A 55,348-nucleotide genomic window follows, 5' to 3' on the forward strand; every position below is an offset into this window, starting at 1 on the left:
CCTCTGGGGGGAATCCGGCAACAGCGGAAAAGGCGCCCTAAGCGAATGCTCATGTACGGTAAAGTATCACAAGAAAATTATGTCGAATTGACAGCCGCCTCCGCTATACCGAATAAGGAAATAAAGAGTCCTCAAATTTTGCGCTACTAAATGAAGACGAGCGGAAGTAATCTCCCGCTCGTCAGTAAACTTAACTATGCCATATCAATCCCGCTTCTTTCCCGCCACCGGCACTAAGAACAGCGCGGGCAACAGCAGGAAAGCGGTACAGACCAGCCCCCAGGGTATGGACACCTGCTGGGCTACCAGCCCCACAATAGGCCCGCCGATGATCTGCCCGAAAGAGTCCAGCTGTCCGCTGGTGGAAAAGACTGTGGCGCGCATTTTCTCATCCACATGGTCGTTCATCCAGGCGGCCAGCACAGGCTCCTTGATGGTGCGCATAAGCCCCGCCAGCAGGAACACCAACAACATGAACCAAAAGCTCCGCCCCACCGCGAAGAGAACCAGGCACAGGATATACCCGGCGCTGGTGGACATGACCACACTGGTTCGGCTGACAGTCCCTTTTTTCTCCATGCGGGCGATGAGCAACTGAGAAGCCAGAATACCTAAGCCGTTGCCGATAAGACTGATAACACCGAACCAAGTGACGCTGTTCAGCGGCCCGATAACGGGTATTACCGTGTCATCCAGAAAATGAGCGGTGGAGAGCCGGTCAAAGCCTTCACTGGCAAGTCCCCCGCATAGTGTGATTGCTAAGAGCGCCAGCAACACAGGTGCGCCTTTCACAAAGCCCAGGTTGAGCTTGAACAGGCAGACAAAGTCTTTAAGCAAGCCCTGCCGTTCCTCAATAGCAGGGGAGAAGTTGGTTTCTGGCATGATGCGAACCATCACCAGCCCCAACAACAAGCACAAACTGCCCCCCAAGATGAGAGGCATTTGCAGGTTTATGTTTCCCAGCAGTGTGCCCAGCACCACGCCCAGAACGCTGCCGATTTGCCCCATTTGACTGCCCCGCAGGAACACCTTGTCTATGGGTTTGTCCTCTTCCTCCGAGGCAATCCACGCCTCCAGAGCGCCGGTGATGAAGGTATCACCGCAACCCCAGACAACCTGGGCCAGCAGAACCGGCGCGAACCACGGTAGCGCACCCTCCATCAGAAAGCCCAGGCCGTAGAGGAACATTCCAATCAGCACCGAGCGCCGACGGCTATACAAATCCGCCACCACACCGGTGGGCATCTCGAACAGAAAGCAGGAGGTCTCCAGAACCGTCCCTACCAGGACAAGCTGGAAAGCATCCAGCTGCACCACCTCCAGGTGGTACACGATGGAAAGCACTGTGGACATAGAAACCGCCAGGGAACAGACAAATCGGAACAGCAGGTAGACAGAATATGCCTTTGAATTTTTAGCAAACATGAAGTTACATTCTCCTAGTATAATAATGGTGTAGTCAAGAACGACTACTGGTTAATAGTTACAAAGTCCAATCTAATAAATCTATATAGATATAACGGAAGGAGGAGTTCCCCCTCCATCAGAAGTTATAGGACATATTTACCGTGTCTGAGGTTTCCTTAATGCACCAGACAAAATATAGAGGTATAATCACTGAAGGCAGGATCATTGACGTTTCCTCCTTGGGAGCCGGCCTTCTGGGATATTTCGCAATAGCCAGCAATGAACGCTTGCATTGCGCAAGACGTTACATTATCTTCTGAAACATATGCCGGATCTTGTCTAAACGGCTGTTCGGGCGGCGTGGCTGAAATACAGGCTCGCCGGAAGTTTCCTGATACCCTTTTAATTCTGTAATGCAGACACTTCTTCCATTTGTATAAAAATTCAGATCATTCCTATATTCACCGATACAACGGGCAGGGATTTCACCCTTAAAAATAACTTCATCTTTTTCAAGTCTGGTTGATTCAATGATTGCGCAATACTTTGGTGCATCATTATAAGCCCGTGAAAGATATTCCTGCGGTGCAAAAAGGGTAAAGGAAAGGTATGGTTCCAACAGTTGTGTCCCTGCTTTTTTCAATGCCTGCTCCAACACGACAGGCGCAAGAAAACGAAAATCAGCGGGGGTGCTGACCGGGCTGTAATAAACTCCATAATCAAAACAAATTTGGCAGTCTGTCACTCCCCAGCCATATAAGCCCTGCTCCATTCCATAACGCACACCCTCCATGACGGCATTTTGAAAACTTTGGTTTAAATAGCCGAGAGATACCTCGCTTTTATATTGTGTTCCGCTTCCAACAGGAAGCGGTGTTACAGTCAAACCAATAGATGCCCAAAACGGATTCGGCGGCACTTCAATATGAATCGTGCAGCTCGCTTTTTTTTGCGGTCTTTCCAGATAAATAACCGAAGGCTCTTTCATAGCCACGCCCACATGATATTTTTCTTCTAATAGCGAACAAATAACTTCTAACTGTACTTTTCCCAAAAAAGATAACATAATCTCATGGGTAACAGTATCAATGTCAAAATGCAAAAGAGGGTCTGTATCAGCAATCTCTGCGAGGGCATTTAACAGGGCTTCCCTTTGCTCCGGCTTTTGCGGCTCTACCGTTGTCCGAAGTAATGGCATGGGATTATCAATCCGTGTTTTGTGAGGCAGGAGTTTTTCATTTCCCAGGATATCGTTCAGTTTCAAAGTATCATCAGCTAAAATAACAATTTCTCCCGGACAGGCATGGTCAGCCGGGACGATTTCACCATTTGACGGAATACACATTTCTGTAATCTTTATTTTTTCCTTTTTTGACAGCAGCAGGGTATCCCGTAAATGGAGCGTCCCATGATACAGGCGTAAATAAGAAAGCCGTTTTTTCCGCTCTGTATACTCAACCTTAAAAACATATCCACATAATTCAGACTGAATATCGTCCGTTTCTGTAATGAAAGTTTCTATAATCGCTTCAATCAGTTTTTCTGTTCCTAAATTGTCTTTTGCACTCCCATGATAAACAGGAAACAAAGAGCAGCATCTGGTTCTTTTGCACTTTTCATATTGTAATTCCTGTATATCCAAAGAATCCTCTGCAACATATCGTTCTAATAGTTCATCGCTTCCGGAAATAATCATATCCCATTTGTCTAAATCAGAAATATCGGTCATGGTTATCTTTGGCGACAGGGAAACCTCCTGCATGACAATCATATCACTGGTAAGTTTATCTTTAATGCTTTGGTAAACACACTGCAGGTCGATCCCATTTTGGTCTATCTTATTTATAAAGATAATTGTCGGAATGTCCATTTTCTGAAGCGCATGGAATAATATACGGGTTTGTGCCTGTACGCCGTCTTTTGCTGAAATGACTAAAACAGCTCCGTCAAGGACAGATAAAGAGCGGTATGCTTCGGTTAAAAAATCCATATGACCGGGAGTGTCCACGATATTGATTTTATAATCATTCCAATAAAAAGAAGTAACCGCTGTCTGAATGGTAATTCCCCGTTGCCGTTCCAAAATCATAGTGTCTGTTCTTGTGGTCCCTTTATCCACGTTTCCCTGTTCCGCAATCGCTCCACTGGTGTATAGCAGACTTTCTGTCAATGTAGTTTTTCCTGCGTCTACATGGGCCAGAATGCCGATATTGATTATTTTCATGTGATTGTCCTCCCTTTACAGCCCCAAAGGGCATAAAAATCCCCAGCAGTAAAATACTTTTACCACTGGGGATTCTAATTTGCGGACATACACATATACAGCATACACCTATTTGTGATTGCTGTTTTTTGAATATGTCAAAATTGATAAGGCAAAAGTATTCTTAAATTGGGTACAAAAAACCAAGCCCCCACAAAAGGAGCTATCATAATTCTTTGTTCCCACTATTTGATTATAGTTTTATTTAAGAATACCTTGCCGCATATTTTTTACTCCTTTTCTGGAATGAAGCTATTATATCACATCAGTTTTAGGAAAGCAAGTACTTAAAAGAAATTTTTCTTCCCCTTATATGTAACAATCATACCGGCTTCCTGGTGTTCAGAATGGTTTCTGCTGTCTGCTGTGGTGTTTGATTGGAATTGTCCAGCCAAAAGCCGATCCGTGGTGTTGTCTGCATAAATGTATCGTATATTGATAAAATCAGCATCAGAGAGGAGGAACCATTTTGAACCAGAAACAGACGGATATTACAACAGGAAAGCAAATACGTCATCTGCGAACACAATCGGGAATGACACAGGAAGAACTGGCTGGGGAATTGAATGTTACCCGGCAGGCGCTATCGAATTGGGAGAGAGATGTTAATGAACCCGATTTAAATACGTTGAAAAAAATTTGTTTTCTTTTTGGAGTCCACATGGACGATTTTGCGAAGGAGGTAATAACAAAAATGGAAACATGTGAAAAAAAAGAGAAACGACAATTTAATAAGTATGATATGGCAATTGGACTTTTTTATGGTGTCGGGATATTTCTTGGCATTGGTATTTTCTTTGTTGGCGGTTTTATGACAATGTCGGGTGCAGGGTGGGGAGCATCACTATTTGGCGGTGGCTGTTTTTCTCTTGTATTTGGCTTGATATGCCATGCAGTTATTACATTGAGAAGAAATGACAAATGATGACATATCCTGCTTTCTAGACTTTTCGGTCATATCGCGTAAAAAAGCCGCTGCTTTTGGCTTTCCAATAGCGGCGGCAAAGGGAAATATCCTTTGAATACCTTACAGAAGAAAAGTTTTGCAGCATTATAAAAATAAAAGCCTATACCATTTTGGAAAGAAAAGATACATAATAGTCAAGACGGCAACAATCAGAAGTTATGGAGGGTAACAATGGAATATAGTAAGGAAGATTTAATGGAAGCAAAAAGGCAAATTTTGGGAGTGGGAGAGAACATGGGAACAGAGGAAAGTAAAAAAATCTGGGAGAAAAACGCACAATTTTGGGATAATGCAATGGGTGACAAATCTAATGAATTTCACAGAGAGGTAGTGCGTCCCAAAGTAACGGAACTTCTATCTCCTAATCCTGCGGATTACATTTTGGATATTGCGTGTGGCAATGGAAATTATTCTTCGTATCTTGCACAAAGAGGCGCTTCGATTGTCGCTTTTGATTACAGCAAAAAAATGATAGAATTGGCTAAAAGACGGCAATCACAATATGCAAAACAAATTGAATTTTGTGTAGCGGATGCGACCAATAGAGAAAGTATATTAGAATTAAAAAGAAATCGAGCCTTTACGAAAGCAGTTTCTAATATGGCAATTATGGATATTACGGATATTGAACCACTTCTTATGGCTGTTTATGAACTGTTGGAGGAAAGCGGAATTTTTGTCTTTGCAACGCAACACCCTTGTTTTATCACGTTGACTGAAAAATATATGACACCGCACAGTTACTATGGTATAGCGATTGAAGGGCAACCGGAGGAGCAGATTTATTATCATCGTTCCATACAAGATATTTTTAACCTTTGTTTTAGAGCTGGATTTGTCATTGATGGATTTTATGAAGAATGTTTCAAAAACAACAAAGAAATTCCTATGGTAATGATAGTAAGGCTTAAAAAGGTAAAACGTGATAGCTTAAAATAAATTCAAGTTTGCCGGATAAATAGCAAACCTGGCCGAGCCAGTCAACGGTCAAGATGAACGGGCTTCGCCCGCCGTTGACAGCCCCGCCCGGTTTTGCAGTTAGGCAGTCAAGGAGCGACAGCCTAAAGTGCTGCCGCCCCTTACTATCATAAAAAGCAACTACTAACCAGCCACAGCCCTTTTGGGAGGAAAGGGGGATTTTCCATGACCTGTACAGAAGAATATCGGGAACATATCGAGTACACTTTCCATGCCTTTTGCAAAGTCGTTATCCGAAATGCAACGATCAACGCAGCGAGGACACGGAGCAGGAAGCACAAAAGAGAAATATCCCTTGAATACCTCACAGACGAAAAGCACTACCCTTTAGGCACGACAGATGAATATTTCCAAGCCCCGGAGCCGGACGAGGAATACATACTTACCCTTTGCGGCGATACGGTCATTTTCAGCAGCGGCTTACTTGCGGAAGCCCTGTCACGGCTGGACGAACGGGAGCGGGAAATGATTTACCTGTCCTTTTTCAAGCGTATTCCACAGCACGAAATTGGCAGACAGTACGGGCGCAGCCGCAGCACAGCGGGCTACCATATCCGAAAAGTCCTACGGCAGCTCCAAGCGGAAATGGAGGGAATGGCATATGAGAAATAATAGGCTTCTCCCCTATGAAACAATCGTCCAAGCCACCAGCGGGGAGCCGGAAGCGGTGGGAACTGTATTGCAGTATTACCGCCGCCGCATACAATGTGCCGCCCGTGTGAATGGACGGGTAGACCAAGATACAGAGGACTACATCACCCAGACGCTTCTCACAGCTATTTTCAAGTTCCGCTTTGGGAGATAGCCCTACCGCCTACAACTGAATAACCGCCGCTTCGCCGGCAACCAGAAAGCAGTAAATCTATTCAACAGATTTGCTGCTTTTTTTCGTTCCTGTTTGGCATTTTTGAAAATCCCCAGTATGAAAAAACAAAAGGGAAAATTGCCGCCGCAGTTGGCAAAATCCCTTACTTATCCGTGGAGGGTATCAAAGAAAAAAATACTGCCATTGTCCGCCTTTTTCGGCTTGCGTGGTGTTGTAGGGAATAAGGGGAAATTCTAAAAATCTCCGTCCATTTTGCTTTGCGTGGTGTTGTAGGTAGTGAAAGGAAAATTTTCAAGATATGCCGGAATAGCGGGTAGCAAAGCCCTTTTGAAACGTCTTGTTAGCGGAAAGTACGGAAGCCGGGGAACGCCGGAGTTTTTCAGAGCAAGATTCTACCGCAGTACCAAAATTCGCTTATCGCTCATTTTGCCCCTGCGGGAATCTTGTTGGGGAGTGCCTTCCCCAAACCCTGCTTATGCGGCTTACGCCGCTGGAAAATCCCTCAAAATAATTTTTCGGATTTTTCAAAAACAGTTCCGCTTTACACCCTGTTTTTCTCCTATTAGTGAGAGGACACCACGCACAGCCGAAGGAGGTTTTACCATGCGAAAACGATATAACACGCCGCACCGCAGCCGGGTAGTCAAGACACGCATGACCGAGGAAGAATACGCCGAGTTTGCGGAAAGGCTTTCTGCTTACAACATGAGCCAAGCCGAGTTTATCCGGCAAGCCATAACCGGGGCAGCCATACGCCCCATCATAACCGTTTCCCCCGTCAATGACGAGTTGCTTGCCGCTGTCGGGAAGCTGACCGCCGAATACGGCAGGATCGGCGGCAACTTAAACCAGATAGCCCGGACGCTGAACGAGTGGCACAGCCCCTACCCGCAGCTTGCCGGGGAGGTACGGGCGGCGGTTTCCGACCTTGCTGCCCTAAAGTTTGAAGTCTTGCAGAAAGTGGGTGACGCTGTTGGCAACATTCAAACATATCAGCTCTAAAAATGCGGACTATGGCGCAGCGGAAGCCTATCTCACATTTGAGCATGACGAGTTTACCATGAAGCCCACCCTTGATGAAAACGGGCGGCTGATACCGAGGGAGGATTACCGCATTTCTTCCCTCAACTGTGGGGGCGAGGATTTCGCTGTTGCCTGTATGCGGGCTAATCTCCGCTATGAGAAAAACCAAAAACGGGAAGATGTGAAAAGCCACCACTATATCATCAGCTTTGACCCACGGGACGGGACAGACAACGGCTTGACCGTAGACCGGGCGCAGGAGCTGGGCGAGCAGTTCTGTAAAGAGCATTTCCCCGGACACCAAGCCTTAGTCTGCACCCACCCGGACGGGCATAACCACAGCGGCAATATCCATGTGCATATCGTCATCAACTCCCTGCGGATTTATGAAGTCCCGCTTCTGCCCTACATGGACAGACCAGCCGACACACGGGAGGGCTGCAAGCACCGCTGCACCAACGCCGCTATGGAATATTTCAAGAGTGAAGTCATGGAGATGTGCCACCGGGAGGGGCTTTACCAAATCGACCTCCTAAGCGGCAGCAAGGAACGGATAACCGAACGGGAATACTGGGCGGCAAAGAAAGGACAGCTTGCCCTTGATAAAGAGAACGCTGTCAGAGAAGCCGCAGGACAGCCGACCAAGCCCACCAAGTTTGAAACGGACAAGGCGAAGCTGCGCCGGACGATACGGCAGGCACTTTCCCAAGCTGGCAGCTTTGACGAATTTTCTTCCCTTTTGCTGCGGGAGGGTGTGACCGTCAAGGAGAGCCGGGGGCGGCTTTCCTACCTCACGCCGGACAGGACAAAGCCTATCACAGCCCGGAAGCTGGGGGACGATTTTGACAAGGCTGCTGTCCTTGTCCTGCTTACGCAGAACGCCCACAGAGCCGCCGAACAGAGCAAAGCCATACTCGAATACCCTGCCGCGGTTAAAAAGCTGTCACAAGGGGAAAAAACCACAAAAACCACCCCGGCAGACAACACCTTGCAGCGCATGGTTGACCGGGAAGCCAAGCGAGCCGAGGGCAAGGGCGTGGGCTATGACCGCTGGGCGGCAAAGCACAACCTAAAGCAAATGGCAGCTACCGTTACCGCCTATCAGCAGTACGGCTTTTCTTCCCCGGAGGAACTGGACGAAGCCTGTTCTGCCGCCTATACCGCCATGCGGGAAAGCCTTACAGAGCTGAAGCAGATGGAAAAGACGCTGAACGGGAAAAAGGAGCTGCAACGGCAGGTGCTTGCCTATTCCAAGACCCGCCCTGTCCGGGACGGGCTGAAACAGCAGAAAAACGCCAAAGCAAAAGCAGCCTACCGTCAGAAGTACGAAAGCGACTTTATCATAGCAGACGCAGCCGCCCGCTATTTCAGGGAAAACGGCATTTCCAAGCTGCCGAGCTATAAAGCCCTGCAAGCAGAGATTGAAACCCTTATCCAAGAGAAAAACAGCGGCTACAACGATTACCGGGCAAAACGGGAGGAATACCGCCGCTTACAGACTGTCAAGGGCAATATCGACCAGATTTTACACCGGGAGCGCAAGCCTGTGAAAAGGCAGGAACAGGAACGATAAAAACCGCCCCAAAATGTACCCGAACCTATACAGAACAAGGGGGCTGCCCCGTACCCTATCCGCAAATACCAAAGGATTTTTTAACGGGCTTATAGGGCAGAAAAAACCCGAAAATGATACCGAGATGATACAGAATTACCGCCGATACCGCCACACCAGCGGAAACGGCAGAAAGGAGTGCACCCATGCCAAGAATGAGCAAGAAACGGCGGCTGGAATGGTCTTTTTTCCTGCGGCAAGTGAAAGTCGGGAATTCCACCTGCGATCGTATCACATACAATGACCTCTGCCGGGGCTGTACCCATAGCTGCAAGCAGAGCTTCCGGGCGGTTATCATACTCTGCCCCCACTACTACTCCAAACGCCGGAAAAAGGAGGACAGGGACAATGGCAGATAACCGCAAGTATTACTACCTCAAGCTGAAAGAGAACTTTTTTGACAGCGACTCCATTGTGCTGCTGGAAGATATGAAAGACGGGATTTTATACTCCAATATCCTCTTGAAGCTGTACTTAAAATCGCTGAAAAACGGCGGGAAATTGCAGCTTGACGAGCATATCCCCTACACAGCGCAGATGATAGCGACACTGACCCGCCACCAGATAGGGACGGTTGAGAGGGCTTTAGAGATTTTCCGGCAGTTGGGGCTTGTGGAGCAGCTTGACAGCGGGGCTTTCTATATGACCGACATTGAGCTGATGATAGGACAGTCCTCTACCGAAGCCGAGCGGAAACGGGCTGCAAGACTGGAAAACAAGGCACTTTTACCGCCCCGGACAAAAGGCGGACATTTGTCCGACATTCGTCCACCAGAGATAGAGATAGAGTTAGAGAAAGAGATAGAGATAGAAAAAGAGAGAGAGGGAGAAACGGGACACCCCGCCCCCGCCGCTTATGGCAGATACAACAATGTGATACTGACCGATACAGAGCTTTCCGGGCTAAAAACAGAGTTGCCCGACAAGTGGGAGTATTATATTGACCGGCTTTCCTGCCATATCGCTTCCACCGGGAAACAGTACCACAGCCATGCAGCCACCATTTACAAGTGGGCGCAGGAGGACGCTGCCAAAGGCAAGGCTGCCCCGAAACAGGGCATACCCGATTATTCATGCAAGGAGGGCGAGAGCTTATGAAAAACGGAATTGAAGCTATGATTACGGACATTACAACCACTACCGCCGAAGCGGAGGACTACACAGGCGAGGACGGGCTTTTATACTGCGGCAAGTGCCATACGCCCAAAGAAGCCTACTTTGCAGAGGGAAAGACTTGTTTCGGGCGTGACCGCCACCCAACAGACTGCGACTGCCAGCGGGCAGCCCGTGAAAAGCAGCAAGCCGCCGAAAGCAGACAGAAGCACCTTGAAAAAGTGGAGGACTTGAAACGCCGGGGCTTTACCGACCCCGCTATGCGGAACTGGACATTTGAGCATGACAACGGCAGAAACCCGCAGACCGAAACCGCCCGCTTTTATGTTGAGAGCTGGGAAACCATGCAGGCTGAAAATATCGGCTACCTGTTCTGGGGCGGCGTGGGGACAGGAAAAAGCTACCTTGCCGCCTGTATCGCCAACGCCCTTATGGAAAAAGAGGTTGCCGTCTGCATGACAAACTTTGCAACAATACTCAATGACCTTGCCGCCAGCTTTGAGGGCAGGAATGAGTATATTTCCCGCCTTTGCAGCTACCCCCTGCTGATACTTGATGATTTCGGTATGGAGCGAGGGACAGAATACGGGCTGGAACAGGTTTATAGCGTGATTGACAGCCGTTACCGAAGCGGCAAGCCGCTGATCGCCACGACCAACCTCACGCTGGAGGAATTGCAGCACCCGCAGGACACGCCCCACGCCCGTATCTATGACAGGCTGACTTCCATGTGCGCCCCCGTCCGCTTCACGGGTAGCAACTTCCGAAAGGAAACCGCACAGGAAAAGCTGGAACGATTAAAGCAACTGATGAAGCAGCGAAAGGAGAGCCTATGACAGAAACCAAACAGACAAGCACCACCAAAACAGACCGCCGCCCGGACTGTGTAACGGAAATCCGCATGGGCAACTCCGTCCTTACCGTTTCCGGCTTCTTCAAGCAGGGCGCAACCGACACCGCAGCCGACAAGATGATGAAAGTGCTGGAAGCGGAAGCTGCTACACAAAAAACGGCGATTTGACCGACCATAAAGAAGCAGATTTGACGCTTTTGCTGCTATACAGACAGCCGCCCCATGTGGTACAATCAAGGTACGGAATAGTGGGGCTGGCTGTCGGAAACGGAGGATTTTATGTTAAGACAGACCAACCAACAACCAATTACCGCCCTTTACCCAAGACTTTCCCATGAGGACGAGCTGCAAGGCGAGAGCAATTCCATTTCCAATCAGAAGCGTATCCTTGAAACCTATGCAAAGCAGAACGGCTTTTCCAATCTGCGCTGGTACACGGACGACGGTTATTCTGGTGCGAACTTTCAAAGACCCGGTTTTCAAGCCATGCTTGCGGACATTGAAGCCGGAAAAGTCGGGACAGTTATCGTAAAGGATATGTCGAGGTTAGGGCGAAACTACCTGCAAGTGGGAATGTACACGGAAATGATTTTCCCACAGAAAGGTGTCCGCTTCATCGCTATCAATGACGGAGTGGACAGCGCACAGGGCGACAATGACTTTGCCCCGCTGCGGAATATCTTTAACGAATGGCTGGTGAGAGATACGAGCAAGAAAATCAAAGCAGTAAAACGCTCAAAAGGCATGAATGGCAAGCCCATCACAAGCAAGCCTGTGTATGGCTACCTCATGGACGAGGATGAAAATTTCATTATTGACGAGGAAGCTGCACCCGTAGTCAAGCAGATATACAACCTCTGTCTTGCCGGGAATGGTCCGACCAAGATAGCCCGTATGCTCACAGAGCAGCAAATCCCCACGCCGGGAACGCTTGAATACCGCAGGACGGGCAGCACCCGCCGCTACCACCCCGGCTATGAGTGCAAGTGGGCGACCAATACCGTAGTGCATATCCTTGAAAACCGGGAATACACAGGCTGTCTGGTAAATTTCAAGACAGAAAAACTTTCTTACAAAGTCAAGCACAGTGTAGAAAATCCCCCGGAAAAGCAAGTGATTTTCGAGAACCACCACGAGCCTATCATAGACACCCAAACATGGGAACGGGTGCAGGAGCTTCGCAAACAGCGCAAACGCCCAAACCGCTATGATGAAGTGGGTTTGTTCTCCGGCATACTGTTCTGTGCGGACTGCGGCAGTGTGATGTATCAGCAGCGATACCAGACGGACAAGCGCAAGCAGGACTGTTATATCTGCGGCAACTACAAGAAACGCACCCATGACTGTACGGCGCACTTTATCCGCACCGACCTCTTGACTGCTGGTGTACTCTCCAATCTGCGGAAAGTGACCAGCTATGCGGCAAAGCATGAAGCCCGGTTTATGAAGCTCTTGATTGAGCAGAACGAGGACGGGGGTAAGCGCAGGAACGCCGCCAAGAAAAAGGAACTGGAAGCCGCCGAGAAACGCATAGCCGAGTTATCCGCTATCTTCAAGCGGCTGTATGAGGACAGCGTGACCGGGCGCATATCAGACGAGCGTTTCACAGAGCTGTCGGCAGACTATGAAGCAGAGCAACGGGAACTGAAAGAAAAAGCCGCCGCTATCCAAGCGGAGCTTTCCAAAGCACAGGAAGCCACCGTGAACGCAGAAAAGTTTATGAATGTTGTCCGGCGGCATACCAGCTTTGAAGAACTTACCCCTACTCTGCTGCGGGAGTTTGTAGAGAAAATCGTTGTGCATGAGTGCAGCTATGACGAGAACAAGACCCGCAGACAGGACATTGAGATTTATTATTCTTTTGTTGGCAAGGTGGACTTGCCCGAATAACCGCCCGACCTATCCGACACAATGCGCAAGTGCCGGATAGGAACGGCAAAATTTTTTACACTTCTATTACTTCTTTATCGCACATCAGTAAAAACACACGGATTCCCGCGTTTTTTCGCTCAAGGCGCCTTTTTGTTCGGTTTAAGCGTGCTGGAGCTCCCGTTCGGCTTCGTATTTGTGCTTGGTGGCTAGCCCCCCGCGGATGTGCCGTTCCTGTTTGTTCACGTCCAGGACTTTCCGCACTTGCTTATACAGCTGGGGATTCACCTTTTTCAGGCGCTCGGTCAAATCTTTATGTACCGTCGATTTGGAAATCCCGAATATTTTGGCGGTCGCCCGCACCGTCGAATTGTGTTCGATGATATATTCGGCTAGTTGTACGCTTCTGTCCCACGCATTGCCATTCAAAGTCAGCACCTTCTTATTTGTGATTACTTTGGTAATGTATATGCGGGGGAAGGGACGGATATGTAACGAATTTATGACGGAATTTTTGCCTGCTGTGAAAAAAGGGATGCTCTTAGACGAGCATCCCTTTGGCGGCTTGGTTTACTTGACCCAGACGCCGGAGCCGTTGACCCAGCAGCCGTCCGGGGTGTAGCGGTTTTTGTACATGGCGCCGTCGGAACCAACGTAGTACCATTTGTTGTACCACTCGATCCATTTGGATTTGGCCATGGTGCCGTCAGCCTGCATAAAATACCACTTATTTCCGCTTTGGAGCCAGCATTTGACTGCGCCCGCGCCGTAGGAATTGAGATAATACCAGTTGCCGTTGGCGTAATGCCATTTGTCGTGGAGGCGGACGCCGTTTTGATTAAAGTAGTAAGCCTTGCCGTCGATGTAGTTAAGACCGGTCATCCGGACGCCGTTTTCATCCACGCGGTAGTAATCGTTATAGTATTTGACCCACTGGTCGTAGAGCACTTTGCCCTCGTAGTTTACAAAGTACCACTTGCCGTCCCGTTTCAGCCAGGTTTTGACGGCACCTGCGCCGTAAGAGTTTAAGTAGTACCAGTCTCCGTCGGCGTATTTCCAAGTGTCGTGAAGGCGGGCGCCGGTGTAGTCGTCAAAGTAGTAGGCTTTGTCGTCGATGTAGCGCAGGCCGGTGAGTTTTTCGCCTTTGTAATAATAGTAGTAGTTGTCGCCCCGTTTTTTCCAGCCGTCCCCGGGACGGGCGTTGTCGGAAACGATGCTGGAGTCATAGCTGTAGCCGTCCTCCCGGTAACTCCACGCCGAAGCGGCGGTGGTGAACAGCAAACAGGCAGTCAAGGCGACGCAGAGCAGTGATGCCAGCCGTTTTGTAATTTTTTTCATGGAAAATTCCTCCCATCAGTAAAAATATGTTTATTTTTAGGGGCAAAGTGTTCCGCGGGTCACCCGCCCTTCTAATGGTAATACTTTTTTACTCTGGAAAAAGTTTCCTCATATCATAAAAAATTTTTGTTCACAAAGATTTTCCCTTTCAAGGCAGCAAAAAGGTCCATATCGTGCGGCAATGCGTACCATATGGACCTGAATTTTTAGTGCCCGGCCGTCAAAGACCATTTGGATATCATATTTTTTCCGTTGGGCAGCCTTCGGAAAGCGGACGTTCGTAAATCGCGGTGTAGACAAGGCGGCCGCCCAGCCTCTCGGATTTCATGAGGGAGATTTTGTCTACTGTCATGGATGCGGAGGGGATGGTGAGGAGAATTTTGTCTTTGGGGACGATCTGCCGCCCTAGGGTGATGTGGGGCTGGAACGGGCGGGATTCAATAGAGAAGCCCGCTTGCCGGAGGGCCGCTTGGAGCTGAGCGGCGAGGCGGGAGAGGGCGGGATTTCCTTCGATTCCCGCCCACCACAGATTCCCGAACCGGCCGGAGCCTCCCACGGTGAGAGAAAAGGGGGAGGCTTCCACAGAGTCCATGGCGCGGCGGACGGCGCCGGTCCTGCCGGTTTCGCCGATAAAGGCGAGGGTGAGGTGAAGGTTTTTGGAATCGGTAAAATTGCCGGAAAGGCTTTGGGTGCTAAGGGCGGCGATGCTTTCCAGAAGAAGGGCGCGGATTTCATCGGAAAAACGGACGGCGATAAATAGGCGCATGGCGGGTTCCTTTCTGACTGATATTTTGTTGTTCAGGAGGAAAATCACTGCAATGGAGTGATAAAAGTGCCGGAAGCACAAATACTGGATACAAAACCGGTTGGAGGGAATGGGATGGAAATTTTTCAGGGATATTTGGATAAAATCGAAAATGAGGAGCACCGGAACAGGGTGCAAACCGTGCTTTTATGGGTGGGGGAGCGGTTTCCGGAACTTTCGCCCAAGTTGGCGTGGAACCAGCCCATGTTTACCCATCACGGGACCTACATTATCGGTTTCAGTACGGCAAAAAATCACATGGCCGTCGCGCCGGAGCGGGCGGGAATCCTGCGCTTTTGCGGGGAAATGGCAGAGGCCGGGTACGAGTACAGCAAACAGCTCATGCGGATCAAGTGGAGTGAACCGGTGGATTATTCTCTGCTGGAGCGAATGATCCGGTTTAACATAGAGGACAAGGCGGACTGCAGGTCGTTTTGGCGGAAATGATTCTTGGCATTACACTTTGTCGAGAGGTTTTGGCTGGAGCGGGCGGGCTGCTTATCATTATCATACCAAAAAACCGGTGAAAATCCAATTGATATCATGGGGGAATTGATTTTTCAGCCGGTTTGTATTAGAATAGCTTCAACAGGACTGGACAGTTTGCAGAAGGGGGCAGGGTCATGGCGTTTCGAGACAAGGTGTATCACATAGTGGAGCAGATTCCAAAGGGGAAGGTGGCCACATACGGACAGGTCGCCTATCTCTGCGGCAAGCCGCGGGCGGCACGGGCAGTGGGGAACGCCCTTCACGAAAATCCCTTCGAAGGACAGGTGCCCTGCCACCGGGTGGTGAACGCAAAGGGAGAGTTGAGCGGGGCGTTCGCCTTCGGGGGACGGAACCGCCAGCGGGAGCTGTTGCAGGCGGAGGGAGTCGAGTTTCTCGCAAGCGGGGCGGTGGATTTAAAGCGGTGTATCTGGCGTCTGGAGGAAGCTCTTTGGGTTGAGTGAAAATGTGCTTTTCGGGGAAAGGCGCGGCGTTTTTGAAGGCGGGATCGGTTGACGGCTGCCTCGGTGCATCCGGCAGTGGAAAGGCATTTTGGGATGGAGCCGAAGACCCGCAGCTTTGGCATCTGCGGCGGTGTAACGGAAGAGCAGAAACGGTTCCAGGGCGGAGAAATCTGTTTTCGGATACGATTTGAGCCTTGCAGCTTTGGCAAGTCCCTGTGATTTATTGAGACTTCCCAAAAGCAGAGCAGATATTTTTACAATTAAGCAAAATAAATTTTTCTTCCCCCCTTGCAATTTGATTTTTTTGCAGTATAATAAAAGGGAAAAGAAAATGTAATGGTTTACATTTTTTTAACAAACCGGCTTTTTATTGTTAACGGACCCCCCAGTGAAGAGCCGGACGCTGTTTGGATCGGCAGTTTTGGGGATTGGAAGGCAACCCAGCAAAAAATAGGGCCTGCGTCAAGGGCAGGCAAAACCGAAAGGATTGAATACCGATGAAAAAAATCAATGTGACCATTTGGAACGAATTTGTCCACGAGAAAACCAACGAAATCGTCCAGAAAATTTACCCCGATGGCATCCACAAATGCCTGGGCGAATTTTTGGGCAGGGAAGAGGATATGGAAATTCGGTACGCCACACTGGATATGCCGGAACACGGCCTCAGCCAAGAGGTCTTAAACGCCACCGATGTACTCATCTGGTGGGGGCATATGCACCATGACGATGTGAGCGACGAAGTGGTCGACCGGGTGTATGAGCGGGTGCAGGACGGCATGGGGCTTGTTTTGCTCCACTCGGCCCACGCGTCGAAGATTTTCCGCAAGCTCTGCGGTACGCCGACCCACATGCTCAAATGGGGCGATGAGATGAAAGAAATCCTCTGGGCGGTCGATCGGAGCCATCCCATCTTGGAGGGACTCCCGGATGAAAAAATCGTATTGGAGGAAGAAGAAATCTACGGCGAGCCCTTCTCGATTCCAACTCCCGACGAGTTGGTGTTTATCAGCTGGTTTGAATGCGGCGCGGTGTTTAGAAGCGGCTGCTGCTACCGCCGGGGCAAGGGCAAAATCTTTTATTTCCAGCCCGGACACGAGACGGTACCCACTTATCACCAGAAACCCATCCAGCAGGTCATCACAAACGCCGTCCGCTGGGCAAAGCCGGTGTGTGTCCCCGAGGTTGTACAGGGGCATTACGAACCGGATCATTGGGTGATCCCCAAGAAAAAATAATTTTAAATGATCAAAACGCGCTGCCGTTAGAACAACGGCGGCGCGTTTTTCATGATACCAAATACTACTTTTGCCTTGTAAAGGTGTCTGATGGAAAAGAGGTGCTCCGCATCGCTTCACTACTTGACATTTTTCTTATAATAAAGTACCTTTAACATATTAAAAAGACATTGACGGGAAAGGATTTTATGAAAAAGTTACCTTTAAAAGTAGATGCGATGATTATGTCAGAGTGCTGGACCTATTACAAAATGGCTATTATTGAAACCTCGCCATACAAATATCCTTGGCTGGCTTCCCATTTTAGGGCCTTTTCCTATCATGACCTGTCCGTCATGCTTGGGGAAAACGGGCATATGCACCCATTGCAGTATTTTGAAGACATTCTGTCGATTCAGGAAATTCCAATTGGAACGGTGAATAATGGCAGCTTGATTGAGACGTTAACAGGTGAAATCAGCCAGGGTAATTATCTCGTTATTGAGTGCAATTTTCCAAAGCTGTTTTCTGATGATCCAGAATGTTTTCACATCCATGAAGTGTTTCTATTTGGATTTGATGAGGAAAAGCAAGTTTTTTACAGCACTTTGCTGCAAAGTTCCGGCAGGTTTCAGGAAGCAGAAATTCCCTTTGCACGTCTGCGGGAAGCGTTTTCGGATATTTCCTGCTTTTATGGTGATCACCCTGAAATCATGTCGGAGCGCCGCTGCTTTTATTACAGTATCTCACGCATTCGTCTCAGGGAACAATACAATAATGATAATAGCCTTTATTTGTTGCTTGAAAAAATCCAGGATGAGCTTCGGGGCTCCATGCACAGGACACTTATTTATGATAAAAATGGGCAGCTTCCCGATGCTTCTTCCTTGATTTACAGCAAAGAAGGAAAAGTATCTGTAACAGGGGAATATTTTACAGGTCTTGCCTGTCTTTTGATGATGCGGGAGGACATCAAAAGGCTGCTGGAAATGGATACAATTCCGCAGGAGCTCATGGAACGTACAACTTCTTCCCTTATGAAGCTGCACGAACATCAAAGCATCATTCACTTATCGCTCAAATGGTTTTTAGACGAAATATCTACAGACAATCCGCAGCTGCGGGCCCTTGTGGAGTGGTACGGAAATTGCTGCGGAAACATGAATATGATGTACTTGATGGCGTTAAAGTTTGAAATGACGCAAAAACGGGAACTGCTTGAAAGGATACAAGAGAAGCTGCTGGCTTTATATAAAGAAGAGCATGATTGCCTGACGCAATTTGAAACGATTGCCCGGAAGGAATACTATGAATATCTCCGGCGGCAATTAAAGTCCTGATTATTTGCGTCGTTTGTTCCCCGCAGACAGGCTTTCGGGCCGATAGAGATCGGGGAAAAATCTGTCTTGCAACAAGCAAAGCCGCTTTGAAACGGAATGCGCTGTTTCCGCCCATTTTTAGAGCGAAAGTCCTTTTCACTCATTTCTCCGTTGTTTTTTCATCCCGGAGGAGGATGTAATTCATATCTTCAAAGGTTTTGTCCAGCAGTTTGGCGTAGAATTCGCCGTTTTTCACATAGGTGAAGCCGCATTTCTCGATGACCCGCTTTGACTGGCCATTTTCGGTGAAGTGGCCGACGGTGAGGGCGTCCAGACCCAGCTGTTCAAAGCAGAAATGGATGACGGCGGTGACCGCTTCCGGCATGAGCCCCCGGCCCCAGTAGTCTTTTGAAAGGACATAACCCACTTCTTTCACCTTGAGGTCGCTGTACCGAGGGTCGCTGTCGGCCCAGGAAGGGTGGAGGCCCAGTGAGCCGATGACCTTTCCATTTTCCCGGTAAACCAGGGCGAAAATATTTTTTTCCTCCAGCCAGGAGGTGAGAATTTGACGAGAGGCTTCAATGGACTCGTGGTGGGGCCAGCCCGCCATTTCGCCCACGCCGGGGACGGAAGCGTATTCATATAAATCCGAAAGGTCGGATTCCTGCCAGGGGCGGAGGGTCAGGCGCAGGGTTTCAAGGGTGGCGTTCGAGAGGTCGACGGTGATGTCCATTTTAGTTCCTCCTGTCTGTTCAAATTGGTTTTCACGGGGCTATTCGGCCGTGGGGAAGCCCTTATAAGGTTCGGTGTGGGAGATGACGATGTCGGTGCCGGGAACGCTGATGTCTTCGCCGTTGAGCGCAAAATAAATGTCCAGAGAGGCGGGGGCGCCAAGCTCCGGGTTGACAAAATTCTGCTGAAGGGTGCGCTGGACAGAATCGAGAACCATCTGAATCAGCTCGGTGTTGTCATAGACAAAAAATTCTTTCACCTGGGGGTCGGGAGGCCCGACGACGAGGGCGGAGGTGTCGGCGAAAGAGACGGTCATGCCGCCTTTTCCGGTGGTGATTTCGTCCGACAGATCAAGGTTCCAGCCGGTGAAGGCGGTGATGGATGAGAGAAGGGATTTGGGGGTCAATTCTCCTCCCAACGCAATGGGAAATTCCTGAAAATTGTCGTTCATGCCGATGTAAACGGTGGCGGGGGTGAGTTCCGGCTGGGAGACGCTGGGGGAAGAGGCATCAGGTGGATTTTTGGAGCCGGAATTGGCGCATCCAGTCAGTGCCAGGGTCAAGGCCAGAGTTACAGCGGCGGCGGTCAAAAGTTTTCTCATAAAATGTCCTCCTGAAAATGTCCCGGCAGATTTCACGCCAGGGGATTTTTTTACCATAGCACAGATTTGGGCAAAATGCAAGAAAAACAAAAGAACCAGGGCGATTCGCTCCGGTTCTTTGGGTTTATCCATATTACTTAAGAGGGTTTCGATTACCTCAATTACTGCTCATGGGGTTCGGTGACTTCCTCGTTTGCGCCGCAGCACTTTTTGTACTTTTTGCCGCTGCCACATGGGCAGGGGTCGTTGCGGCCGACTTTCTTCACATGGACAGGCTCCTTGCGGATGGAGCGGTCGCTGTCACCGTGGACGGCGACGGTGGGTTTTGCCACCTGCTCCCGCTTGGGCTCTTCCTGGGTGCGGATCTGGATGGTCAGGAGCATACGGACGGTGTCCTCGCGGATGGAGGCGACCATGGCATCGAACATCTCGAAGCCTTCCATACGGTACTCAACTACCGGGTCGCGCTGGCCGTAGGAGCGTAGGTAGATGCCCTTTTTGAGCTCATCCATGTTGTCGATGTGGTCCATCCAATAGCGGTCGACGTTTTTGAGGAGGATGACCCGCTCGACTTCCCGCATCATTTCTTCACCAAAGAGTTTGTCCTTCTCGGCGTAGATGTCCAGAGCCTTGTTCACAAGCCCGTCGATAATGTCTTTTTTCTCCACCAGGGCAAGCTCGTTGAGATCCTTGTAACGAAGGTCCTCTTCGGTGGTCAAAAAGCCCATGAAGTGGTCGCGGAGGCCGTCGATATTCCAGTTGTCGTGGATTTCGGTGTCGGGCAGGTAGGTGTTGACCGTTTCGGTGATATTGTCGCGGATCATATCGAGGATGGACTCGTGGATGTCCTCGCCGTCCAGGACTTTGGAGCGCTGGGCGTAGATGATCTCACGCTGTTTATTCATGACGTCGTCGAAGTTTAAGACGTTGCGGCGGATGCCGAAGTTGCGGCCTTCCACCTTCTTCTGAGCCGATTCGATGGAGTTTGTGAGCATCTTCATCTGGATGGGTTCAGTTTCATCGATTTTCAGGGTTTCCATCAGGTTCTGAACTCGCTCGCCGCCGAAGAGGCGCATGATGTCGTCCTCCAGCGAGAGGAAGAACCGGCTTTCACCGGGGTCTCCCTGACGGCCAGCACGGCCGCGGAGCTGGTTGTCGATACGGCGGGACTCGTGGCGCTCGGTGCCCAGGATAAAGAGGCCGCCAGCCGCGCGGACTTCCTCCGCCTCAGCTTTAATCTGTTCTTTGTGTTTTGCTTCCAGTTCCTGGAAGGTCTTGCGGGCATTGAGGATTTCCTCGTCGTCGGTCTCGCCGTAGCCGGTGGCCTCGACGATCATTTCCTCTTCAAAGCCCATTTTGCGCATTTCGTTTTTGGCCAGGTACTCGGCGTTTCCGCCCAGCATGATATCAGTTCCGCGGCCCGCCATGTTGGTGGCGATGGTGACGGCGTCCTTTTTACCGGCCTGTGCGACGATTTCCGCCTCTTTTTCGTGATATTTTGCGTTTAAGACCTCGTGTTTGATGCCGCGTTTTTTCAGCATCTTGCTCAAAAGCTCCGACTTGTCGATGGTGACGGTGCCCACAAGGACCGGCTGGTGACGCTCGTGACACTCGACGATCTGGTCGATGACAGCGGTATATTTGCCCCGCTCGTTTTTGAACACCACGTCGTCGTGGTCGACGCGCTGGACAGGCTTGTTGGTGGGGATTTCGATGACGTCCAGCTTATAAATCTCCCGGAATTCCGATTCCTCGGTCATAGCGGTACCGGTCATACCGGAGAGCTTTTTGTAAAGCCTAAACAGGTTCTGGAAGGTGATGGTGGCTAAAGTTTTGGACTCACGTGCAACCTTGACGCCCTCTTTTGCCTCGATGGCCTGGTGGAGGCCCTCGTTGTAGCGGCGGCCCATCATCAGACGTCCGGTGAACTCATCGACGATGATGACTTCGCCGTCCTTGACCACATAATCCTGTTCGTTGTGCATAATGCCGTGGGCCTTGATGGCCTGATTGATGTGGTGTAGGAGGGTCAGGTTTTCGGAATCCATCAGGTTTTCCACGTTGAAATACTGCTCGGCCTTTTTGACGCCGGAGGGGGTCAGCGTGGCGGTTTTGGCCTTTTCGTCGACGATGTAGTCGCCGTCGATGCCGTCGTTGTCCACTTTGTCGTCCAGCTCGACGACTTTATGCATTTTGAGGGTCCGGGCGAACATGTCGGCAAGCTGATAAAGCTCGGTGGACTGGTCGCCCTGGCCGGAAATGATGAGGGGGGTACGGGCTTCGTCAATCAGGATGGAGTCCACCTCGTCGACGACGGCGAAGTTAAAGGGCCGCTGAACCCGCTGGTTTTTATAGATGACCATGTTGTCGCGGAGATAGTCAAAGCCGATTTCATTGTTGGTGCCGTAGGTCACGTCGCAGGCGTAGGCTTTGCGGCGTTCGTCGTTGTCCATATCGTGGATAATGAGGCCGACGGTGAGGCCCAGGTATTTATACACCTTGCCCATCCACTCGGAGTCACGCTTTGCCAGGTAGTCGTTGACGGTGACGATGTGGACGCCTTCGCCGGAAAGGGCGTTTAAGTAGGCGGGGAGGGTGGACACCAGGGTTTTTCCTTCACCGGTGCGCATCTCGGCAATACGGCCCTGGTGGAGCACGATGCCGCCGATGATCTGTACCGGGAAGTGGCGCATATTGAGGACGCGGGCCGCCGCCTCGCGGCAGGTGGCGAATGCGTCGGGGAGGATGTCGTCCAAAGTTTCCCCGTTGGCCAGACGGCCTTTGAGCTTGGCGGTCATACCGCGGAGTTCCGCCTCGCTCATGGCTTTATACTTGTCCTCCAGCGCGAGAACCTGGTTTTTTATCGGTTCGATTCGTTTCAGCTCTCTTTTGGAGTAAGAACCGAACAAGGTTTTAATCAGTCCCAAAGTTTAAGTCCTTCCTTTCGGTAGCCTGTCCACCCAGTGAATAGGCTCTGTATTGGGCAGCCACCCTCCGCCGGAACGCAAAAAACGCTTTCGGGAGCCGGATACCCTGCATAAAGTCCGCAGGGGAATTTTTCCGATAGAAATTTGCCCGGCGAACATAACGCTCACGCAACATTATACCTGACGGGAGCGCATTTATCAAGGGGTAATTTGTGAATATTTCACATTGATTGACCTATTTTAAAAGCTCCAGCGCGTTTCCTGCAAAAATCCGGTCTTTTTGCGCCGAAGTGAGGGGAAGCGCGTCGATATACCGGGCCCCTTCTTCGGGGGAACCCCAGGGGCAGTCGCTGCCGAAGAGGATATGTTCGGCGCCGTGGTTTTGGATGATGCGCAAAGCCTGTTCCGGGGGCATGTGGGCGGGGGCCAGGGAGGTGTCGAAAAAGACGCCGGTTCCCACGAGGAGCTCCTCCACTTGGTCCCAGCGGGCAAAGCCGCCCATGTGGGCCAGCACCATTTTGAGCCGGGGGAACTGTTTGTGGATTTCCAGAGCCTTTTTGGGGAACACCCGGGTCACGTCGGGAGAAACGGGGTCGAAGCCCGCGTGAAAAACGCAGAACATGTCCCACTGGGAGCAGAGGTCATAGGCCTCCAGGAGGGTTTTGTCGTCCATTTCCACACCTTGATAGTCGGGATGGAGCTTCAGGCCAGGGAGACCCAGTTCTTTGACGCGCTGGAGCTCCTCCAAAGCGTCAGCAGCGGCGGCGTGGACGCTGCCCAACGCTCGGCAGACATAGTTGCTGCCGTCCGCCGATTCCTTGTCGATAGAGGCGGCGAAGTTGTTGACGTTTGTTTGCTGCTTGGGGGCGGTGGCGATGTTGAGGGCGAGAAATCGGTCCACGCCCCAGGCCCGCATCTTTTCCCGGGTGTCGTCGAAGGTGCCGTCGGTTAGGGGCGTTTGCCCACAGATGGAGGCAAGGTGGGGGATGGCTTTTTCCGCTACCTTGGGCGGGAAACAATGGGTGTGAAAGTCGATGAGCATTGGTATCAAAGTCCTTTTCTTGCAGACGGCTGCGCCGCGGAGCGGGTCGCCGGCGGGCGGCTGACCCTACAAAGAACCGGGCGTCCCAACCGGGACCGTGGAATTTTTGAGCGGCCTGCTTTTTTTGAAGTAATAGGATGGCAATTGCGAAAGGGGCGAATCCGTCCTTGTGACGGGATTGGATGTCTGCGGGCGGCTGATAGCGGCCCCTACAGCGTCATAAAAATTTCATCGGGGAGAAATCCCTTGCGCAAGTACCGGTTTTAAAAGCGGAAGGAGTCCATCCGCAAAAAAACGGATGAACCCCTTGGGAGCGTATTTACTTGGTGCCGAAAATGCGGTCGCCGGCGTCGCCGAGACCGGGCACGATGTATTTGTGTTCGTTGAGCTTTTCATCCAGGTTGGCGCAGTAGACCTGTACGTCGGGATGGGCTTCGGTGAGGGCTTTGAGGCCCTCGGGAGCGGCGATAACGCAGAGGAACTTGATGTGTTTGACGCCCTTGTCCTTGAGCATCTGGATGGCGTCCACAGCGCTGCCGCCGGTGGCGAGCATGGGGTCTAAAACGTAAACTTCCCGGCTCACGATGTCCATGGGGAGCTTGCAATAGTACTCGTGGGGCTCAAAGGTCTCGGGGTCCCGGTAGAGGCCGATGTGGCCTACTTTCGCGGCGGGGACCAAAGCTAGCATCCCCTCCACCATGCCCAGTCCCGCCCGGAGGATGGGGACAAAGGCCATTTTGCGTCCGCTGATCACCTTGGTTTTCGCCATGGCGACGGGGGTCTCGATCTCGACTTCCTTTAAGGGAAGGTCACGGGTGGCTTCGTAGCACATGAGCATGGCGATTTCGGAAATCAGCTCCCGAAACTCCTTGGAGCCGGTGTTTTTGTCGCGCAAGAGGGAAATCTTGTGCTGGATGAGGGGGTGGTCCATAATCATGGGATTCATAGTATCAAGTTCCTTTCCTGAGGGTTTTCCCGCAGGGGAAAACCGTTTTTTTACATACACAAACCCTCCTGTAGGAGGGGAATTTGACCCTAAAATAAATTGGAGGTGAAGGGTTGCCGGCATTTTTCCAAAAATGCCGGCGAAAGCATCCGGTGTTCACCGGGCGTTTCCCCTGGCCCCGCAAACTGACTGCCGCGCAGATCGCGCGCCGGAATGACGGGGGGAGGGCTCTACTTTTCCAGGGCGTGGATTTTGGCGATGCGGCCTTGGTGCCGTCCGCCTTCAAAGGGGGTGTCCAAAAACAGGTCCACAAGCTCGATGGCAAGCCCTGGGCCCACCACCCGTCCGCCCAGGCAGAGGGCGTTCGCGTCGTTGTGGAGCCGGGTGTATTTGGCCGAAAAGCAGTCGGAGCAGCAGGCGGCCCGGATGCCTTTGATCTTGTTGGCGGCCATGGAGATGCCGATGCCGGTTCCGCAGAAGAGGAGGGCTTTTTCGCATTCGCCGCCCACGACCGCGTCGCAGGCCAGCTTTGCCATGTCGGGGTAGTCCACCGACGCTTCGGAAAAGCAGCCGTAGTCCTTAAAGGGGATGTTTCGCTGGGTGAGGTGCTGTTTGACGGTTTCTTTGAGGGCGTATCCGCCGTGGTCAGAAGCTAATGCGATCATCATATTCTCCTTTTTGCCGCTTGGAAGCGGCGTTTTTTTGATTTTATGTCAGGTTTCGCCACAGCCAAGCCGCTGTGGGGGAACAAAAAATAAACGGGAGCCGATTAGATAGGATAATTTGCAAAATGGGGCGTCTTGGATTTATTTCAGCGCTCTCCGCATGACGAGCTTGCCTTCTCGTTCGGCGAACACCTGAAAACCGCATTTCTCATACATCGCTACGTAACCCCTAAAGTCTTCGTCGGCGTCTGTGAGTACCTCGTCGGCATACGCCTCGACAAAATCGAAGCCGTCGTCGGACGCGTCTTGGCAGACGCGCTCCAGCAGCTTTGTCGCCACGCCCTTTCGCTGCATCTGCGGCGCGATGACAAAGCAAAAGACCGTTTTGATTTTTACGTCGTCACGAGATTCCTCTATGGGCCAAAAAGAGCGCAGATAATCGATGCAGAGCCGGCAATTCTCGTTTGCGTTGCACCAGCCCACGATTTCATCCCCCCAATAGGCGAGATAACCCTGCAGGCTGCCTTCCTTCACAAATTGGATGGCGCGCGTTCTTCTTTCCTCGCGGGTTGGAAACCAGTGGTCGCCGTCGCCCACATAGGAAGCATCGCTGCGCCAGGTGACGCAATAGCATTTGATTCCGTCGCCGTTTTCGTTGTGGGGCGTGACGTCAAAAAAACGGGCGTAATCCTCGGCCAGGTCGGGCGTAAGCCTGCGAATTTCCAGGTCCATGTCACTTCCTCCGTTCACGGGTTGTTTGGCAGCACTTTCTTTTTCGGGTAGAATTCCTGAAAAAGGCTGAGGTAATCCAACAGATGTACGAAGGCCGGATGGAAAAATGTAAAAGTAGTGCCGTTGCATTTTTCAATCGCTTTTCCGTCGATTACATAGTCTTTGCGGAATTTGCAGGCGTTGCCCTTGCAGTGTTTGCAGTTTCCGTAGTCGCCGGTAAAAACCTCTTTGATGTGTTGGGGCGCGGCGCTGATAAAGGAGGCGTGCTTGGTCACATTGTTGAAAAACAGCCGGAGGACGATAGAACCGTCGCTCATATAGATCCTGGCGTAGACGTTTTTCGATTTGACTCCCGCTCTCCGGAAAATCAGCATATGCTTTCCCCAGCAGAAGCCGCTGCCGATGGTATCGCCGAATGTATAGCCCATCTGTTCCATCGCTTTGGTAAAAGACAGGATAAACTGTTTGTCCTGTTCGCCAATGTAGTCGAATTGGGACTCGCTGAGTATTGTTTCGAGCATATCTGCCGGCCTCCTTTTGTAACAGGGCGTAAGGCTATTTCTTGGTTTTCGCCAGCAGCTCCCGTTCCGCCTGGGGCAGGCGGAGATACTGAGGCATCAATTCCGCGGCCGACAGCGGCTGTCCGCCGTTCTGGAGGAAGTTCTGGGCAGCGAAGCCGACGGATGCCGCGTCCTGGAGCCTCAGCTGAGGCGGGGAGAGGACGGCGGAAAGCCTGTCCTTGAGGGCTTCGTAACAGAGGGCAGCGCCGTCGCCCACAAAGGTGATGGGCTCGTTTAAGGAGGCGAGCTTTTCTCCCAGCTCGTCGATGGCGAGGGCTTCGTCGGGGGTGAGGCGTTCAGGGTAACCGCCCTGCAGCCGGAAAGTGGCGGTGTAGACCTGTTGGCAGCGGGCATCCATGACGGCGCAGACAACGCCCGTGAGCCCTGTGTAGTTGCAGGCGAGGGCCTCTAAAGTGGAGACGCCGACGCAGGGTTTATTAAGCCCCTGGGCCATGCCCTTGACGGCGCCGATGCCGATGCGCAGGCCGGTAAAGGAGCCGGGCCCCATACTGACGGCGAACAGGTCCATGTCCCTGAGGGTCATTCCGGCGGCCGTGAGCATGGAATCGCACAAAGGCAGCAGGGTCTGGGAATGGGTGAGGTTTACCGTGACGCTGGCGCGGCAGAGTATCTGATCTTCCTCGACGACAGCCGCAGTTGCGGTCTTGGCCGAGGTATCCAAGGCGAGTATCTTCAAAATCGTTCTCCTCCGGTGACGGTGATGTTCCGCTCCTCCTCGCCAATTGGCTCGATGGAGACGGTGATGGTGTCGGACGGCAGGGCAAACTGGATATTTTCGCTCCATTCAATGGCGAGAATGCCGCCCATGTCCAGATAGTCAAAAAACCCGGTGGAGTACAGGTCGTCCATCGAGGTTATGCGGTACATATCGAAGTGATAGAAGGGAATGTCCCCGCCGTAGTCGTTGACCAAAGCGAAGGTGGGGCTAGAAACCTGTGCATCAGGGGAGAGAGTTCGGGCCAGCCCCCGGACGAAGGCGGTTTTGCCTGCGCCCAGGCCGCCTTGAAAGGCCAAAACGTCCCCCGGGCGGAGCCGCAAGGCAAGCTCTGCAGCAAAGGTTTCGGTTTCTTTGGGGGAATGGGAAGTAAATCGGATCATAAACGCTCCCAATCTGTGTAAAATGATTGCCCTTAAAAGGGGCGGCCCCGTAAAGGGGCAATCAAAAGCAAAAATGCTCCTTTTGGGGCATTTTATTTTTCTCTCCCCTATTATAGTATAAGAACGGCTCCATTTCAAGACCCGATTTGACAAAATGCATAACAATGAGCCAAAAGGAGAGGTTAAGTTTGTATTGACAGCAAGATTAATTCATAGTATAATACTAGTAATTAAAAATTTCCAAATGTTTCCGAAAGGATGGTTTCCATGAATATCAAAAATTCTCTCACTGAACTCATCGGCAACACTCCGCTCCTAAAATTGAGCCGTTTCGCTGAAAAAAGAGGCCTCAAAGCCGAAATCGACGCCAAGCTCGAGTACTTTAACCCCCTGGGGTCTGTCAAGGACCGGGCGGCTTACGCCATGATCCTCGACGCGGAGGCAAAAGGCCTGCTCAATAAGGATACCGTCATCATCGAGCCCACCAGCGGCAACACCGGCGTAGGCCTGGCGTTCGTGGCGGCGGCCAGAGGGTATCAGCTCGTCCTCACCATGCCTGAGACCATGAGCGTCGAGCGGCGGAAGCTTGTGGCGGCATTGGGGGCACAACTGGTCCTCACCGACGGCAAACTGGGGATGAAGGGGGCCATCGCCAAGGCGGAGGAGCTTCACAGGGAGAACCCCAACTCCTTTATCCCACAGCAGTTTGAAAACCCGGCGAACCCGGAAGCCCACCGGAGAACCACCGCCCGGGAAATCCTTGCGGACACCGACAAAAAGGTTGACATTTTCGTGGCGGGAGTGGGCACCGGCGGCACTCTCACCGGCATCGGAGAAGTGCTGAAACAAGAGGTGCCCGGTGTGAAGATCGTGGCGGTGGAGCCTGAAAACTCCCCAGTCATCTCGGGCGGGCAGCCCGGCCCCCACGGTTTGCAGGGCATCGGCGCGGGGTTCATTCCGGGAAACCTGAACGTTGAAATCATCAATGAGGTCATCAGGGTGGGAAATGAGGAAGCCTACGCGGCTTCCCGAGAAGCAGCTCGGACCGAGGGCCTTTTGGTGGGAATCTCCTCCGGGGCGGCCCTTCACGCGGCAAGCGTCCTGGCTACTCGGCCCGAAAACGCGGGCAAGCGGATTGTGGTGCTGCTGCCGGATACCGGGGAGCGGTATCTGTCCACCCCGCTGTTTGAGGCGGAGTGAGGCGCAGGGCGAAAAGGCCTTTGTGCAAAGTCGGGCGAACGCAGTTGGCCCCTACCGTGCCGCGGTTCGCGAAGGAGATAACAGCAGAGCCGTCGGGCGCGAATTTTGCGCCTGCGGGTTGAAACGGGTAGAGAAAAAAGGCTGTTTTACCTGCACTGGTCGCGCCTATTTGGCGCGGGGGTTGAAATTATATTTGCGAGGGCGTCAAGATCATCATGGCGGTCGTCCCGGCCGTTTTTCGGCTCGGGTTGAAATTTACGGGATGCGATACCCCTGTATGGGGTGATTCCGGTCGTTTTGCTTTGGGCAAAACGGGGGTTGAAACGGCAGTCGGATCGCGCCGATCAGTTCGGCGCGCTGTGCCGCTTCCCGATGGGGAGCGAGGATTGAAATAACCTGACGAACCGGCAGCTTGTCTGTTTTGGGGCCGCGCCTTTTTGGCGCGTGGGTTGAAATGGTTACAGGAAATAGGCTGTTTTACCGGCGCCGGCCGCGCTTCTGGGGTGAGTGCGAAGATTGAAACTCTGCACGGGAGATGACTTTGCCGTTAGGGCCAAGTCGCGTCCATATAAGGAGCGAGGGTTGAAACAGTTCTTCGGGCGTCATGAGCGGACGTTCCATCAGCCGCCCCTTACGCGGGGGCGTGAATTGAAACTTGAAGAGGGTCAAGCACAGCAGAACCGTATAGCTGTAGCCCCTTGCGTCGAGGCGTGAATTGAAACGTTTAGCGATAATTTAGAGCCTGCGACGGATGAAGTCGCCCATCACGCGGGAGGGGGTTGAAACAGGATTTCTTTTTCGGTCCGGATGTAGGCCAAGGGTTTGCTCTCACCGGGCGGCGGGGCCGGAAAATCCCTGCCGCTCGGCAAGGACGCCCTTCTGGCAGGAAGGGTGGGGAACTCTCCCCATTTATGTGCCAGGATTGACAGGGAAAGTCAAATCGGGTAAAATCAAGGAGGAGTTCGAGGGCATTTCCGCTATGCGGCGGAATTTTCATTGGACGGAAAGAAAATATCGCAAGGGGAAACCCTTTGAAACAGCCGCCTGAGACGGTTTGAGGCCGGGTATGGCCCGGCTTTGCGGGGATTCTGCGCTTTGGAACGACGGCGGCATTTTTTAGCTCTGCTCCGAAAGGGTTGGAATCCGGGAAAGGAATGGACAATCGGTATGACAGTACAGCAGTTGCAGGAAGAAATCAGAAGACTCAAAAAAGAGACGGGGGCGGTGATTCTGGCCCATAGCTACCAAACGCCGGACATTCTCGAAATCGCCGACCACACGGGGGATTCCTACAAGCTCAGCACCGTGGCGGCGGAGCTTTCGGAGAATTTGGTCGTCATGTGCGGCGTGCGGTTTATGGCGGAGGCCATCAAGATGCTCTCGCCGGAAAAGACCGTCATCCTGCCGGTGGCGGAGGCCACCTGCCCTATGGCGGAGCAGATTTCTCCCCAGCGGGTGCGGGAATATAAAAAAGCTCACCCAGAAACCTGTATCGTGGCCTATATCAACACCACCGCTGCCCTGAAAGCCGAGTGCGACGTCTGCGTCACCTCTTCAAGCGCCTTGCAGATCGTGAGAAATATCGAGCAAACGGACATTCTGTTCATCCCGGACAGGAACCTGGGGAGCTATGTAAAGGAAAACGTGCCGGAAAAGAACATCATCCTATGGGACGGCTGCTGCCCCGTTCACGACGCAATCACGGCTGAGGACTGTGAGAGGGCGAAAGCCCTCCACCCGAAAGCAAAGCTCCTGATGCATCCGGAGATTCCCGCCGAGGCCCTCCAGTACGCCGACGTGGTAGGCTCTACTGCGGCGATTCTTCAGTACGCTTTGAACAGCGGTGAGGAGTGCATCATCGGCACCGAGAACGCAATTCTCGACTACTTGAAGCTCCAGCGTCCGGAAGGAAAGTTCTACCCCCTGTCCAAGGGGCTTTTGTGCCCGGATATGAAGCTTACGACCCTCATGGACGTGTACAGGGCCCTTAAAGGCGAGGGCGGCGAGAAAATCGAGCTGTCCGAGGAGCTGCGGCTCAAAGCCAAGCGGCCCATCGACGAGATGATTCGGCTGGGACAGTAAGGGTTGACAAATCCTCTTAAGAGAGGTACAATAAATGTAACATTTGAATAGGCAAGTCTTCAGGGCAGGGTGAAATTCCCGATTGGCGGTATAGTCCGCGAGCGCCTCGGCGCAGATTTGGTGCAACTCCAAAACCAACAGTACAGTCTGGATGAAAGAAGACGTGTGAAATTGCGGCGGCAGCCGGTTTTTGTGATGGAAAAACCGGAGAATCGTCCCGATAAGCATGCGGCACCTGAAAGACCTGGTTCTTTCAGGTGTTACTTATTTTTCGGGACGGCGGTTTGAGCGAAATTGCGCCATGGACGGCTATTTTCAGCAGATAAGGGCTGAGGCACGGCCTTGGTGCCGTCAAACTGCCGGATTCCCAGGGAGGAACGGTTTCTATGAACACAAAAACCAGAAAACTCACCCTGATCGCCATGTTTTGCGCCATCGCCTATGTGGTGATGGTGGTGGCCCGCATTCCGGTGGTGCTCTTTTTGAAGTATGAGCCCAAGGACGTGATCCTCACCATCGGCGGGTTCCTGCTGGGACCGCTGGCAAGCGCCGCCATGTCGGTCGTCGTCTCCTTTGTGGAGATGTTCACCGTCAGCGACACCGGCATCATCGGCTTTGTCATGAACGTGCTCTCAAGCTGCAGCTTCGCCTGCACGGCGGCGGTCATCTACAAGAAAAAGCACACCTTAAAAGGGGCTGTTATCGGTCTTATCTCCGGCTGCGCCGTCATGGTGGGGGTCATGCTCTTGTGGAACTACTTCATCACCCCGCTTTATATGGGTTATCCCAGAGAAGCGGTGGCCGAGCTGCTGCTGCCGGCGTTTCTGCCTTTTAATCTCTTAAAAGGCGGGCTGAATGCCGGGTTCACCATCCTGCTCTACAAGCCGGTGGCCACCGCACTGCGGAAAGCTCATCTTGCTCCGGAATCCCTGGGCGGCGGGCAGGAAAGCAAAGGCGGCCGCGTGGGCATCCTGCTGGCGGCGGGGGTGCTGCTTATCACCTGCATACTGCTGGTGCTGGTGATGCAGGGGAAAATTTAGGACGGAAATTCGCCCTGATGGGAAAATCGAAGAAAAAACGGCGCTGTAGGGATACAGCGCCGTTTTTTTACAATTAAGGGTTAACGTTCCGAGAGATTTTTTTCGGTTGGGAGAAGTTTTGTGCCGTAGGCTTCTTCGTAGACCTCGACGATCCGGCGGATGAGGTGGACGATGAGACGATTGGGGCTTCGGTGCCCGGAACGGGCGATGATTTGGAATTTTTGAAACACTTCGTCGTCGATGGTAAGAGAAAAACTTTTGTGGATTTTCAAAACAACACCTCCATAATAATTTTGGCACGATTCAGTGCATAAATTATTATGGCACAATTTGGTGCAAAAGTCAATGGCACAAATTGAGCCATGTATAATATATTTGAGGTGATGCGAAATGACATTCCATCGGATGAAAGATTTAAGAGATGACCGGGATTGGACACAGCAAGATGTGGCTGATCGTCTTTCTGTTAGTAGAAGGGCATACGGAGCTTATGAAACTGGTGAAAGAACGGTACCGGTAAATGTTGTAATCACGTTGGCGAAAATTTATAACGTTAGCACCGACTATATCCTCGGTTTGACCGACGAGAGAAAACCCTATCCCCGGGCGAAACGATAAAGCCTAGGGGCGGGGCTCTGCCCCGCCCCTACAGTTTCCCGGGAGGTTTTGGGGAATGTAGGGGACGATGCCCACCTCAGCCCGGAATAAAAGAGAACATTTTTCCAGACAGACAAACCCGCCGGATGGGGCGTTTCCATCCGGCGGGTTTTCGGTTTTACATCAGGCCTTGCATCATGTCGCGGACCAGCTGATGCATCTCCTGCTTGGATTGGATGCTGTGGGTGCGGCCGATGATTTCCTGCTGTTTTTCTGCGGGGAGGGAAGCGAAATAGTCCATGGCGTTGACATCCTGCGCCAGCGCCATACCGAGCCCCAACGGCATTTCGATTCCGTCCACCAGATTGTGGTCTTTCATAAGAAAATCCCACCCTTTCTTTGGAGGAGTATTCATAGTATGGGCGGGAATAGGGACGCTTATACCGTTGTTTTGCGGCATAGCACAAAAATGGTAACGTTACCACACCGCTTTCCGTGGGTTTTTGCCATTGTTTTTTGAGATGAAAATCCGTATAATGAAAGAAAAACCACGGAGGACTTCTGCATTGAGCTATCGTTTGATTGCGCTGGACATCGACGGCACACTGGTGAACAGCGAAAAACAACTGACCGATAAAACCCGGGATACCCTTATCCGTGCCCAGAAGCTGGGCATCAAGCTGGCGCTCACGTCGGGGCGGGCGGCCACGGGGCTGTGGCATCTTATCGAGGCGCTGGAGATCCCCAAATACGGCGGGTACGCCATCGCTTTCAACGGGGCGAAAATCATCGACGCCGCTGAAAGAAAGCTTGTCCACGGAGAGATGCTGCCGCCGGAGATGCTCCCCGGCGTGTTCCAGTTTGCCAAAGAGCATCGGCTAAACGCCGCCACTTACAGCGACGAATACTACTTTGTCCAGGAGCCCCGGGAAAAGTATCTGAAACTGGTGGGGAAGATCGAGGGGCTCAACGTCAAGGCGCGGGATTTTCGCTCAGAACCAGTAGACTTTTCGGTGCCCAAGGTCCTGTTGGCAGGGGATCCCAAGGCCATTGAGGAGCTGGAACCCGCTGCTCGGGAGCAGTTCGGAGAGGCGGCGAACGTCTCCCGTTCCGAGCCGTTTTTACTGGAGATCCTGCCGCCCAAGGTGGACAAGGCCTCTGCCCTCAAAAAGCTGCTGTCCATTTTGGGATACAGGCGGGCGGAGCTTTTAGCCTGCGGCGACGGGTACAACGACGTGACCATGCTCCGGTACGCCGGCATGGGGGTGGCCATGCAAAACGCCACCGAGCCTGCCAAAGAGGCCGCCGATTTCCTCACCATGACAAACGACGAGGACGGAGTGGCCTTTGCGGTGAAGCGGTTTTGTCTGTAAACAATAAAAAGCCCCGCGGCTGATGCCGTGGGGCTTTTAACTTTCCGGTTATTCTTTTGCAAGGCCCGCTTTGATGGTATTTGCCTTGTGTTCTTCCCAGGTTTTGGCGTAGTAGAATTCCTTCGTCACTTTGTCGGTGCAGAAGAAGTAGTCGTCTACCGAGGTGTCGGGGTTGAGGACCGCCTCGATGGCCATGAGGCCCGGATTGTTGATAGGGCCGGGAATAAGGCCGTTTGCCTTGTAGGTATCGTAAGCGGCGGCCAGGGTGGTAGCCGAAGGGTCGGCGGCCAAAATCACCTGGTTTGCGTAGTTGGTGGTGGGGTTGGCCTGCAATTTCGGGAAGGTGGAGGGATTATTCAGGCGGTTAATGTACACCTGAGCAACTTTGCGCATGTTCACCTGGTCGCCGGCTTCGCCCTGAACGATGGAGGCCAGGGTCATGACCTCGTTGAAGCTGCGGCCCGAGGCTTTGATGCGGGACGTAAGATCGTCCGTCATCTTTTTCTCAAAATTGTCCATCATCTTTTTGACGACGGTTTCGGCGCTCTCGTGGAGGTAGAATTCGTAGGTGTCGGGGAAGAGGTAGCCCTCGTAGCGGTAGAACACGCCGTTTGGAATCTCGTCGTTAAAGGGAAAGTCGGGTTTTAGGGTGTTCGCGGCCTTCAAAAAGTCCTCGTAGCGGCAGACGCCCTTGTCGTTCAGGCGCTGGGCCATCATTTTGAGGCTCATGCCCTCCCAGAGGTTCACGGTGGCGGTTTCGCCGGTCTTTTCGGGCAGCACCATCTGGGTTGTATTTCCGCTTCGGTTATAGGCGAAGTAAGGGTAGCCGACGGGGGTGGTTTCCTTCATTTTGCCGTCGGTGCCCATATCGTAGTTCACGCCGTCCACCTGGATGAGGCTCGTCTGCATGACGCCGCCGGCGTTCATAAAATACCATTCTCCGGATGTCTTAAGCCAGCCTTTTCTCATGGTGCCGTCTGTGTTCAGATAGTACCATTTGCCGCCGTCTAAAAGCCAGCCGGTTTTCATGGCTCCGCTATTTTGGAGGTAGTACCACGCGCCGTTATCTGAGAGCCAGCCCCGCTGCATGACGCCGTCTTTGAAGAAGTACCAGGTGCTGTCGATTTTTTTCCAGCCATTTTGCACGGTCACGCCGTTTTGGGTGTAGCTCCACTGTTCGCCGTTTTGCACCCAGCCGGCGCTTGCCGTCATAGGCAGGGACAGGGCCGCTGCCAAAACCAGAGATACGGCTGTGCATTTTCTGAGAATCTTTTTCAATATGTACATCCTTTCTGTCAATCTTATTAAGTTGTAGGGATAAACCGTACCATTATATTATACTTCTGTACCGTTCTAGAAGGCAAGATGAAATTTTTGACAAAACTGTGAATAAAAGGCGGAAAACGGAGGCCTTATGTAAAAAAGCAAAATCTCTTATCGACGGGCTATTTCACCCGGCGAATTTTGTTTCCCTTCACAAGGTAAGCCTTTTCCGCCAAGTCGATCATAGGCTGGTCGAAGAGGCTGTCGGTATAGAATTCCTCCACCACAGCCTGGGAGCCAAAGGTTCTTAGGAAGATCTCCCGCTTGTTGCGGCTGAAATTCAGGTACTCTAGTTCCATAGTTTCCCGATTGACCACCGAGCAGATGCAGTGGGAAACCCCCAACCGGCGGCAGGCTTCGTCGATGATGACGTTAAAGGATGCGGTGAGGATCACGTCGTCAGGTTGAGGGGTGTACCAGGCTTTTATTTTCCTCATGCGTTTATCCCAGAAGGCGCTGACAATGGCGTCCGGGTTCTGGAAGGAGCGGACATAGTCAATGGCGTAGGCTTTGATGCCCTGCTCCAGTTCCTCCATGGTGGTTTTTGAAAGTTTGTACCGGAAAAAATGCCAGAGCACCACAAAGAGGTATTTGAGCGCCCCCGGGTAATAGCGGATGCTGTAGAGGTAGAAGTCGAGGACGCTTTCCCCGTTGTATATGGTGTTGTCAAAGTCGAATACGCGCATGGGGGCTCCTTTCTGGTATGAGGCGGAAACAGCGGATAAATTCATTCTAACACATTTGGCGGGTTCGGGGAAGAGAGCGGGGACGCAAACCAAAAATTTGGCCCGCGTCCCCAAGTTTTCGTATCTGATAGATTGAGCATGGTAAATCACGTGTTTTTGTGAGGCCCCTCGTTACCTGCTGCGTCGGGATTTTGGGAAGCTCCGCTTTCCAAAATCGGAGGGGTGTTTTAAACGTTTGTCTCGCAGCCTGTTTTGCGCCCCTTCCCCCCTTTCCTTTCCTTTCTTTTACTTTACTTTCCTTTAGGGATAAATACCGCCGGAATTTTTAAAAAACGGAAATAGTGGCCGTTAAAGTGAGATTTAAAGAGTAAACAGCAGTTATTTGCAGAAAAAAGATGTGAAAAACTTTTTTAAAACAAAACAGGCCGAATCGCTCCGGCCTGTGCAACTTGCTTTTGTGTGAGTTACAGCTTGGAATACCCGTAGCTGTTGATGAGGGCGTCGATTTTGCGGCCGTCCTTGCAGAAGGGGCAGTCGTGGCCGCTGTAGTTTTCGTATTTGGGGATGTCCTTGCTGTCGAAAAGGCCGTTGACGGTGATGTCCTGGACGCTGTCCACATGGGTGAACAAAGCGCAGATGCCCGCCGTCTTGCCGCCGTAGTACCGGACACAGTCGAGGGCCCGGTTCACCGTTTTGCCGGTGGTGATGGAGGCGACCAGCAGGAGGACGTTTTTGTTCCAGACCTGCTTTTGGATGTTGTCCCTGAAGATCATCTGGTTAAAGGAGTTGATCTCCGGGGTGATGACCGCCACGTTCTGGCCGGAATTGACAAAGGCGAGTCCCGCCTTGGACAGCTCATTTGCCAAAAATGCGCCGATGATTTCGGTTCCGTCCAGGCAGACGATGGTGTCGATTGCCGTGTTGATATAGTTGGCCGCCAGTTCCCGGGCGGCGTTTTTCGCCATCAGGTGTTTGGTTTTGATGGACGTCATGTCTATATAGTAATTGACGTGGGAATGGCTGGTCGCAAAGTGGCCGGGAATGATCTTGATCTGAAGCTCTTTGTTCCGTTTCGATTCAACGATTACTGCGCGTGCATCCATTTAGGTTTGCCCCTTTCGTCTTTTGTTTGGATATATTTTACTATATAATCGGATGTTAGTCAAGCCTTTTTGTATTCATTCTCCAAAATCAGCAGTTTTTTGACCGGATGGGACAGGCTTTTCGGAAATCCGCACAGAAAATCGGGGAAAGGGGTTGTCAAAAACATATTATACTATTATAATATTATTTAACAGACCAATCACAAAGATTGATTTGCGCGGAAGAAACTGCGCGATTTTTCTGAAAATTTAAATAATATTACAAAGGGTACCACAAAGCAGGCTTTTAGAAAAACCTGGCTCTGTGGTACGGATTTTGTTTTAAAATCCGTACTGGAATAAAAGCCAAAAGCACAAAAGCTTTTGGCTTTTATTCCATACCCGCTGTAATAGGAAATAATCGTTTTATAGGGGCGGAACTGCTGTGAAGCCATCCGGTACGGGCAGGGGCGGTGAGGACCGATGCGAGCCTTTGATCCAGCACGCTTCGGAGGACAGGGACGTTTTTCGAAATTTGACAGCATTTCCGGAAAAAGGGATAGAAAGGTGGTCATGATCGATGAGAGAGCGGCAAAACAGGAAGAGGATGGTCGCTTTGGGAGAAATTCCAGCGGAGCTTGTCCTCAAAAACGGACGGGTTGTGAACCTCTTCAGCGGACGGATTTTTACCGCCGACGTGGCCGTTGAAGGCGGGATCATCGCCGGGGTGGGGAGCTACCGGGGGGAGAAGGAAATCGACCTGCGTGGCGGCTGCCTCACCCCGGGGCTCGTCGACGCCCACCTGCACTTCGAGTCGTCCATGGTGTCGCCCAAGCTGTTTTTAGAACGGGTGCTGCCCTGGGGTACCACCACCCTCATCGCCGACCCACACGAGATCGTCAACGTTCTGGGGGCGGAGGGGATGCGGTACCTCTTACGGGAGACGGAAAACGTCCCCGCCGACGTTTACGTCATGCTGCCCTCCTGTGTGCCGGCGAACCGGCTGGAGCAAAACGGGTTTCCCTTCCCGGCGGCGGAGATGGCGGAGTTTTTAAGCCATCCTCGGGTGCTGGGGCTGGGGGAAGTCATGGACGCGCCCTCGGTGCTCTCCGGGGACGGGGAAATCTGGGCGAAGCTCGACCTTTGCCGGGACAAAATCATTGACGGGCACGGGCCGGGGCTTTCGGGGAAAGAATTGCAGGCCTACCGCCTTTCCGGCGTCATGACCGACCACGAGTGCGTCGGCTGGGACGAGGCGCTCCGCAAATTGGAGCAGGGGTTCTATATCCAAATCCGGGAGGGTTCTGCCGCCCGGAATTTGGAGGCCATCGTCAAGGGGATGCTCAAAGATAACGTCCCCTGCGACCGGTTCCTGTTCTGCACCGACGATAAGCATTTAGACGACATCCGGCGTGAGGGGCACATCCGCTGGAACGTGAAAAAGGCGGTTTCCCTGGGGCTGGACCCGGTTTCCGCCCTGCGGATGGCGACTCTCAATCCGGCCATGGCTTACGGCCTGAAAAGCACAGGGGCGGTGGCCGCTGGCTACAAGGCGGATTTGGTGGTTTGGGACAATTTATCGGACTTTAACCCGATGATGGTGTTTAAAGACGGAACGCTCGTCTCCGAAAGCGGCTCGCCGGTGCTTATCGCGCCGAGGGGCGGCGAAATCCCAGAAGGGGAGGCCCGGCACACTGTAAAGCTGCCGCCTTTGCGCGCGGCGGATTTCGCCCTCAAAGCGGAAAAGGCGTTCCCGGTGGTGGAGATCATCCCCCATGAAATTACGACGAAAAAACGGATGATGGATCTGTCCGCCGATGAGGACGGGAACTTCGCGCCGGGGGGAGAGCTTCTGAAAATCGCCGTCATCGAGCGGCACGGGCGGCAAAACCGGATGACGGTGGGGGTGATTGCCGGCGTCGGGCTTCGGGGTGGGGCCATTGGGACCACCATCGCCCACGATTCCCACAACCTGCTGGTCATAGGGGACAGCGACGACGACATGCTGGCGGCGGCGGAGGCTTTGCGGGCGTGCCAGGGCGGCTACGCCATCGCGGCAGGGGGCCGGACTCTGATGACCCAGCCCCTGCCGGTGGCGGGGCTTTTTACCGACGACCCGAACTCCGGCATCGAGGAAAACGTGGCGGCAATGCTGGCCCTCGCCCGGAAAATGGGGGTGCGGGAAGGGGTGGACCCCTTCACCACCCTGTCGTTTATGGCGCTGCCGGTGATCCCGGAGCTGCGGGTGACCGACGGGGGCATTTACGATGTTTTGGCGGGGGAGATGCTCATTCCACCGCGGAAAATCGGGGAATAGCGATTGGAACGCCGCTGACTAGGCGGCGCGTGGGCAGATCCTGACGGGGGATTCTGTTTCGGAGAGGAAAATCGACGAGCGATGACCCAAAATACAGCCGCCGCTTGTGGGGCAGTCGGGTGAACCGCTGAGGGAAATGCTGTCCCGTTGAGGAAAATCAGGGAGCGGCGGACCGAAAGGCGAGGTCGTGGGCGCAATCGGAGCCCGCTGACTTTTATAGAGAGCGGGATGGTGGACTGTCCCTGTCAAAATCGGAGGAAAAAATTTGGAAAAGACGATAGAATACCGCCATGTGGGCGGGGACGATAAAAGATTTGCGGGCCTTTGCCGGGAGCTGGATGCGTGGCTCTTAGAGGCTGTAGGGGCGGAGGATTTGGCCCCTTATGAGGAGCTGAACCAGGCGGTGGGGGTGGAGGACGCTTTTCTCGCCTTTGACGGGGAAGAAGCCGTCGGCTGTGTCTGCCTGAAAGCTTACGACGGCGAAACCGCCGAGATGAAGCGGTTTTTCGTCCGGAAAGGCTGCCGGGGGCGGGGAATCGCCCGGGGTCTTCTAGAAACGCTGGAGGCTTTCGCCCGGGAGCGGGGGTACAAGCGCCTCATCCTGGAGACGGGGGAAATGCTCACCACAGCAGTGCGGCTCTACCGGAAGGCGGGGTTTGAGACGATACAAAATTACGGCCCCTATGAAAAGATGGAAGAATCCCTCTGCATGGGAAAATCACTGGGGCAGAACCGCGCCATTTCCGGCTAAAAGCTTGACGTAAGCGAAAATTTTGTGGGATTGCTTTATAGAAAGGTTTGACAGTCATGAAAATCAGCGAACTCTTAAAACAGGACCGGGTGACCATCTCCTGCGAGATATTTCCCCCGAAAAAAGACGACGATTTTGAAAAGGTGCGGGCGGCGGCCGAGAAAATCGCGGCGCTGAGGCCCGATTTTATCTCGGTGACCTACGGGGCAAGCGGCGGCACCTCCAAAAATACGGCGAAAATCGCCTCCCTCATCCAGGAGGAATACGGCGTGACCGCTCTGGCCCACCTGACCTGCGCTTCCTCGACGAAAGAAGAGGTGAGCGGGGTCATCGAGAACCTGAAAACGGCGGGTATCGAGAACATTCTGGCCCTGCGGGGCGACATTCCGGCGGGGGCGGAGTTCCCGGCGCCCGACCGGTTCCAGTACGCCAGCGAACTGATTGGAGAAGTGAAGCGCCACGGGGATTTCTGCATCGGCGGCGCCTGCTACCCGGAGGGGCACATCGAATGCGGCTCCCGGGAGCTGGATTTAGACCACCTGAAGCAAAAGGTAGACAGCGGGTGCGAATTTCTGACCACCCAGATGTTTTTTGACAACAACGTGCTCTACAGTTTCCTTTACAGGGCGCTCTTAAAGGACATCCGGGTGCCGGTGCTGGCGGGGGTCATGCCGGTGATCAACAGCCGGCAGATCAAGCGGAGCTGCGAGCTTTCGGGCACCAGTCTGCCGCCCCGGTTTCAAAATATCGTGGACAAGTTCGGGGATCGTCCCGCTGCCATGAAGCAGGCGGGCATCGCCTACGCCACCGAGCAGATCATCGACCTGATCGCCAACGGGGTGAAAGGCATCCACCTTTACACCATGAACAACCCCGACGTGGCGGCAAGCATCATCGGCAACCTGTCCGATGTTTTGGGGCGCTGAGCATGGAGTTAAAGGTCGATAAACAGGAGATCGTCCGCTACCTGGGTTACGGGAAGAATCAGCCGGACGGGGCGGTGATGGCCCAAATCGACGAGTGCGTCGCCGAGCTCACGCGGGCTTCCGCCATGAAGACGGTGAGCCGGATGTTTCCGCTGAAACACCTCTCCACAAAGGAAATCATGCTGGGGGAACTGCGGATTGGGAGCGAAAAGCTTAGTAAACACCTGCGAAACTGCGACAAGGCCATTTTGTTTGCCGCCACGCTGGGGACCGGGGCGGATCTGCTCCTCCGGCGGTGGTCGGTGGCGGACATGAGTAAGGCCGTTATTATGCAGGCGTCAGCCGCGGCGGTGATCGAAGCCTACTGCGACGCCTGCCAAAAAGAGCTGAGCGCCGAGGCGGCCAGGGACGGGTTCTATCTGCGAAGCCGGTTCAGCCCGGGGTACGGGGACTTTCCCCTCGATTACCAGAGGGAGCTGTTAAATTTGCTGGACGCGCCCAAGCGAATCGGCCTCACGGTGACGGACAGCATGATGCTCACGCCGACGAAATCCGTGACGGCGGTGATGGGACTTACGAGGGAGAAAGAGAGCTGCAACGTCCATAAATGCGCGACCTGCGAGGCGGTGGACTGCCCCTTCCGGCAGGAGTAGGGCGAACCGGGGCCAAACAGAAAATCCCGGGAGGTCCGCGCAGGAAAACGGGCGGATTTTCCACTGTGAAGGGGCTTTTTCCGGCAGAGAGGGGCTTCATGGGTCTTTCTTCGGACGGATTTTTGGCGGAAAGGGACAAAAGGAGAGCCGGTGATTTGTGGCTTTTTGCTGACGCGCTTCTGGTGAGCGCGAGGGATTGAAACTCCTACAACCGGGACAGCAACAAGGTCATATCTGACGCGCTTCTGGTGAGCGCGAGGGATTGAAACTCCGATACACCCCGATTTAATTTTGGATGGAAAGGGACGCGCTTCTGGTGAGCGCGAGGGATTGAAACGCATACTTAAATCTCCTTTCTCACAAGCATTTTTGACGCGCTTCTGGTGAGCGCGAGGGATTGAAACTTGGCATATTCTGCTTTTGGATGACCAGTTTTTCGACGCGCTTCTGGTGAGCGCGAGGGATTGAAACTGTTTGTCCATTGCTGTGCGTTCCCACGGTAAATGTGACGCGCTTCTGGTGAGCGCGAGGGATTGAAACAAGATTTCCGTTTTTCCAGTACCGGTGCTGGCCTGACGCGCTTCTGGTGAGGGCGTGAATTGAAACGAATGATGCGCTTGCTTTGTGTCTTGGTGAGCGGCAGCCGCGCCTGCGGGCGGGTGGATAAACAAAAGGAAAGGAACGAACGAAATGACGAAACTCTTTGATCTTTTGGGGAAGCAAACCCTCTTTTTTGACGGGGCCATGGGCACCCTGCTCCAGGAGATAGGCATGGCTCCCGGCGAGTTCCCGGAGAGCTGGAATCTTTCCCGCCCGGACGACATCAAAAGCATCCACAGAGCCTATCTGGAGGCCGGATGCCATATTTTAAAGACCAACACCTTCGGGGGCAACCGGGTCAAGATGGCGGAGGCGGGGCTTTCGGTCGAAGAGGTGGTCAAAGCGGGCGTTTCCATCGCAAAAGAGGCGGCAAAGGGGTTTGAAAACCGGTTCGTCGCGTTGGATATGGGCCCCACCGGCAAACTGATGGAGCCTTTGGGCGAGCTTTCTTTCGACGAGGCTTACGAGGCGTTCAAGGAGATGGCGATAGCCGGGGAAGGGGCGGGGGCCGACCTCTGCCTCATCGAAACCATGAGCGACACCTACGAAACCAAAGCCGCCGTGCTGGCGGTGAAGGAAAATACCTCCCTTCCGGTGTTTGTGACGATGATTTTCGACGAGCAGGGAAAGCTCCTCACCGGCGGCGACATTCCGGCGGCGGTGGCCATGCTGGAGGGACTGGGCGTAGACGCCCTGGGTTTTAACTGCGGTGCGGGGCCGGAGCAGATGGGGAAACTTCTGCCCCAGCTTTTGGACTGCACCTGCCTGCCGGTCATCGTGAACCCCAATGCCGGACTCCCGGTCAGCGTCAACGGGAAAACGGTTTTTAACGTCAATCCCACCGAGTTTGCTCACGAGATGGAGAAAATCGGGAAAATGGGGGCCTGGATGTTAGGCGGCTGCTGCGGCACCACGCCGGAGCACCTAAAGGCCACGGTGGAGCGGTGCGGGGGCATCGAGCCGAAGCCTTTGCCGGAGCCTTGCCGCACTGTCGTTTCCTCCTACGCCAAAGCAGTGGAATTGGGGGAAGTGTCCGTCATCGTGGGCGAGCGAATTAACCCCACCGGCAAAAAGCGGTTTAAAGAGGCGCTGAGGGAAAACGATCTCGATTACATCCTCCGGGAGGGCATCACCCAGCAGCAAAACGGCGCCCATATTCTGGACGTAAACGTGGGGCTGCCGGAAATCGATGAAAGCGCTGTCATGGCGGCGGTGGTGCCGAAATTACAGGGGGTCGTCGACCTGCCCCTGCAAATCGATACGACGAATATCGAGGCCATGGAGCGGGCGCTGCGGATCTACAACGGCAAGGCCATGGTCAATTCGGTCAACGGCAAGGCGGAGTCGATGGAGGCGGTGTTCCCGCTGGTACAGAAATACGGCGGCGTGGTGGTGGCCCTCACCATCGACGAGGAGGGAATCCCCGAAACCGCCGAGGGGCGGCTGAAAATTGCCGAGAAGATCGTCAAAACCGCCGGGCGCTACGGCATCCATAAGCGGGACATCATCGTGGACGCCCTGACCATGACCATCAGTTCGGGGCCGGATTCCGCCCTCGTCACCCTAAAGGCCATGGAGCTGATCAAAAAAGAGCTGGGCGTCAAGACGATTCTGGGGGTCAGCAACGTCTCCTTTGGCCTGCCGAAAAGGGAAATCGTCAACAGCGCCTTTTACCTTTTGGCGCTGGAGCACGGGCTGGACGCGGCTATTATCAACCCCAACGCCGAGGCCATGATGGAGAGCTATTTCGCCTACCGGGCCTTGGCGGCCAAAGACCCTCAGTGCGGAAATTACATCGCCCGGTACGGCGGGCAGGACAGCGCGCCGAAAACCCAGGCGGCGGGGCGGCTTTCCCTCCACGACGCCATTGTCCGCGGCCTTCGTGACGACGCTTATGAGGGGGCCAAGGAGCGGGTGCAGCAAAAAGAACCTCTCGCCGTCATCAACGAGGAGCTGATCCCGGCTCTCGACGTAGTGGGCAAGGGCTTTGAAAAGGGCAGTATCTTTCTGCCCCAGCTCCTCATGAGCGCCGAGGCGGCAAAAGCGGCCTTCGAGGCGGTCAAGGAGAAAATGGGCACAGGGGCCGGGGCCAAAAAGGGCAAAATCATCCTGGCCACCGTCAAGGGGGACATCCACGACATCGGCAAAAACATCGTCAAGGTGCTGCTGGACAACTACGGCTACGAGGTCATTGACCTTGGAAAAGACGTGGAGCCTCAGCTTATCGCCGACACCGCTTTGAAAGAGGACGTGCGTCTCGTGGGCCTCAGCGCGCTGATGACCACCACCGTCCCCAGCATGGAGGCGACGATAAAGCTCCTCCGGGAGCAAAAGCCCGGCTGCAAGGTCATGGTGGGGGGTGCTGTCATGACCGAGGAATACGCCAGAATGATCGGCGCCGACCACTACTCCAAGGACGCTATGGGCTCGGTACACTACGCGCAATCAATCTTATAGGGATTCAATACGGATAGGACGTTTCTGCCCCAGGGCGGTAAAATACGCGGGGAAGGAATGGCAGGAAGATGGGAAAAGGCATTACCATCCGGTATTTGCAGCAATACATCCGGGATAAAGACCACCATCCCGAGGCTTCGAGGGAGTATTTTCTCAAACTGGCGGAAGAGGTGGGGGAGCTGGCTCGGGCTATGGGCAAAAATCCGCCGCCCGCCACCGAAGAAACGGTAAAAGGCAGCGTGGAAGAGGAAATCTGGGACGTGATCTACTATGCCCTTGCCCTCGCCAACTGTTATGACATCGACATTGAGCGCTGGATTCTGGTAAAAGAGGCCCTCAGCCGGGAAAAATACGGCGGCCCGGCCTTCACAAGCCCGAATAACGATGAATAGAAGGAGAAATCCATATGTTTCGAGAAATGCGCCGCAAAAAACAGGCGCTCCCAATAGAAGAATGTGAAGCCGTCCTGTGGCGGGGCACCTCTGGCGTGCTGGCGGTGCTGGGGGACGGGGGATACCCCTATACGGTGCCCCTGAGCTATGTGTACGACGGGGAGAAAATTTTCTTCCACTGCGCCAAAACGGGCCACAAGCTGGACGCCATCCTGCGGGAAAGCAAGGTTTCTTTCTGCGTCCTGGATGTGGACCAGGTGGTTCCCGCCGAGTATACCACCTATTACCGGAGCGTCGTCGCCTTCGGGCGGGCGCGGGTTTTGGAGGATGTTTCCGAAAAACGAAAAGCTCTCGAAAAGTTGGCGGAAAAGTATTCGCCGGAGCTGGAGCGGGGCCGGAGCTTAGAGATCGACAAGCAGTTTGCCGGGGTGTGCATGGTGGAGATTCAAATTGAGCACCTGACCGGCAAGGAGGCCATCGAGCTTGTCCGTCAAAGAGAAATAAACGGCAACTGACGGCGGCGGATTACGCTCCGGGAATGAATACGAGGTGACAAATGGACTGGATAAAAGAGGTTGAGGCCGCCCAAAAGGCCAAAAGACAGATTTTATTTTCAACTGACAGCGAATTTTTATCGGATTTGCAGGTTTCATTAGCAGTCCAGGACCGTCGGACAGTTATACTGTGGGCGCTGGAGCTGGCGGGGGAAGCGGTTCGCACGCTGGAGGAAAAATACCCCGGTGAGCAAAGGCCGGCAAATGTTTTGGAGGCGGCGCGTCTCTGGGCTTCGGGCAAAATCAAGATGCCAGAGGCTAAAGCGGCGATTCTCGCCTGCCACGCTATGGCAAAGGAGCTTTCCTCTCCCGAGGATATTGCCCTCTGCCATGGCGTGGGGCAGGCTTGCTCTACGGTACACACGGCGGGACACGCCATCGGTTTTCCTGTTTACGAGCTGACGGCCATTGTCCACAGATTTGGGATAACGCAGTGCCGGGAGCCGGTGGAAAACCGCAAACGGGAGTATCTTGAGCGGCTTATATACTGGAAGGAGCATATGGGAGACGGCCATGGACAATGGGCGCCTTTTTTGTGCAGATAACCTGCGGCAAATGATACAGGAGGGGAAAACGTGAGAATTTCGACCAAGGGCCGCTACGCGCTGCGGCTGATGCTGGATCTGGCAGTCAACGGGGAGGGAAAAAACCTGCCCTTAAAAACCATTGCCGCCCGGCAGGAGATTTCCGACAAATACATGGAGCAGCTCATCAACAGCCTCGTCAAGGCCGGGTATGTCCAGAGCGTCCGGGGCGCCCAGGGGGGCTACCGGCTCAAGGGCGAACCAAAAGATTACACCGTGGGGATGATCCTGCGCCTCATGGAGGGGAGTCTCAGCCCTGTGCCCTGTATCGACGGGGAGGAAAACAGCTGCCCGAGGGCGGAAAGCTGCGTCACGGTGGAAGTGTGGCAGAAACTGAAAGACGCCATCGACGGGGTGGTGGATTCCGTCACTTTGGAGGATCTGGTGCAGAGGCAGCTGCAAAAGGAAGCCGGGAAAAACGGCTGACGCTTGTTAAGCGGATTTGGGGCCTCGATTCTCCAATGGCAGATGAAGCGTCCCGCCAGGGATAGAGGGCCAAGGCGCGCTTTATCAGGACAGAAGGCTCTGTAAAATCCTGCGGAGCCTTCTGTTTTACATATGAAGCTGTTTATGTCCGTGGAAGCAGCTGTCTGCTGGTTTACACGGAAGTATTTTTTCATCTCCATGGGGTATGGTCTTTTTTTGACCGGCGGACCCGCCTGAAATGGGAATTTAACTGTTTGGACAAAAATCGACAATTGATTTTTACAGCGCAGTCTGTTAAGATGAGTACTGTTTTGCAGGCACCTGGGAAATACGCCTCTTTCAAGGAAAACCGCGGAGGCTTGCAGGCGAAAAAGCGCCCCGCTTGTGGAGGGCGGGATAAACCGGAAAGGCGGATGGAGAGATGAAAAAATTTTTAGCAGCTTGTATGGCGGCTGTAACCATGATATTGATGGTATCCTGCGGCGGGGATAAGTTCACGCCCAATGTGATGACAAAGGCGGACATCGGCGTTATTCGGGTATCTGACGGGGAGAAAATCACCTACGGCATGAAGCGGATCGACGCCGAGAAAATCCTCGGAAATACCGATGCTGCCAATATGGCCTATATGAGCTACGACGGGGGAAAGATCGGCGTGTATTACCGCCTCACCGACGAATCGGGGAAGCAACTCACCACCGACCGGCAGACGGTGGCGGGAATTGTGCTCACGCCGGATGCGGCCGGATTTTACGAGACGCCCCGGGGCCTTGAACCCGGCCAGACGACCCAGGAGGTCCTGGACCTTTACGGCGAATACCCGGGCGTTCAGTCGGAACTGATCCTGTCCTACCAGTACGACGTGGCACGGAAGAAGATGATCACCCCCCAGCAGAACAACCCCGACCGGGACATGGGGCTTCGCGATCAGGTGATGGTTCAATTCACGCTGGACGGGGAAAAGGTGATTTCCGTCTCGATGATGGATAGGCAGATGGCCCTTTTGATGAACTGACAAAAGCCTCTCATTTTCAAACACGAAATGAGAGGCTTTTTCCAAAAAACAGGAGTATACTTTGATCAACGGGAGATGATGAAATGGATTGGCTTAAAAGGCTCAATGAAGCGATGGAATACATCGAAAAAAACCTGGAGGGAAAGCCGGACCCAGAGCAGACGGCGAAAATCGCTTGCTGTTCGGTGTTCCACTTTCAGCGGATGTTTTCCTACATGGCGGACATGCCCCTGTCGGAGTATGTGAGGCGGCGGAAGATGACAAAGGCCGCTTTCGACCTGCAAAACGGGGAGAAGGTGCTGGACGTGGCCCTCAAATACGGCTACGATTCGCCCACTGCGTTCACCCGCGCCTTCAAGGCGGTTCACGGGGTACCTCCGTCCGCCGCACGGGAGGAGGGGGTGTCTCTCAAGTCCTATCCACCCATCTGTTTCCTGATTACGATCAAAGGAGATGTTCAGATGGATTACAAAATCATTCACAAGGACGCATTCAAAATCGTGGGGCACAAGCGGCACTACGCCGGGAGCGTGGAGGAGTGCTTCCAGCAGGTGCCCCTCTTCTGGGGCGAGGCCCATGCAAACGGCTGGATTCCGCCCCTCTGTCCGCTGATGGACGGGGAGCCCATGGGAGTGCTGGGGGTCAGCGCCTGCCAGAAACCCCACGACTTCGACTACTTTATTGCCGTGGCGACTAACAAGGACACCCCGGAGGGCCTTAGTGAATATGTCGTTCCCGCCTGCACTTGGGCGGTGTTTGAGAGCGTCGGCCCCATGCCGGGTGCCATCCAGACGCTCCAGAAGCGCATTGTCACCGAATGGCTGCCAAACTCCGGCTACGAGTACGCCGACGCGCCGGATATCGAAGTCTACGGCCCCGGCGACCAGTCCGCCGCCGATTACCGCTGCGAAGTGTGGCTTCCTGTGGTGAAAAAAGGATAACGTCCCATATAAAAAGCCGCGCGGGTACTCCGCACGGCTTTTTTCGTTTTGGAAGCGAAAAATGTTCCCAAAACGGCAATTAGTTATAATCTTCGATGAGGTGGAAAATGGGTTTGCGGTTTTCAAAGGAGCAGACGGAGGAAAAGCCCGCCTGTTTTAAGAGCTGGTAGCCCGCTTCCAGGTCAGCGGCCACGTCGTGGGGGTTGTGGGCGTCGGAACCGACGGTGATCATTTTGCCCCCAAGGCTTTTATAAAGTTCGAGAACCGAAAGACCGGGCAGCATTTCCCCCACATCCTGCCGGATGCCGGAAGTGTTCAGTTCGATGCCCTTACCCCGTTCGATGACCCGTTTGAGCACTGCAGTGAGATCATCGGCGTAGTCCATCAGATCGGCTTTGAGGCCCCGGAAAGCAGCGTAGCGCTTGATGAGGTCGATATGGGCCAGACAGTCGTAATCGCACTCGTCCGCCAGGCGGTAGAGGGCTTCAAGATAGGTGCGGCAGAACCAGCTGAGGTTCTGTTTTGTGTAATCGGCCACATAAAGGTCCACATGGCCTAAATTGTGAATGGAGCCAAGTACAAAATCAAAGTCGAAGGCATCCATCAGCTCAGAAGCGTAGGACGGGTCCTCAAAGGGCTGGCCCGCCTCCACCCCGAACCGGACGGGCATGGCGTTTGGATAACATTCCCGAAATTGATGCAGTTCCTCCTGGTAGTCCTCGAAATTTTCGAGGGTGAAGCCGTGATTTGTCAGCGCCAAGGGATCGTTCCCGGAGCTTTGGGCGTTTCCGCTTGGGAAAAACTCAAAATGGTTGGTGACGGCGATTTCACTGAGTCCCCGCAGACGGGCGGAGGCCGCCATCTCCGCGATGGTGGAGCGGGAGTCGGGGGAATGGTGGGTGTGCATGTGGTAGTCCGCAATCCAGTTCAAAGCAATGCCCCTTTCCTTCGTCAGTCGATACCGGTATCATTGTAGCCCCAGGCTAATCGGTTTGTCAATGCGGGTTTTTCAAGGATTCACAAAAGGTGCGGAAACTTCGTCAACCCCGCTAAAAATTGTCGAAAAACATCGAAATTTTCGTGACTATTTTGAGGCGGGGCAGAAAGGTTTTTTTTCGCACTTTTCGGCGTTGTGCAGAAAGCCAATATTTGCAAAAAAGATTTGTCAGATTAAAACGATTGTGCTATAATATTCTAATAATGCATTGAAATGGGAGCGGCGGATTGTCGACATCTGTTTCTGGAAGAAAGGCGGGGAAAAACCATGCGGATTCTGGGGATCGACCCCGGCTACGCCATTGTGGGCTGCGGCATCATCGAATATGACGGGCGGAATTTCCGCACCATCGAATATGGAGCCATCACCACCCCTGCCGGCATGGATTTTTCCGAGCGGCTTTCAGAGATTTACGATCAGCTCATGGAGCTCATCCACGTGTACAAGCCCGAGGCCATGGCGGTGGAGAAGCTTTTTTTCAACTCCAACCAAAAGACGGCCATCGACGTGGCCCAGGCCCGGGGCGTCATCGTGCTGGCGGCAAAACAGGCCCAGATTCCCTGCTACGAGTACACTCCTCTTCAGGTGAAGCAGGCGGTGGTGGGCTACGGGCGGGCTGTGAAAAAGCAGGTCATCGAGATGACGAAGAAAATCCTTTGCCTCCAGAAAACCCCAAAGCCCGACGATGTGGCCGATGCGCTTGCCATCGCCATCTGCCACGCTCACACCGCACCTAGCCGCATTAATAAAGAATTGTTGGGGATGAGGTAGAGTGGTTGGTTTCGTAAAGCTTAAAAAGTGTGGGCGGGCTCACAACAGTATCCAGCAGGATTAAAAAAGATGCGGTAGGGGCGACCATCGGTCGCCCGCCGATGAGCAGGAAATAATTGGAAGAAATATTTCGGAACGTTTCAATATAAATTTTGCAGGGTGCGTTCCCTGCCGTGTTCAGAAAGGAAGATTTCCATGATATACAGCATCCGGGGAATTTTGACCCATGTGGAAAACAATTTCGCCGTCGTCGAGTGCGCCGGCGTGGGGTACGGCATCCGCACCTCGGCGGTGACCATTTCGCGGCTCCCGAAACAGGGGGCGGAGGTCACCTTCTATACCTACCTCCACGTCACCGAAAATATGCTGGACCTGTTCGGATTCTGCGACCAGAGCGAATTAAACTGCTTTCGGATGCTCATCACCGTGACGAGAGTCGGCCCCAAGGCGGCTTTATCGGTGCTCAGCACCGTCACGCCGGAGCGGTTTGCCCTCTGCGTGGCGTCGGGGGACGCGAAGACTCTCGCCGGGGCGCCGGGGCTGGGGCTCAAGACCGCCCAGCGGATTATTTTGGAACTGAAAGACAAAATCACCAAGGAGCAGGTGGCCGGCGGCATCGCCGATGTGCCCAGCTTCGACCTTCCCACCGGCTCCAACGCGTCGGAGGCCATCTCCGCTTTGGTGGTGCTGGGCTACGGGCAGGGGGAGGCCGCCGCGGCGGTCACGAGGCTCGACCCGAACCTGCCGGTGGAGGAACTGATCAAACACGGCCTCAAGGCGCTGGCGGGCAAGCTGTAACAGCGCGGGGCGCATCCGTCGAAACGGACGCGCCGGTGCCCGGACGTTTGACGCGAAGTCAGGGAACAGCCGCTGCGGACAGGCAAAAGCCCATGCGCGCGGCGGTTTCCTCTGAGAGAAAATGCCGTAAAGAACCGATCAACCGGGGGGCCGGAGCGCCCGAAAGATACGACCAAAAGGGGATTACACATGTTTGAGTCACAGCTCGAAAACGGGGAGATGGATCTGGAAAACCGGATCACCGCCCCCGATTATAACAACAACCAGGACGCGGACGTGGAGTTCTCCCTCCGCCCCAAGACTTTAAGCGAATACATCGGGCAGGAAAAAGCCAAGGAAAACCTGTCCGTTTACATTGAGGCGGCGAAACAGCGGGGCGAAGCCTTAGATCACGTGCTGCTCTACGGCCCTCCGGGGCTCGGCAAGACCACCCTGTCCCAGATCATCGCCAACGAACTGAACGTGAACCTCAAGATCACCTCCGGCCCGGCCATCGAAAAGCCTGGCGATTTGGCGGCGCTGCTGACGAATCTCGGTCCCGGGGATGTGCTGTTCATCGACGAAATCCACAGGCTTTCAAAAGCCGTTGAAGAGGTGCTCTATCCGGCCATGGAGGACTTTGCTTTAGACATCATGATCGGCAAAGGCCCGTCGGCCCGTTCCATCCGCATCGATTTGGCCCACTTCACTTTAGTCGGGGCGACGACGAGGGCGGGACAGCTCACCTCGCCCTTGCGGGACCGGTTCGGGGTGCTGCTGCGGCTGGAGATGTACTCGCCGGAGGAGCTTTGTCAGATCATCGTGAGGAGCGCTGGGATTTTAGGTATTCCCTGCGACGAGGAAGGTGCTATGGAGTTGGCAAAGCGCTCCCGGGGGACTCCCCGTATCGCCAACCGGATGCTCAAGCGGGTCCGGGACTTCGCTCAGGTCATCGGCAACGGCACGGTGACGCGGGAAATCGTCGACACCGCGTTGAACCGGCTGGAAGTAGACAAATTAGGCCTCGACAACATCGACCGGCGGATGCTTCAGACCATCATCACCCACTATAACGGCGGGCCGGTGGGGCTTGAGACCATCGCCGCCGTGCTGGGGGAGGAGACGGTCACCATCGAGGACGTGTATGAGCCTTATCTGATGCAGCTGGGCTTTTTGTCCCGCACGCCGAGAGGCCGCTGCGTGACGCCGCTGGCCTACAAGCACTTGGGGCTGGACAAAAACGGGCAGACACTGCTGTAAATTACCCTTGGAAGGATGAAAAAACTCCATGAGAATTGCCAATAGCTGGGCAGACTATCAATTAATTGATACATCAGGCGGCGAGAAGCTGGAAAAATGGAAGGACATTTCCCTCATTCGGCCCGACCCGCAGATTATATGGGATACTGAAAGACAAAACTCCCTCTGGAAAGAGGCAAACGCCCGTTACCACCGGTCCGACAAGGGCGGCGGCCGCTGGGAGGTCTACAAAAAGCACCCGGAAAGCTGGGACATCGGCTACAAGGGCCTCCGCTTTAAGATTTCCCCCACCGGCTTCAAGCACACCGGGCTTTTCCCGGAGCAGGCCGTCAACTGGGACCAATTTATCGAGTGGATTCCCAAGGCCGGGCGGCCTATTTCGGTGCTGAACCTCTTCGCCTATACCGGCGGGGCGACCTTAGCCTGTCTCAAAGCAGGCGCTTCCGTCTGCCATGTGGACGCCTCCAAAGGCATGGTCCAGTGGGCGAAGGAAAACGCCCAGCTATCGGAGCTCAGCGACAAGCCCGTCCGCTGGATTGTGGACGACTGCGAAAAGTTCGTACAAAGGGAACTGAGGCGGGGACGGCGGTACGACGCCATCATCATGGACCCGCCGTCCTACGGGCGCGGCCCGTCGGGCGAAGTCTGGCAGCTGGAGGAAAAAATCTACGGGCTTTTGGACCTCTGCGCGGGAGTTCTCTCCGAAAATCCGCTCTTTGTGGCCCTCAATTCCTACACCACCGGGCTTTCGCCGTCGGTCATGGCCTATCTGTTGGGCGTGACGGTGGGGAAGGGCCGGAAAGGTACCGTTTCCGCCGACGAAATCGGACTTCCGGTACAGCAATCGGGACTGACGCTGCCCTGCGGCTCCACCGCTTTTTGGATGAGCGGGGAGATAAACAAGTGAGCGTTTTGCAATCGAATGGTGTAGGGGCGGATTCCATATCCGCCCGATAAGAAAACAATATACAGGCGGTCAGAAAATGGAATTGCCCAAACGGAAGAAAAACCGGCTAACCGGATACGATTACAGCCAAAACGGGGCGTATTTTGTTACGATATGCGTTGTGGAAAAACAAGAACTGCTGTGGAATGTAGGGGCGCGCACTGCGCGCCCGCGAGATACCGCCCCATTGTCTCAGTATGGTCTGGTGGTGGATGCCGCAATTTTGGAGATTCCGAAACATTATCCTTGTATTCGGGTCGATAAATATTGCGTTATGCCGAATCATATCCATTTGATTTTGATGTTGCAACAGGATGACGGGCGCGCCATGCGCGCCCCTACAACATCGACTGTCGTGAACCAAATGAAAGGCGCTGTCACCAAACAAATAGGCTTCTCGTTTTGGCAAAAATCTTTACACGACCGCATCCTTCGAAACGAACGGGAATACCAAAAGATATGGGAATATATCGACACAAACCCGCTGACGTGGGAGAAGGATTGTTTTTACAGGCAGGGGTAGCCCCGGAAAGGACGTTATGGAACGAAATATCAAAGCCGAACGGCTCTTTTTTGAATACGTGGACGAGGAGAGCGGCAGCCGCGTTCCCGTCCTCAAGGACCTGAACCTTACAATCGGGCAGGGGGAGTTCGTGGCGGTCTTAGGCCACAACGGCTCCGGCAAATCGACGCTGGCAAAGCACTTTAACGCGGTGCTCCTGCCCACAACCGGAAAGGTCTTCGTCAACGGCATCGACACTTCCGACGAAGAGAAGCTCTTTGAAATCCGGCAGCACGTGGGCATGGTGTTCCAGAATCCCGACAACCAGATCGTCGCCACTATTGTAGAAGAGGACGTGGCCTTCGCCCTGGAGAATCTCGGCGTGGAGCCATCTGAAATTCGCCGCCGGGTGGACGAAGCCCTCAAACAGGTGGAGATGTACGAATATCGAGAGCACGCCCCCCATCAGCTCTCCGGTGGGCAGAAACAGCGGGTGGCCATCGCGGGCATCCTCGCCATGCGGCCCGACTGCATCGTCTTAGACGAGCCCACCGCCATGCTGGACCCCAAGGGCCGGCGGGAGGTTTTAAAGACCATCCGGCAGTTGAACCGGGATTTCGGCACTACCGTCATCCTCATCACCCACTATATGGACGAGGCGGTCAAGGCCGACCGGGTGGTGGTCATGGACGACGGGAAAATCCTTTTGGACGGCACGCCCAAAGAGGTGTTCCCCCAGGTGGAGCTTCTAAAATCCGTCGGCCTCGACGTGCCCCAGGTGACGGAACTGATCTATGAGCTGAAGAAAGAGGGGTTAGACCTCCCCGACGACGTGCTCACCGAGGACGAATGCGTAGAGGTGCTGAAAAACCTCTTACAAACGGCGGGGTAGGGCGGCCGAAGGACGGCAGCAAAGCGTTTTGCGGCTGATTGAACCCATTCCCGGCGGCGAAGCCAAGCGAAAGGAAGAACGGAATTTGGTAATCAAGACGGAGAACCTGACCTACGTATACGGGCAGGGAACCCCTTTTCAGAAAACAGCGGTGGACAACGTGAACCTGACCTTCGAGGGCGGCGAAATCATCGGCGTCATCGGCCATACCGGTTCGGGAAAATCCACCTTGATCCAGCATTTCAACGGACTGTTAAAACCCACCGCGGGGAAAATCACCCTGGACGGGGAGGACATCTGGGCGGATAAGAGCAGGCTCCGGGCTGTGCGCTTCAACGTG

62 protein-coding genes, 1 CRISPR repeat array and 1 riboswitch (2 of these 64 cut by a window edge) are annotated in these 55,348 nt (G+C 53.5%); of the genes, 41 read left to right on the top strand and 21 right to left on the bottom strand.

All coding sequences use genetic code 11. From position 1 onward, the window contains the following. Positions 1-41, top strand: partial view of a pyroglutamyl-peptidase I gene (locus H8710_RS08905; RefSeq protein WP_249295171.1) — the 3' end only. 592 nt of this gene lie to the left of the window's left edge; 41 of the gene's 633 nt are visible here — the last part of the coding sequence; the start codon falls outside the window, past its left edge; the stop codon is at positions 39-41. Between the two features lie 163 nt (positions 42-204). On the opposite strand, the gene tet(40) is transcribed toward H8710_RS08905, so the two are convergent. Continuing rightward, positions 205-1,425, bottom strand: coding sequence for a tetracycline efflux MFS transporter Tet(40) (tet(40), locus tag H8710_RS08910; RefSeq protein WP_118583081.1), 1,221 nt, complete (start codon positions 1,423-1,425; stop codon positions 205-207). A gap of 286 nt (positions 1,426-1,711) precedes the next feature. Continuing rightward, entirely contained in the window at positions 1,712-3,631 is a 1,920-nt protein-coding gene (gene tet(32), locus H8710_RS08915) for a tetracycline resistance ribosomal protection protein Tet(32) (RefSeq protein WP_003505402.1), read from the bottom strand. A gap of 508 nt (positions 3,632-4,139) precedes the next feature. On the opposite strand from tet(32), the gene H8710_RS08920 reads away from it, so the two are divergent. The 11 genes from H8710_RS08920 to H8710_RS08970 all read left to right on the top strand — a co-directional run bounded on the left by H8710_RS08920 (position 4,140) and on the right by H8710_RS08970 (position 12,932). Beyond that, a complete protein-coding gene (locus tag H8710_RS08920; protein WP_003505401.1) occupies positions 4,140-4,595 on the top strand; it encodes an XRE family transcriptional regulator in 456 nt (151 codons plus the stop codon). 213 nt (positions 4,596-4,808) lie between these two features. Further along, on the top strand, positions 4,809-5,576 hold the full coding sequence (locus H8710_RS08925; protein WP_003505400.1) for a class I SAM-dependent methyltransferase: 768 nt from the start codon (positions 4,809-4,811) through the stop codon (positions 5,574-5,576). A 204-nt stretch (positions 5,577-5,780) separates the two neighbouring features. Then, positions 5,781-6,227, top strand: a complete 447-nt coding sequence (locus H8710_RS08930; RefSeq protein WP_003505338.1) for an RNA polymerase sigma factor — start codon at positions 5,781-5,783, stop codon at positions 6,225-6,227. Then, positions 6,217-6,420, top strand: a complete 204-nt coding sequence (locus tag H8710_RS08935) for a helix-turn-helix domain-containing protein (RefSeq protein WP_003505336.1) — start codon at positions 6,217-6,219, stop codon at positions 6,418-6,420. Before H8710_RS08930 ends, H8710_RS08935 begins: the two co-directional genes overlap by 11 nt. Before the next feature lie 624 nt (positions 6,421-7,044). Continuing rightward, entirely contained in the window at positions 7,045-7,443 is a 399-nt protein-coding gene (locus H8710_RS08940; RefSeq protein WP_002569238.1) for a plasmid mobilization protein, read from the top strand. Further along, positions 7,415-9,037, top strand: a complete 1,623-nt coding sequence (locus H8710_RS08945; RefSeq protein ID WP_002569237.1) for a relaxase/mobilization nuclease domain-containing protein — start codon at positions 7,415-7,417, stop codon at positions 9,035-9,037. Before H8710_RS08940 ends, H8710_RS08945 begins: the two co-directional genes overlap by 29 nt. A 185-nt stretch (positions 9,038-9,222) precedes the next feature. Then, positions 9,223-9,435, top strand: a complete 213-nt coding sequence (locus H8710_RS08950) for a hypothetical protein (protein ID WP_002569236.1) — start codon at positions 9,223-9,225, stop codon at positions 9,433-9,435. Beyond that, positions 9,425-10,174: a phage replisome organizer N-terminal domain-containing protein gene (locus H8710_RS08955; protein ID WP_002569235.1), complete on the top strand. Its 750-nt coding sequence runs from the start codon at positions 9,425-9,427 to the stop codon at positions 10,172-10,174. The genes H8710_RS08950 and H8710_RS08955 overlap by 11 nt, the downstream gene beginning before the upstream one ends. Next, positions 10,171-11,025 carry an ATP-binding protein gene (locus H8710_RS08960; protein ID WP_118583123.1) on the top strand — a complete coding sequence of 285 codons (855 nt, stop codon included), beginning with the start codon at positions 10,171-10,173 and terminating at the stop codon, positions 11,023-11,025. The genes H8710_RS08955 and H8710_RS08960 overlap by 4 nt, the downstream gene beginning before the upstream one ends. After that, positions 11,022-11,210, top strand: coding sequence for a transposon-encoded TnpW family protein (locus H8710_RS08965; RefSeq protein ID WP_002569233.1), 189 nt, complete (start codon positions 11,022-11,024; stop codon positions 11,208-11,210). Before H8710_RS08960 ends, H8710_RS08965 begins: the two co-directional genes overlap by 4 nt. Before the next feature lie 111 nt (positions 11,211-11,321). Further along, a complete protein-coding gene (locus H8710_RS08970; RefSeq protein WP_118584236.1) occupies positions 11,322-12,932 on the top strand; it encodes a recombinase family protein in 1,611 nt (536 codons plus the stop codon). Positions 12,933-13,073: 141 nt separating this feature from the next. On the opposite strand, the gene spoIIID is transcribed toward H8710_RS08970, so the two are convergent. From spoIIID to thpR, 3 genes are all read right to left on the bottom strand, one after another. Continuing rightward, on the bottom strand, positions 13,074-13,340 hold the full coding sequence (spoIIID, locus tag H8710_RS08975; RefSeq protein WP_249295172.1) for a sporulation transcriptional regulator SpoIIID: 267 nt from the start codon (positions 13,338-13,340) through the stop codon (positions 13,074-13,076). 141 nt (positions 13,341-13,481) lie between these two features. Continuing rightward, the gene (locus H8710_RS08980; protein ID WP_249295173.1) at positions 13,482-14,249 is read right to left on the bottom strand and encodes a PspC-like choline-binding domain-containing protein; all 768 of its coding nucleotides are present in this window, start codon (positions 14,247-14,249) and stop codon (positions 13,482-13,484) included. A gap of 238 nt (positions 14,250-14,487) precedes the next feature. Further along, the gene (gene thpR, locus H8710_RS08985) at positions 14,488-15,015 is read right to left on the bottom strand and encodes an RNA 2',3'-cyclic phosphodiesterase (RefSeq protein ID WP_249295174.1); all 528 of its coding nucleotides are present in this window, start codon (positions 15,013-15,015) and stop codon (positions 14,488-14,490) included. A gap of 114 nt (positions 15,016-15,129) precedes the next feature. Here thpR and H8710_RS08990 point away from each other — a divergent pair, with 114 nt between their 5' ends. The 5 genes from H8710_RS08990 (at position 15,130) to H8710_RS09005 (ending at position 18,561) form a co-directional block, all read left to right on the top strand. Then, positions 15,130-15,501: an iron chaperone gene (locus H8710_RS08990; protein WP_249295175.1), complete on the top strand. Its 372-nt coding sequence runs from the start codon at positions 15,130-15,132 to the stop codon at positions 15,499-15,501. Between the two features lie 176 nt (positions 15,502-15,677). Then, entirely contained in the window at positions 15,678-16,004 is a 327-nt protein-coding gene (locus H8710_RS08995) for an MGMT family protein (protein ID WP_249295176.1), read from the top strand. 93 nt (positions 16,005-16,097) lie between these two features. Further along, complete coding sequence (locus tag H8710_RS13385; protein WP_283242824.1) at positions 16,098-16,223, top strand: hypothetical protein; 126 nt, start codon at positions 16,098-16,100, stop codon at positions 16,221-16,223. A gap of 278 nt (positions 16,224-16,501) precedes the next feature. Then, the gene (locus H8710_RS09000; RefSeq protein ID WP_249295177.1) at positions 16,502-17,242 is read left to right on the top strand and encodes a ThuA domain-containing protein; all 741 of its coding nucleotides are present in this window, start codon (positions 16,502-16,504) and stop codon (positions 17,240-17,242) included. Positions 17,243-17,430: 188 nt separating this feature from the next. Then, a complete protein-coding gene (locus tag H8710_RS09005; protein WP_249295178.1) occupies positions 17,431-18,561 on the top strand; it encodes a hypothetical protein in 1,131 nt (376 codons plus the stop codon). Between the two features lie 139 nt (positions 18,562-18,700). Here the strand turns inward: H8710_RS09005 and H8710_RS09010 are convergent, their stop codons facing one another. The 4 genes from H8710_RS09010 to H8710_RS09025 form a co-directional block, all read right to left on the bottom strand. Continuing rightward, positions 18,701-19,273, bottom strand: coding sequence for a GNAT family N-acetyltransferase (locus H8710_RS09010; RefSeq protein WP_249295179.1), 573 nt, complete (start codon positions 19,271-19,273; stop codon positions 18,701-18,703). A 39-nt stretch (positions 19,274-19,312) separates the two neighbouring features. Next, on the bottom strand, positions 19,313-19,873 hold the full coding sequence (locus H8710_RS09015) for a hypothetical protein (RefSeq protein WP_249295180.1): 561 nt from the start codon (positions 19,871-19,873) through the stop codon (positions 19,313-19,315). Positions 19,874-20,034: 161 nt separating this feature from the next. Beyond that, positions 20,035-22,800, bottom strand: a complete 2,766-nt coding sequence (secA, locus tag H8710_RS09020; RefSeq protein ID WP_249295181.1) for a preprotein translocase subunit SecA — start codon at positions 22,798-22,800, stop codon at positions 20,035-20,037. Between the two features lie 235 nt (positions 22,801-23,035). Next, entirely contained in the window at positions 23,036-23,842 is an 807-nt protein-coding gene (locus H8710_RS09025; RefSeq protein ID WP_249295182.1) for an amidohydrolase family protein, read from the bottom strand. Between H8710_RS09025 and H8710_RS09030 the strand changes: the two genes are divergently transcribed. Further along, the gene (locus H8710_RS09030) at positions 23,819-24,109 is read left to right on the top strand and encodes a hypothetical protein (RefSeq protein WP_249295183.1); all 291 of its coding nucleotides are present in this window, start codon (positions 23,819-23,821) and stop codon (positions 24,107-24,109) included. The genes H8710_RS09025 and H8710_RS09030 overlap by 24 nt on opposite strands. Positions 24,110-24,161: 52 nt before the next feature. Here H8710_RS09030 and upp read toward each other — a convergent pair whose 3' ends face one another. The 6 genes from upp to tsaE form a co-directional block, all read right to left on the bottom strand. Continuing rightward, the gene (upp, locus tag H8710_RS09035; RefSeq protein ID WP_249295184.1) at positions 24,162-24,788 is read right to left on the bottom strand and encodes a uracil phosphoribosyltransferase; all 627 of its coding nucleotides are present in this window, start codon (positions 24,786-24,788) and stop codon (positions 24,162-24,164) included. Between the two features lie 230 nt (positions 24,789-25,018). After that, positions 25,019-25,453: a ribose 5-phosphate isomerase B gene (gene rpiB, locus H8710_RS09040; protein WP_283242853.1), complete on the bottom strand. Its 435-nt coding sequence runs from the start codon at positions 25,451-25,453 to the stop codon at positions 25,019-25,021. A gap of 141 nt (positions 25,454-25,594) precedes the next feature. Then, the gene (locus H8710_RS09045) at positions 25,595-26,185 is read right to left on the bottom strand and encodes a GNAT family N-acetyltransferase (protein WP_249295186.1); all 591 of its coding nucleotides are present in this window, start codon (positions 26,183-26,185) and stop codon (positions 25,595-25,597) included. Between the two features lie 14 nt (positions 26,186-26,199). Beyond that, positions 26,200-26,706, bottom strand: a complete 507-nt coding sequence (locus H8710_RS09050) for a hypothetical protein (protein WP_249295187.1) — start codon at positions 26,704-26,706, stop codon at positions 26,200-26,202. 34 nt (positions 26,707-26,740) lie between these two features. Beyond that, positions 26,741-27,442: a tRNA (adenosine(37)-N6)-threonylcarbamoyltransferase complex dimerization subunit type 1 TsaB gene (gene tsaB / locus H8710_RS09055; protein WP_249295188.1), complete on the bottom strand. Its 702-nt coding sequence runs from the start codon at positions 27,440-27,442 to the stop codon at positions 26,741-26,743. After that, positions 27,439-27,864, bottom strand: a complete 426-nt coding sequence (tsaE, locus tag H8710_RS09060; protein WP_249295189.1) for a tRNA (adenosine(37)-N6)-threonylcarbamoyltransferase complex ATPase subunit type 1 TsaE — start codon at positions 27,862-27,864, stop codon at positions 27,439-27,441. Before tsaE ends, tsaB begins: the two co-directional genes overlap by 4 nt. A gap of 267 nt (positions 27,865-28,131) precedes the next feature. Between tsaE and cysK the strand changes: the two genes are divergently transcribed. From cysK to H8710_RS09075, 3 genes are all read left to right on the top strand, one after another. Continuing rightward, entirely contained in the window at positions 28,132-29,064 is a 933-nt protein-coding gene (cysK, locus tag H8710_RS09065) for a cysteine synthase A (protein WP_249295190.1), read from the top strand. 1,167 nt (positions 29,065-30,231) lie between these two features. Beyond that, positions 30,232-31,146, top strand: a complete 915-nt coding sequence (gene nadA / locus H8710_RS09070) for a quinolinate synthase NadA (protein WP_249295191.1) — start codon at positions 30,232-30,234, stop codon at positions 31,144-31,146. 51 nt (positions 31,147-31,197) lie between these two features. Beyond that, positions 31,198-31,313, top strand: a riboswitch (FMN riboswitch). 219 nt (positions 31,314-31,532) lie between these two features. Further along, entirely contained in the window at positions 31,533-32,186 is a 654-nt protein-coding gene (locus H8710_RS09075) for an ECF transporter S component (protein ID WP_249295192.1), read from the top strand. Between the two features lie 80 nt (positions 32,187-32,266). On the opposite strand, the gene H8710_RS09080 is transcribed toward H8710_RS09075, so the two are convergent. Next, positions 32,267-32,458: a hypothetical protein gene (locus H8710_RS09080; protein ID WP_249295193.1), complete on the bottom strand. Its 192-nt coding sequence runs from the start codon at positions 32,456-32,458 to the stop codon at positions 32,267-32,269. Positions 32,459-32,591: 133 nt separating this feature from the next. On the opposite strand from H8710_RS09080, the gene H8710_RS09085 reads away from it, so the two are divergent. Then, entirely contained in the window at positions 32,592-32,804 is a 213-nt protein-coding gene (locus tag H8710_RS09085; RefSeq protein WP_346727100.1) for a helix-turn-helix domain-containing protein, read from the top strand. 157 nt (positions 32,805-32,961) lie between these two features. Here H8710_RS09085 and H8710_RS09090 read toward each other — a convergent pair whose 3' ends face one another. After that, entirely contained in the window at positions 32,962-33,162 is a 201-nt protein-coding gene (locus H8710_RS09090) for a hypothetical protein (RefSeq protein WP_249295195.1), read from the bottom strand. Between the two features lie 187 nt (positions 33,163-33,349). Between H8710_RS09090 and H8710_RS09095 the strand changes: the two genes are divergently transcribed. Next, positions 33,350-34,156, top strand: coding sequence for a Cof-type HAD-IIB family hydrolase (locus H8710_RS09095; protein WP_249295196.1), 807 nt, complete (start codon positions 33,350-33,352; stop codon positions 34,154-34,156). 48 nt (positions 34,157-34,204) lie between these two features. Here H8710_RS09095 and mltG read toward each other — a convergent pair whose 3' ends face one another. The 3 genes from mltG to H8710_RS09110 all read right to left on the bottom strand — a co-directional run bounded on the left by mltG (position 34,205) and on the right by H8710_RS09110 (position 37,268). Beyond that, a complete protein-coding gene (gene mltG / locus H8710_RS09100; protein WP_249295197.1) occupies positions 34,205-35,434 on the bottom strand; it encodes an endolytic transglycosylase MltG in 1,230 nt (409 codons plus the stop codon). A 167-nt stretch (positions 35,435-35,601) separates the two neighbouring features. Next, positions 35,602-36,165 (bottom strand): haloacid dehalogenase-like hydrolase, encoded by a 564-nt coding sequence (locus H8710_RS09105; RefSeq protein ID WP_249295198.1) that lies wholly within the window; start codon positions 36,163-36,165, stop codon positions 35,602-35,604. A gap of 464 nt (positions 36,166-36,629) precedes the next feature. After that, positions 36,630-37,268: a phosphoribosyltransferase gene (locus tag H8710_RS09110; RefSeq protein ID WP_249295199.1), complete on the bottom strand. Its 639-nt coding sequence runs from the start codon at positions 37,266-37,268 to the stop codon at positions 36,630-36,632. Positions 37,269-37,827: 559 nt separating this feature from the next. Here H8710_RS09110 and ade point away from each other — a divergent pair. The 11 genes from ade to H8710_RS09165 all read left to right on the top strand — a co-directional run bounded on the left by ade (position 37,828) and on the right by H8710_RS09165 (position 48,863). Next, entirely contained in the window at positions 37,828-39,564 is a 1,737-nt protein-coding gene (gene ade, locus H8710_RS09115; protein ID WP_249295200.1) for an adenine deaminase, read from the top strand. Between the two features lie 265 nt (positions 39,565-39,829). Then, positions 39,830-40,315: a GNAT family N-acetyltransferase gene (locus H8710_RS09120; protein WP_249295201.1), complete on the top strand. Its 486-nt coding sequence runs from the start codon at positions 39,830-39,832 to the stop codon at positions 40,313-40,315. 56 nt (positions 40,316-40,371) lie between these two features. Continuing rightward, positions 40,372-41,241, top strand: a complete 870-nt coding sequence (metF, locus tag H8710_RS09125; protein ID WP_249295202.1) for a methylenetetrahydrofolate reductase [NAD(P)H] — start codon at positions 40,372-40,374, stop codon at positions 41,239-41,241. A 2-nt stretch (positions 41,242-41,243) separates the two neighbouring features. Continuing rightward, positions 41,244-41,894: a vitamin B12 dependent-methionine synthase activation domain-containing protein gene (locus H8710_RS09130; protein WP_249295203.1), complete on the top strand. Its 651-nt coding sequence runs from the start codon at positions 41,244-41,246 to the stop codon at positions 41,892-41,894. A 170-nt stretch (positions 41,895-42,064) separates the two neighbouring features. Then, positions 42,065-42,434: a CRISPR direct-repeat array (repeat unit 33 nt; unit sequence GACGCGCTTCTGGTGAGCGCGAGGGATTGAAAC). Between the two features lie 150 nt (positions 42,435-42,584). Continuing rightward, the gene (locus H8710_RS09135; protein WP_249295204.1) at positions 42,585-44,951 is read left to right on the top strand and encodes a homocysteine S-methyltransferase family protein; all 2,367 of its coding nucleotides are present in this window, start codon (positions 42,585-42,587) and stop codon (positions 44,949-44,951) included. A 68-nt stretch (positions 44,952-45,019) separates the two neighbouring features. Beyond that, positions 45,020-45,343, top strand: coding sequence for a MazG nucleotide pyrophosphohydrolase domain-containing protein (locus H8710_RS09140; protein WP_249295205.1), 324 nt, complete (start codon positions 45,020-45,022; stop codon positions 45,341-45,343). A gap of 14 nt (positions 45,344-45,357) precedes the next feature. After that, the gene (locus H8710_RS09145) at positions 45,358-45,858 is read left to right on the top strand and encodes a pyridoxamine 5'-phosphate oxidase family protein (RefSeq protein ID WP_249295206.1); all 501 of its coding nucleotides are present in this window, start codon (positions 45,358-45,360) and stop codon (positions 45,856-45,858) included. Between the two features lie 41 nt (positions 45,859-45,899). Continuing rightward, positions 45,900-46,442, top strand: a complete 543-nt coding sequence (locus tag H8710_RS09150; protein WP_249295207.1) for a putative immunity protein — start codon at positions 45,900-45,902, stop codon at positions 46,440-46,442. 30 nt (positions 46,443-46,472) lie between these two features. Further along, positions 46,473-46,907 carry an Rrf2 family transcriptional regulator gene (locus H8710_RS09155; protein ID WP_249295208.1) on the top strand — a complete coding sequence of 145 codons (435 nt, stop codon included), beginning with the start codon at positions 46,473-46,475 and terminating at the stop codon, positions 46,905-46,907. Between the two features lie 421 nt (positions 46,908-47,328). Further along, positions 47,329-47,922 (top strand): hypothetical protein, encoded by a 594-nt coding sequence (locus H8710_RS09160; RefSeq protein ID WP_249295209.1) that lies wholly within the window; start codon positions 47,329-47,331, stop codon positions 47,920-47,922. Positions 47,923-48,005: 83 nt separating this feature from the next. Beyond that, the gene (locus H8710_RS09165; RefSeq protein ID WP_249295210.1) at positions 48,006-48,863 is read left to right on the top strand and encodes an AraC family transcriptional regulator; all 858 of its coding nucleotides are present in this window, start codon (positions 48,006-48,008) and stop codon (positions 48,861-48,863) included. A 79-nt stretch (positions 48,864-48,942) separates the two neighbouring features. On the opposite strand, the gene H8710_RS09170 is transcribed toward H8710_RS09165, so the two are convergent. Next, positions 48,943-49,794, bottom strand: coding sequence for a histidinol-phosphatase HisJ family protein (locus H8710_RS09170; RefSeq protein ID WP_249295211.1), 852 nt, complete (start codon positions 49,792-49,794; stop codon positions 48,943-48,945). A 333-nt stretch (positions 49,795-50,127) separates the two neighbouring features. Here H8710_RS09170 and ruvC point away from each other — a divergent pair, with 333 nt between their 5' ends. The 7 genes from ruvC to H8710_RS09205 all read left to right on the top strand — a co-directional run. Continuing rightward, a complete protein-coding gene (gene ruvC / locus H8710_RS09175; RefSeq protein WP_249295212.1) occupies positions 50,128-50,631 on the top strand; it encodes a crossover junction endodeoxyribonuclease RuvC in 504 nt (167 codons plus the stop codon). 195 nt (positions 50,632-50,826) lie between these two features. Next, on the top strand, positions 50,827-51,429 hold the full coding sequence (gene ruvA, locus H8710_RS09180) for a Holliday junction branch migration protein RuvA (protein WP_249295213.1): 603 nt from the start codon (positions 50,827-50,829) through the stop codon (positions 51,427-51,429). A 219-nt stretch (positions 51,430-51,648) separates the two neighbouring features. Further along, complete coding sequence (gene ruvB / locus H8710_RS09185; protein WP_249295327.1) at positions 51,649-52,668, top strand: Holliday junction branch migration DNA helicase RuvB; 1,020 nt, start codon at positions 51,649-51,651, stop codon at positions 52,666-52,668. Positions 52,669-52,696: 28 nt separating this feature from the next. Continuing rightward, entirely contained in the window at positions 52,697-53,575 is an 879-nt protein-coding gene (locus H8710_RS09190) for a class I SAM-dependent methyltransferase (RefSeq protein WP_249295214.1), read from the top strand. 76 nt (positions 53,576-53,651) lie between these two features. Then, a complete protein-coding gene (locus H8710_RS09195) occupies positions 53,652-54,137 on the top strand; it encodes a transposase (protein WP_249295215.1) in 486 nt (161 codons plus the stop codon). Between the two features lie 16 nt (positions 54,138-54,153). Next, positions 54,154-55,008, top strand: a complete 855-nt coding sequence (locus H8710_RS09200; RefSeq protein ID WP_249295216.1) for an energy-coupling factor transporter ATPase — start codon at positions 54,154-54,156, stop codon at positions 55,006-55,008. A 34-nt stretch (positions 55,009-55,042) separates the two neighbouring features. Further along, positions 55,043-55,348, top strand: partial view of an energy-coupling factor transporter ATPase gene (locus H8710_RS09205; RefSeq protein ID WP_249295328.1) — the 5' portion only. It continues 615 nt past the right edge of the window; 306 of the gene's 921 nt are visible here — the first part of the coding sequence; the start codon lies at positions 55,043-55,045; the stop codon falls past the right edge of the window.

This window comes from Fumia xinanensis, from assembly GCF_014384905.1.
Taxonomy (GTDB): Bacteria; Bacillota; Clostridia; order Oscillospirales; family Ruminococcaceae; genus Fumia; species Fumia xinanensis.

Excerpts from the sequence above, each read along its gene's own strand:
- H8710_RS09050 (WP_249295187.1), bottom strand. The coding sequence starts at position 26,706 with ATGCTCGAAACAATACTCAGCGAGTCCCAATTCGACTACATTGGCGAA.
- ruvA (WP_249295213.1), top strand. The coding sequence starts at position 50,827 with ATGATATACAGCATCCGGGGAATTTTGACCCATGTGGAAAACAATTTC.
- cysK (WP_249295190.1), top strand. The coding sequence starts at position 28,132 with ATGAATATCAAAAATTCTCTCACTGAACTCATCGGCAACACTCCGCTC.
- upp (WP_249295184.1), bottom strand. The coding sequence starts at position 24,788 with ATGAATCCCATGATTATGGACCACCCCCTCATCCAGCACAAGATTTCC.
- H8710_RS09105 (WP_249295198.1), bottom strand. The coding sequence starts at position 36,165 with ATGCGCGTATTCGACTTTGACAACACCATATACAACGGGGAAAGCGTC.
- H8710_RS08995 (WP_249295176.1), top strand. The coding sequence starts at position 15,678 with ATGGCGTTTCGAGACAAGGTGTATCACATAGTGGAGCAGATTCCAAAG.
- H8710_RS09090 (WP_249295195.1), bottom strand. The coding sequence starts at position 33,162 with ATGAAAGACCACAATCTGGTGGACGGAATCGAAATGCCGTTGGGGCTC.
- H8710_RS08950 (WP_002569236.1), top strand. The coding sequence starts at position 9,223 with ATGCCAAGAATGAGCAAGAAACGGCGGCTGGAATGGTCTTTTTTCCTG.
- H8710_RS09000 (WP_249295177.1), top strand. The coding sequence starts at position 16,502 with ATGAAAAAAATCAATGTGACCATTTGGAACGAATTTGTCCACGAGAAA.
- H8710_RS09025 (WP_249295182.1), bottom strand. The coding sequence starts at position 23,842 with ATGCTCATCGACTTTCACACCCATTGTTTCCCGCCCAAGGTAGCGGAA.
- H8710_RS08980 (WP_249295173.1), bottom strand. The coding sequence starts at position 14,249 with ATGAAAAAAATTACAAAACGGCTGGCATCACTGCTCTGCGTCGCCTTG.
- H8710_RS09045 (WP_249295186.1), bottom strand. The coding sequence starts at position 26,185 with ATGGACCTGGAAATTCGCAGGCTTACGCCCGACCTGGCCGAGGATTAC.
- H8710_RS08965 (WP_002569233.1), top strand. The coding sequence starts at position 11,022 with ATGACAGAAACCAAACAGACAAGCACCACCAAAACAGACCGCCGCCCG.
- H8710_RS09015 (WP_249295180.1), bottom strand. The coding sequence starts at position 19,873 with ATGAGAAAACTTTTGACCGCCGCCGCTGTAACTCTGGCCTTGACCCTG.
- tsaE (WP_249295189.1), bottom strand. The coding sequence starts at position 27,864 with ATGATCCGATTTACTTCCCATTCCCCCAAAGAAACCGAAACCTTTGCT.
- ruvB (WP_249295327.1), top strand. The coding sequence starts at position 51,649 with ATGGATCTGGAAAACCGGATCACCGCCCCCGATTATAACAACAACCAG.
- H8710_RS09085 (WP_346727100.1), top strand. The coding sequence starts at position 32,592 with ATGAAAGATTTAAGAGATGACCGGGATTGGACACAGCAAGATGTGGCT.
- H8710_RS08955 (WP_002569235.1), top strand. The coding sequence starts at position 9,425 with ATGGCAGATAACCGCAAGTATTACTACCTCAAGCTGAAAGAGAACTTT.
- H8710_RS09010 (WP_249295179.1), bottom strand. The coding sequence starts at position 19,273 with ATGGACATCACCGTCGACCTCTCGAACGCCACCCTTGAAACCCTGCGC.
- thpR (WP_249295174.1), bottom strand. The coding sequence starts at position 15,015 with ATGCGCCTATTTATCGCCGTCCGTTTTTCCGATGAAATCCGCGCCCTT.
- H8710_RS09110 (WP_249295199.1), bottom strand. The coding sequence starts at position 37,268 with ATGGATGCACGCGCAGTAATCGTTGAATCGAAACGGAACAAAGAGCTT.
- nadA (WP_249295191.1), top strand. The coding sequence starts at position 30,232 with ATGACAGTACAGCAGTTGCAGGAAGAAATCAGAAGACTCAAAAAAGAG.
- H8710_RS08925 (WP_003505400.1), top strand. The coding sequence starts at position 4,809 with ATGGAATATAGTAAGGAAGATTTAATGGAAGCAAAAAGGCAAATTTTG.
- H8710_RS08960 (WP_118583123.1), top strand. The coding sequence starts at position 10,171 with ATGAAAAACGGAATTGAAGCTATGATTACGGACATTACAACCACTACC.
- H8710_RS09160 (WP_249295209.1), top strand. The coding sequence starts at position 47,329 with ATGAAAAAATTTTTAGCAGCTTGTATGGCGGCTGTAACCATGATATTG.
- ade (WP_249295200.1), top strand. The coding sequence starts at position 37,828 with ATGAGAGAGCGGCAAAACAGGAAGAGGATGGTCGCTTTGGGAGAAATT.
- H8710_RS09190 (WP_249295214.1), top strand. The coding sequence starts at position 52,697 with ATGAGAATTGCCAATAGCTGGGCAGACTATCAATTAATTGATACATCA.
- rpiB (WP_283242853.1), bottom strand. The coding sequence starts at position 25,453 with ATGATCGCATTAGCTTCTGACCACGGCGGATACGCCCTCAAAGAAACC.
- H8710_RS08990 (WP_249295175.1), top strand. The coding sequence starts at position 15,130 with ATGGAAATTTTTCAGGGATATTTGGATAAAATCGAAAATGAGGAGCAC.
- H8710_RS09145 (WP_249295206.1), top strand. The coding sequence starts at position 45,358 with ATGTTTCGAGAAATGCGCCGCAAAAAACAGGCGCTCCCAATAGAAGAA.
- H8710_RS09140 (WP_249295205.1), top strand. The coding sequence starts at position 45,020 with ATGGGAAAAGGCATTACCATCCGGTATTTGCAGCAATACATCCGGGAT.
- H8710_RS09030 (WP_249295183.1), top strand. The coding sequence starts at position 23,819 with ATGGGTGTGAAAGTCGATGAGCATTGGTATCAAAGTCCTTTTCTTGCA.
- H8710_RS09075 (WP_249295192.1), top strand. The coding sequence starts at position 31,533 with ATGAACACAAAAACCAGAAAACTCACCCTGATCGCCATGTTTTGCGCC.
- H8710_RS13385 (WP_283242824.1), top strand. The coding sequence starts at position 16,098 with ATGGAGCCGAAGACCCGCAGCTTTGGCATCTGCGGCGGTGTAACGGAA.
- H8710_RS08970 (WP_118584236.1), top strand. The coding sequence starts at position 11,322 with ATGTTAAGACAGACCAACCAACAACCAATTACCGCCCTTTACCCAAGA.
- metF (WP_249295202.1), top strand. The coding sequence starts at position 40,372 with ATGAAAATCAGCGAACTCTTAAAACAGGACCGGGTGACCATCTCCTGC.
- H8710_RS08930 (WP_003505338.1), top strand. The coding sequence starts at position 5,781 with ATGACCTGTACAGAAGAATATCGGGAACATATCGAGTACACTTTCCAT.
- H8710_RS09165 (WP_249295210.1), top strand. The coding sequence starts at position 48,006 with ATGGATTGGCTTAAAAGGCTCAATGAAGCGATGGAATACATCGAAAAA.
- H8710_RS09150 (WP_249295207.1), top strand. The coding sequence starts at position 45,900 with ATGGACTGGATAAAAGAGGTTGAGGCCGCCCAAAAGGCCAAAAGACAG.
- H8710_RS09135 (WP_249295204.1), top strand. The coding sequence starts at position 42,585 with ATGACGAAACTCTTTGATCTTTTGGGGAAGCAAACCCTCTTTTTTGAC.
- H8710_RS09130 (WP_249295203.1), top strand. The coding sequence starts at position 41,244 with ATGGAGTTAAAGGTCGATAAACAGGAGATCGTCCGCTACCTGGGTTAC.
- H8710_RS08940 (WP_002569238.1), top strand. The coding sequence starts at position 7,045 with ATGCGAAAACGATATAACACGCCGCACCGCAGCCGGGTAGTCAAGACA.
- ruvC (WP_249295212.1), top strand. The coding sequence starts at position 50,128 with ATGCGGATTCTGGGGATCGACCCCGGCTACGCCATTGTGGGCTGCGGC.
- H8710_RS09200 (WP_249295216.1), top strand. The coding sequence starts at position 54,154 with ATGGAACGAAATATCAAAGCCGAACGGCTCTTTTTTGAATACGTGGAC.
- H8710_RS09005 (WP_249295178.1), top strand. The coding sequence starts at position 17,431 with ATGAAAAAGTTACCTTTAAAAGTAGATGCGATGATTATGTCAGAGTGC.
- H8710_RS09195 (WP_249295215.1), top strand. The coding sequence starts at position 53,652 with ATGGAATTGCCCAAACGGAAGAAAAACCGGCTAACCGGATACGATTAC.
- H8710_RS08935 (WP_003505336.1), top strand. The coding sequence starts at position 6,217 with ATGAGAAATAATAGGCTTCTCCCCTATGAAACAATCGTCCAAGCCACC.